The sequence below is a fragment of the Chelatococcus albus genome (assembly GCF_030067675.1).
GTDB classification, from domain to species: domain Bacteria; phylum Pseudomonadota; class Alphaproteobacteria; order Rhizobiales; family Beijerinckiaceae; genus Chelatococcus_A; species Chelatococcus_A albus.
Map to the genome: position 1 here is coordinate 79089 of NZ_JASJEV010000005.1, position 55602 is coordinate 134690.

Genomic DNA, 55602 nt, shown 5'->3' on the forward strand with positions numbered 1-55602 from the left:
GTCGCGGAGCTGCGCACGCAGATCGACCAGCTGTCGAAGGATGCCAGCTACAACGGCATCAACCTGCTCGCCGGCGACTCGATGACCACCTATTTCAACGAGACGGGCTCGAGCAAGCAGAAGATCCAGGGTGTCTACTTCGACTCCACCGGCCTCAAGGTTTCGCTCGCCAAGAACGACTTCCAGGCCGACTCGGACATCAACGCGGCCCTCGCCGAGCTGAAGAGCGCGGCCGAGACGCTGCGCGCCCAGGCATCGACCTTCGGCGCCAACCTCTCGGTGCTGCAGAACCGCCAGGACTTCACCAAGGGCCTCGTCCACACGCTCACCACTGGCGCGGATGCCCTGGTGCTCGCCGATCCGAATGAGGAAGGCGCCAAGCTCCTCGCCCTGCAGACGCGCCAGCAGCTCTCGCAGACGGCCATGTCCATGGCCAACCAGTCCGAGAGCGCCGTCCTCCGCCTCTTCGGCTGAGGACGGTCCGGCGGACGAGCGGACCGACGAAGGAAAGACGCGGCGGCGGGGCCCTCCCCGCCGCCGCTTCGTTTTCGGCCACGATTGCGGCGAACCGGCGGATAATCGGCCCGTTAACCCTCCATTAGGGTTAACAAAGCATTCTCCCGGGCGATCGAGGGGGCAAGCAAGCCCCCCATTTCACCACGGGGTTGCGCATGTCCGATATTGTCCTGTCTCAAGGCGTTCGCCAGAACCTTCTGTCGCTGCAGAAGACCGCGGATCTGCTCGGTGTCACGCAGAACCGCCTCGCCACCGGCAAGAAGGTCAATTCCGCCTTGGACAACCCGGGCAACTTCTTCACCGCCTCCGGCCTCAACGCCCGCGCCAGCGACCTCGGCCGCCTGCTCGATGGCATCGGCCAGGCGGTGAAGACGCTGGAGGCGGCCGACGGCGGCATCAAGGCACTGACCAAGCTCGTCGAGACTGCGCAGGCCACCATGCGTCAGGCCCTGCAGTCCGCCTCGACCTCGCCGAAGGTCGTGGCCGAGAAGGCGACGAGCGCGACGACAGCCCTCGTCGGCGCCGCCCCTGCCCTCGGCATGACGGCCGGCGACCAGCTCATGATCAAGGTCGGCGCTGCTCCGGCTGTGTCGATTGCGGTCGCGGCCGGCGACACGGTCCAGAACCTGATCGACAAGATCAACACGAACACGACGCTCAACCCGGCCGCCGGCCCGAAGACCGTCCGCGCCTCGCTCGACGACTTCGGCAAGCTGCGGATCGAGACCCTCGACGGCAACGACCTCGGCCTTGAGGTGCAGGACTCGACCAGCGTCCCGGTAAACCGACTGAAAAACCTCTTTGGCACCAACGTGCCGGACGCGACGGGTGTCCACACCGTCAAGGGTTCGATCAACACCGTCCGCCAGGCCATGGCGAAGCAGTTCGACGAGCTGCTCGTGCAGATGAACCAGGTGGCGAAGGACGCGAGCTACAACGGCATCAACCTGCTCAATGCCGAGTCGCTGCGCGTCGTCTTCAACGAGGCGAACACGAGCTCCCTCGTCATCGAGGGCGTGCGCTTCTCGGCGGACGGCCTCGGCATCGGCGGCTCGATCTCGCAGTTCCAGTCGGACGCCGACATCGCCGTCGTGGTCGACCAGCTCACCAAGGCGCTGACGAAGCTGCGCTCGCAGGCCTCCACCTTCGGCGCCAACCTCACGGTGGTGCAGACCCGGCAGGACTTCACCAAGCAGGCGATCCTGACGCTCAACACCGGTGCCGACCAGCTCGTCCTCGCCGACAACAACGAGGAGGGCGCGAACCTCCTTGCCCTGCAGACGCGCCAGCAGCTCTCGCAGACCGCCCTCTCGATGGCCGCCCAGGCGGACCAGGCGGTGCTACGCCTCTTCGGCGGCTGAGGCGTCGCAAGACCGCGGCGGGGGCGACTGTCCCCGCCTCCCCTTCCTTGCGCAAGGAGGCGAGGCAATGGCGCTCAAGGTGGAACTCAAGCCGCACGAGCGGATCATCATCGGCAAGGTCGTCATCCGCAACGACGACCAACGCACGCGCCTCTTCATCGAGGGCGAGGCGCCGATCCTGCGCGAAAAGGACATCCTCAACCCGGCGAGCGCCGACACGCCCGCCAAGAGCATCTATCTCGCCGTGCAGCTCATGTACCTGTCGCAGGACCTGAGCCCGCACTACGAGGCCTATTTCGAGCTGGTCCGCCAGTTTCTCGAGGCCGCACCGAGCGCTCTCGCGACTGTGGCCGAGATCAATAACCGCATCTTAAGCGGCGATCTCTACAAGGCACTGAAGGCCGCCAAGAGCCTGATAGAGTACGAGCAGGAGTTGATCGCGCATGCAACACGCGGCGACCGCCTACGCCAGGGTGGCCCAAACGACCCAATCCCCCAGGGAGCTTGAAGCCAACATTCTGATGAAGGCCGCGACCAGGCTTCAGGCCGTTCGCGACGACTGGCCCGCCCGGGAAGGCGATCTCGACGGTGCCCTCACCTACAACCGCAAGCTCTGGACGATCCTGGTGACGTCGGTGACGCGCGAGGACAACCCCCTGCCCAAGCCCCTGCGGCAGAACATCGCCAATCTCGGTCTGTTCATCTTCAACCACACCCTTTCGATCCTGAGCGAGCCTGCTCCGGAGAAGCTGGCGATCCTCGTCAACATCAACCGCGAGCTCGCGGCCGGCCTGCGTACCCGCCCTCCGGTGGAGCTGAAGGCCGCGAGCTGACCACGGGCCTTCTGCGAATTCGCGAGCCCAGAGGGCCGGCGTTGCGCCGGCCCTTTCCTTTGACGACCCCTGCCGACCGCCGCTCACGCGACGCTCAGACGCACGTCCACATTGCCGCGGATCGCATTCGAGTAGGGGCAGACCTTGTGTGCCTTCTCGACAAGCGCATCGGCCTCGGCCTTGTCGATGCCGGGCAGCGCGATCCTGAGATCGACGTCGATACCGAAACCTCCGGGGAGCTCACCGATGCCGACCTCCGCCGCGACTGTCGCCTCCGCCGGCAGGCGCTTGCCCTCCTTGCCGGCGACGAACTTCAACGCTCCGAGAAAGCAGGCCGAGTAGCCGGCGGCGAAGAGCTGCTCGGGATTGGTGGCGCCGCCCGGGCCGCCCATCTCCTTCGGCACCGCCAGCGCCACGTCGAGCTGGCCGTCGGAGGTTCTGGCACGGCCGTCGCGCCCGCCCGTCGCCGTCGCACGCGCCTTGTAGAGGATCTTCATCGCTTGCTCCTTCATCCGGGAGGCACGGCAGCGCCTCCTTCACCTCGATGCGTTATCAATTGCACGCATTTTAATTGTGCGCAATTGAATTCGACGCACTGCACCCATGCACAAACTGATCGTGCACAAGCGAAAACCGGCTACCATAGGAACGAAGCGGGAGCGGCTGCCGTCGGGCGGCCCGAGCAAGCGAACCGGTCTCGCGCCGGCCTCATGCCCGCGTGCCATCGAGCGCGAGCGACGGAAGGAGCCGACACGCGTGCGACGCAAGGCGGATGAATCCCTGCGGCTCGACAACCAGGTCTGCTTCGCCGTCTACGCGGCAGGCCATGCCTTCACGCGCGCCTACAAGCCGCTGCTCGGCAAGCTCGGGCTCACCTATCCGCAGTATCTCGTCATGCTGCTTCTCTGGGAGCACGACGGCCCGACGATGCGCGAGATCGGCGAGCGTCTGCATCTCGATTCCGGGACATTGACGCCGCTCCTGAAGCGGCTGGAAACGATGGGCCTCGTCCATCGCGCGCGCCTGCCCGAGGATGAACGGCAATTGCGCGTCACCCTCACCGACAAGGGCCGCGCCCTCAGGGAGGCCGCGGCTGACGTGCCTCGGGCAATCGGCTGCGCCAGCGGCCTCGCGCCGGACGAGGCGAAGCGCCTCCGCCACGAACTCGTGGCGCTGCAGGCTGCGCTCGCCCGCGCCCAATGAGACAGCGCGCGAGAGGGTTCCCGCGCGCTTTCTTGACCCATGGAGGCCGACGACGGCCTCACAGATAATTGGTGAGCGTCAGCTTCGACAGGATGGCCGTCGTCTGATAGGTCGCCTGCAGGCGCGTCTGCAGGGCGAGGATCGAGGCGGCGACCTGCTCCTGGCTGATGTTCTCGACGCCGTCCACGACCGAGTTGAGGAAACCTTCCGTCGTCTTGTGCCGCTCCGTCGCCGCCTTCATGGCGGTGCCGGCATTGGCGAGCTCGACGATGATGTCCTCCACGCGTTGGGTGCCACCGGGATAGTCGAGGTTGGTGCGGATGCGCTCCGCCACCGCATCGTAGCGGGCGGCGGCCGTCGTCTCGCTCGCGGGGAAGGTCTCGGCGGCGAGCACGGCGAAATGCGCGAGCGCATGGGCGATGCCGTCCTCGTTCGCTTGCGCGCCGATGGCCGCGACCTGCGAGCTGTCGATGCGAAGGACCGACGAGGCACGCGCGGCGAGCGAATCGACGCCGCCGCCGGAGGGCTGCGACGTGCCCTTGTACCAGACGACCGTGTCGGCCGTCGTGCCCGGCACGGTCGTCACCGCGCTCTCCGGCGCGCCGGCGATGCGCTTGGGCGGATTGTCGAGCGTGCCGGCGAAGAAGTTCTTCGACGCCACGATGGACGAGGAGGCGGCGAGCGCCGTGCGTGCCTTCTGATCGACGGCGCTGCCGAGTGCCGCCTCGAGATTGGTCGCCGTGTCGGCCGGCGTCGCGCCGATGATGAAGGCCTTCTCGGTCGAGCTCGGGTTGGGCGTCATGCGCGCCACGAGCTCGATCGTCTCCTGCGTCCCGTCGGGCAGGGTGAGGAGAACGCTGACCTTGTCGCCGTCCTTGGGCTGGGCCGCGACGTCGAACGAGACCGTCGTGGGCGATCCGCCCGGACCGGTGACCGGCATCGCCGTCGTGTTGCTGGACGTCGCCCCGCTGATCTTGAAGCCGAAGGGCAGGCCCGCGACCGTCTCGCCGAGATTGACGGTGGTGCCCGCCCGCGACAGCGCGAGGCGCCCGAGGTAACGCCCGCTGCCGTCGAGCGCGCCGCGGTCGGCGCGCTTGCGCTCGTCCATCAGGGCCTTGAGGCCGGCCCGCGCGCCGTCCCCATTCATCATCAGGTCGAAGGACTCCACCGGCTTCACGTCCGCCGCCTTCCCCGAGAAGAGGTAGCGGCCGTTGGCGCCGGTATTGAGAAGGTCGATTGCCTCGCGCAAGCGCTCCTCGGCCTGCTTCTGACCGAGCGTGCGCCCGTCCGGAGCAGGGGTGAAGTTGCCGGGCGGGACGTCGGTCTTGGCTTCGCGCGTGATCTTGGCGATGCGCTCCAGGCTCTGGTTCATGAGCTTGAGGCGCAGGTCGCCGTCCTGGATGCTCGTCTTGTAGCCGGCGATCGTCGAGAGCTGGGCCCGGAAATCGAGGCTCGTGCGCCGGTCGAAGCCGAGGCCGCCGTAGGTATCGGAGAGCTTGCCCGTCGAGATCTGCTGCATGAGCGTGTTGAGCTCGGCACGCATGTTCACGAAGAGGCTGCTCGACCGCTGCGCCGAGACGGAACCGGGTTTGAAACTGTTGATGGCCATCGTCGGCCCTCTCCTCACATCCGCAACAGCAGGTCCATCATGTCCTTGACCGCGGTCATCACGCGCGCATTGGCGGAGTAGGCGGTCTGCAGCACGATGAGCTGCGACATCTCCTGGTCGACATTGACCCCGGCCGTCTCGGCAAAGCGTGCCTCCACCGCGTTGAGGACGATCTTCTGCCCTTCGTCGAGCCTCTTGGCGACCTCGGCGTTGCTGCCCTGCCGCTCGACGATGCGCCGGGCGAAGTCACCGATATTGCCGACGTAGGGGGCCGAGCCGCCGCCGATGCCGGTCTCCGGCGCGAACATGAAGTTCGTCTTCGTCAGGCGGTCGAGAACATATTGCGGCCGCTGCGAGTCACCTGCCGGCGTCGTCGCGCTGAAGACGACGAGCTTCGAGCGGTCGGCGATGAGCGCCGGATTGACGGCGATGCGCTGCGCGAAGCCGGTCTTCTGCGCGCCTGCCTCGAGCGAGCCGGTGTAGGGCGCGCTGGCATTGCCCGCGTCGACGAAGAGCGGCAGCTCGACCCCGCCGGTCAGGCTCGTCGCCGTGATCGAGGCCGAAAGGCCCGTAATGTCGACGGGCGGGCCCCCGTCGTCGACCACGCTGAGCGTGCCGGCGGCGAAGGTGACAGTGACATTCGGCCCGAGCGCGGCCTTGATCGCCGCCTCGACGCTGGCCGCAGGGCCGGAGAAGTCGATGCTGACGACGCTGTCCGTCGGATCAGCGGTCGTGTTGCCGGGCAGTGTAGCCGAGGGGCCGCTCGCATTGACGAAGGTCACGCGCTTGGTGACGCCGCCGTCGACATAATCGACGGTCACGGCATTGCCCCGCTGCAGCCCCGTCAGGTCCACCTGGAAGCCGTTGGCGATCGCCGTGCCCGCCACCTGCCTGTCAGACACGGCGCTGGCGAGGCGGGCGGCGAGCTCGTCGAGCTGGCGCTGCGCTTCCACCAGGATCTTGTCGCGCTGCTCGACATAGGCCGCGATCTCGCCGGAGCGGATCATGCCGGTGGCGAGGAGGTCGATGCTGCGGCCGGACTGGTCGACCGCCGTGATCGTGCCCACGCCGCGCTTCGTCGCATCGGTGTCGTAGAGCGCTCCGGCCCCGATATTGGCCCGCTGGTCGAAGCTCAGCTTCAGCGCCGAATTGCCGTCGAAGAGCGTCAGGCCGCCCGTCGTCGCGATGCTCACCGAACCGTTGGCGTTCTCGGTCACCTTGACGTCGATGAGCCGCGACAGCTCGTTGATCATGCGGTCGCGCTCGTCGAGCAGGGCCGCGCTGGGCCGCTCGGTGCCCGTGCCGACAATCTTGGCGTTGACGTCGGTGATGCTCGTCAGGAGGTCGTTCGCACGTGAGACCGAGGCCGCGAGCGCCGCCTCGGCATCATTGCGCAGCCCCTGGATGCTGTTGGAGATGCTGTTGATGCGGGTCGCCAGCGTCTGCGCCTTCTCGAGGACGGCCGAACGTGTCGAATAGGACGAAGGGTCGGTGATCAGCGCCTGGAGCTGCTTGGTCAGGTCGTTGAAATTCGTGTCCAGCGCCCCCGTGCCGCCGGGCCCGCCGTAGAGCTGGTCGAGCGTCGTGTGGTAGCGCGCCTTGACGTCCGTATAGGCGCCCCCCGCCGTTTCCAGGCGGAGCTGGCGCTGCAGGATACGGTCGAGGATGCGCTCGATGCCGGCATTCGTGACGCCGGTCGTCTGCCCGCCGACGACCTGCTGCACGGCGTTGAGCCGCCGGCGCGTGTAGCCGACGGAATCGGCGTTGGAAACGTTCTGCGCGACGACGTCGATGCCGGCTTGCGTCACACGCAGGCCCGACAGCGCCGCTCCGAGTGTGGACATCATGCCCATGACAGCACTCCGGCTCTGGTGGGGGATGCGGCGAAGCGTCAGCCGCCTCGCCGCCCGCCCTCACTCACGAGAAACGATCGCCGCCCGCCTCAGCGGACGATGTTGATGACGTCGGACAGCATCTGCTGCGCCGTGGTCACGACGCGCGTGTTGGCCGAATAGGCCTGTTGCGTGACGATCATCTTCGAGAATTCCTCGGCGATATCGACGTTGGAGGCCTCAAGCGCGCCCGACGCGACCGACGAGGAGCCGAGGCCGTAGATGGGCGCGCCGGATTCGAAGGTCTCGGCGAAGATGCCGCCGTTGAGGCGCTGCAGCGAGTTGTCGGCGTTGAACTGGGCGATCTGGATCTGCGACAGCGGCAGGACCTGGCCGTTCGAGTAGCTGCCGTTCACGCGGCCGTCGCTTGAGATGGTGATGCCGTTGAGCTTGCCCGCCGTGTAGCCGTCCGCCTTGAGGTCGACCTCCGCAAGGCCGCTCGCATTGGCGTATTGCGTGAACTTGCCGGTCGGGAAGTTGATGGTCACGTTGCCGATGGTCTGCCCGTTCGCCACGAGGGGCGAGAGGTTGAAGGGGCCCACGGCGCCGGCGGGGCTGCCGTCGGCATTGAAGGAGACGTTGCTGCCGGCCTTCGTCCATACGTCGGGCGGATTGTTCGAGCGGTAGAACATGCCCCATGTACCATCGCTGAACTTGCCCCAGCGCACCTCGAGGCTGACGGCATCGCCGGCCGCCGTGTAGACCGTGGTCGTACCGCCGGCGATCGACTGGCTGAGGAAGGCGCTCTCGTTGGCGGCGGAGATGCTCGTCGTCGCCGGCGGGAAGATGGCGCCGTTCATGGCCGTCGCCCCGCGCGGCAGGTTGCCGGAATAGGTGATGGTCGCAGTGCGTTTCGCCGGGATCGCCGTGGTGGGAAGCTGGATCGGCCCCGTCGTGGCGCTCGGCGCGCCGGTCAGCGGGTCGAAGGCGCGGCCGACGAGATAGTAGCCGGACCCGTTCACGAGGTAGCCGTCGCGGTCGACCTCGAAATCGCCGCGCCGGGTGTAGAACTGCTGGCCGTTGAAGCTCGGCAGGCCGTTCGTGTAGCCGCTGCGCTGCGCCACCGTGAAAAAGCCCTCGCCATTGAGGGCGAGATGCGTGCCGACGGAGCTGTTCTGGCGGTCGCCGGGCGTCGAATTCGTCGCCCGCGCATAGGCGGCGACCGAACCCGCCACCTCGCGTCCGCGCGGCATGTCGGGAATGAGATCGGAGAAGGCCGTATCCACCCGCTTGAAGCCGGTCGTCTGCGAATTCGCGATGTTGCCCGAGATGTTCTCGAGCGCGTAGGACTGTGACCTGAGGCCCGACACGGCCGTCAGCATGGCACCGAAAACGCCCATGACTCTCTAACCTCCACGACCGCCGCCGGCATGAGGCCGGCCCGCGCACTCTGGCGGGCCCGGCTGGCGCGGCGGACACACGCAACCGCGGCAGGCTGCGCAAGGCTCATGCCAAGCCCGAAAGCGTTCATTCGCCTGGGATTTCCCGTCGAGCGAGGGGGGAGACCCGGCCAAAAGGGCTCGGTGGCCGACGTCCGACGGGCAGGATTTGCCGGGTCGGACACCCCTTCCCTGCTCGCCGCGACGCGGCCCGGGAGCATGCCCGGCCGCGCGGGATCACGCCCTCAGCGCGCCTCGCCGGGCGCCTCCGCCCCGGCCGGCTCGCCAGCCTTGCGGTCGAACAGGCTCGCTGCGACGTCAACAAGTGCCGGCGCCTCCAGGGCCGCGAAGGGCATCGGCCGGCACACGGCGATGGCCGACAGGCCGACGCGCGCGGTGAGGAGGCCGTTGAGCACCCCCTCCCCGAGCCTTGCCGAGACGCGTGCCGCGAGTCCGAGGCCCATGACCTGCTGCAGGAGGCCGTCGCCCACCGCGATGCTGCCCGTGAGCGTCAGGTGCGTGAGCACATGGCCAGAGAGCCGCAGGAAGCCAAGGAATCCGGGCCTGCCGCCATAGAGCGCCGCGATGCGTCGCACGAGCCGCGCCGAGGCATAGAGCACGAAGGCGACGTCGACGATCGCCCGCGGGCTGACCGCCGTCACGAGCGACACCTGCCGGGCAGCCTCGGCGACGATGCGCCTCGCCTCGCGGTCCATGGCTGTCATGAGCTCCCGCTCGGCGATGGCGAGCCGGTCGGGTGCGTCGATAATGGCGTCCCCGAGCGCGGCGATGGCGGCCCTCGCGCTGGCCGTCTCCGGCCTGCGCGCATAGAGCGCCGCGAGGTCGCGCACGACCGCCTCGGCCGCGGCGTCATCCTTCCTCTCCCGCGCCTCGGCTGCCCGGCGCCGCAACGCCTCGATGCGCCGCTCGCGCAGGACGCCCGCCGCCTCGCGCCCGAGCAGGCCGAGGAAGGCCAGGCCGGCGAGGGCAGCGAGCCCGAGCGCCAGCCAGCCGAAGGCCGGATGGCTCGCGAACAGCTCTGCGATCATGCGCTCGAGCGCGAGCCCGAGGCCCATGAGCAGCAGGCCGCCGAGCGCCGAGAGGAGCAGGCCGAGCCATGGCATGCGCCGTCGGCGCGGGGCGACCCCGGCGACCTCGGCCGCCGGCTCCTCGTCCGGAACGACGACCACGCCGCCCGACGTCACCGCGGGTGTTTCGCCCTGGGGCAGGCTGACAACGTCGGGATCGTCGAGGCGGAAGGCGCGCGGCGCCTTGCTCATGCGGACCTCCTCAGGCGAGCCTGTCGCCGATCAGGAATTCGAGCGCCCGGTCAAGGCGGATGTGCGGCAACGCCGCCAGGCGGCCGCCCGCATCCGCGATGCGCCGGGGCGGGCGGAAGCGGGGAAAGCGCAGCGACCCGGCCTCGACGGCACCGGAGAAGATCGCCTGCGGATCGTCCGGCAGCTCGCCGGGGAAGATCGCGGCCTCGCTGTCGCCGTCGAAACACTGGTTGCCGATGCGCTCGCCCGCCTCCGGGGTGCCCGCGATGGCCGCGAAGGTCTGCGCGCCGTCGCGCACGCCAACCTCGCGCGTCGCCCGCACGGAGGCGAGCGCCATCGTCTCGGCTGCGGCACCGGCGCCCTTCGTGCGGCGCAACGCCCGCTCGACGAGGAGGCGCAGGATCGCCTCGAGCCGGGCATGGTCGCGGCGATGCAGATGGTCGGCCTTGGTCGCGGCGAACAGCACCTTGTCGATGCGCGGTGCGAACAGGCTCGAGGCGAGCGTGTTGCGACCGGCGCGGAAAGCCGCGAGCACGCGGTCGAGCGCGGTCTCGAGTTCCGCCAGCGCCGCCGGCCCGGCATCGAGCGCCGAGAGCACGTCGACGAGCACGATCTGCCGGTCGAGCCTGGCGAAGTGCTCGCGGAAGAAGGGGCGCACGACCTGCGCCTTGTAGGCCTCGAAGCGCCGCTCCATCTGCGCCGCAACACTCCCCGGCACGATCGGCGCGTCGGGCGCGAGCACGAGCGGCGAGAAGGTCAGCGCCGGCGAACCGTCGAGGTCACCCGGCATGAGGAAGCGGCCGGGCGGCGTCGTCGCCACCGCCTCGGGCCCCGCGCGCAGGGCCGCGAGATATTGCTTGAACAGCTCGCTCGCCCGGGCGATGGCCGGCTCCTCCGCCGGCTCGTTCGCCCCGAGCGCGGCAAGATGCGCGTGCCACGCGGCGGCAAGCGGCGCCCGATCCGGCTTGTGGCTTCCGGCGAGCGTGTCGCGCGACCATTCGGAATAGCTCGTTTCGATGAGCGCGAGATCGAGGAGCCACTCACCCGGGTAGTCGACGATGTCGAGAGCGAGCGTCGCCGGCCCCCGGCGCCAGCCGGCGGCACGCTCGTAGTCGATCTCGACCCGCAGCTCCGCGATGCGCCGCGTCGATTCCGGCCAGCGGCGGCCGGGCTCCGCGAGGGACGCCATGTGCTCCTCGTAAGGGAAGCGCGGCACCGTGTCGTCCGGCTGGTCGGCGAGCCGCGCCCGCCGCAGGCGCCCTTCGACCGAGACGCGGAAGACCGGCATCGGCGTCGTGTTGACGAGATGATGCACGAGCGCGGTGGTGAAGACCGTCTTGCCCGAGCGGGCAAGCCCCGTGACGCCGAGCCGCACCGTCGGGCGCACGGCGTTCGCGGCGTAGTCGGCCAGACTCTTCAGGGCGTCGACGGTATCGTCGAGAAAGGACGGCGGTCTCACGCGCGGCAAGGTGGCCCTTCCGGTCGCGCGCTTCAAGGTATCCGGTGCCCGCCTCCCGCCTTTCGGCACGCGCCGACCGTCGAGCGGCGGCGCGTCACTCGCCTTCGCCCCCGAGGCTCTTCGGCGTGACGAAGCGGTCGAGGCGCCCCGCCCGTTCGGCGACCTCGCGCCAGTCCTCGACGGGAAAGTCGATCACCGCGATGCCGCAGGTCGGGAACTTGTGCGTCATGCGGGCGTAGGCGTAGCGGTCGCCATGACCAATGAGGACGCGCGCCAGGTCCTCGAAGCCCGGGTTGTGGCCGATGACGAGGAGGGTGCGCACGCCGGCCTCCGTCTCGCGCACGACGTCGAGCACGGCCTGCGCCCTGGCCTCGTAAAGGCGCTCGTCCTCGCGGGCCGGCACCGTCTCGGCGAAGGCGGGCGCGACGATCTCCCACGTCTCGCGGGCCCGCCGCGCGGGCGAGATCAGCACCAGATCCGGCGTGAGATGCTGTTCGGCGAGATAGGCGGCGATCCGCGGCGCCGCATGCCGCCCCCGCGGCGCGAGCGGGCGCTCGCGGTCGGGAACGCCCTGCGGCCAGTCGGACTTGGCGTGGCGGAACAGGATGAGACGGCGCATGGCGTCAGGCTACAATGGCCCCGTCCGCCGGCAAACATCCCCGCGTGCATCGCGCGGGCGCGCCGTTCACAGGGCTGTCTGCGGCTGCGGCGGCACATAGGCGCGACGGGCCGCCCAGACGGCCGCGTGGTTCTCGTCGGCCCATTCGACGAGGCTGACGAGCGGGCCAAGCAGCGAGCGGCCGAGCGGGGTCAGCGCATAGTCCACGCGCGGCGGGATGGTGGGCTCGACCGTGCGCGACACGAAGCCGTCCTGCTCCAGGCGCCGCAGCGTCTGGGCGAGCATGCGTTGCGAAATGTCGCCGATCGCGCGCTTGAGCGCCGTGAAACGCATCGCCCCGTCCCTCAGCTCCATGAGGACGAGGAGGCTCCAGCGGTCGCCGATGCGGTCAAGCACATCGCGCACCGGGCAGGGATGGAAGGCGTCCGCCTTCAGCCGTCGCGCCGGCATGGTGGTCTCTCCCTTGGGCCGCGAGGGCAGCCGGTTACTCTGCCGTCACCGAGTGACGCAAGCCGCCCTCCTTGTGACAGGCGACGCCCTCCTCTAGATCGCCACATGGTATCCAATCAATACCGACACTCGAACCGTAACCGATCCAGGGACGCGAAGGAGACCATCGATGATCGTGATCACGGGTGCCGGCGGCCAGCTCGGCCGCCTCGTGGCAGAGGCTCTGGCGGAGCGTGTGCCCCCCGCTGCGGCGACGCTCGCGACGCGCGATCCTGCCAAGATCGCCGATCTCGCCGCCCGGGGCTTCAGGACGGTGCGCGCCGATTTCGACGATCCCGCGAGTCTCGACGCCGCCTTCGCAGGCGCCAGGACCGTGCTCGTCCTCTCCGGCGACGCACCGAAGGACGTGCGCATCAGGCAGCACCGCGCCGCCATCGACGCGGCGAAGAAGGCCGGCGTCGGCCGCATCGCCTATACGAGCTTCACCAACGCCACCCCGGCGAGCCTGTTCCCCTTCGCCTGGATCCATGCCGACACGGAAGCCTATCTGAAGGCCTCCGGCGTGCCCTACACCATCCTGCGCGACAACCAGTATGCCGAGAACCTGACGAACGCGCTGGCCCGCGCGCGAGACAGCGGTGTGCTCGCCCTGCCCGGCGCCGCCGGCAAGGTGGCCTACATCACGCGGGCCGACATCGCTGCGGCCATCGCAGGCGCGCTCACCGGCAGCGGCCACGAGAACAGGACCTATGAGCTCACCGGATCCGAGGCACTCGATCTCGACGAGATCGCCGAAGTCCTCGCGCGCAAGCGCGGCATGGCGGTCAAGGCGGTCGATGCCGGTCCGCAGGAATTCGGCAGGATCCTCGCCTCCGCAGGCCTGCCGCCGTTCCTCGTCGAGGCCCTGATCGGCCTCTACGCCGCCGTTGCGGCCGGCGAGTACGCCGCCATCTCGCAGGATGCCGAGCGCCTCGCCGGCAGGCCCATCGAGCCCGTCTCGGCCTACGTTGCCCGCGTCGGCTGACAAGATCGCGCATCCGTGCGGGGCGCTCTTCCCGGGCGGGCGCCCTGCACCCGGTCGCGGCCGATGCAGCGGCGCATCGGCAGGGTGCGGCTTCTCGTCAGGCCGCGCCTTCGCCGGCGGCAGGCAGATCCGGCCGGTACTCCAGGATGTCGCCCGGCTGGCAGTCGAGCACGGCGCAGATCTTCTCCAGGGTCTCGAAGCGCATGCCCTTCACCTTGCCGGACTTCAGCAGCGAGACGTTCTGCTCGCTCAGGCCGATGGCCGCGGCGAGCTCCTTCGAGCGCATCTTGCGCTTCGCCAGCATCACGTCGAGGTTGACGACGATCGCCATGCGCCCCTCACACGAACTGCCGGTTCTCGTGCGCGAGCCTGACCGCCTCGCGGAAGATGGCGGCGAAGGCGAGGATCGCCCAGCCGGCGAGGAAGGCGACCAGGTCGCTGCCCTCGATGAGGAGCGCCATGACGCGCTCTTCCGGCGCATTGTCCATGGTCAGGAGCACGCTCGTGGCAAGCCGCGCGAAGGGCGCCGCAACGCTCGTGACGATGAGCACGAGCGCAAAGCGTGACAGGCGCAGGGCGTTCTCCTCCTCGAACACGACCCCACGCGCAAAGGCCGTGAAGAGCCGTGCGATCAGCACGAGCCCGTACATGCTCGGCCCGACGATCAGCATGGACAGGGCGAAAGCGAGCGCCCGCGTCTGCGCGCTCGTGTCGATGGGCCGGCCGGCGACGCCGAATTCGGTCGCCAAGCGTCCCTGCACGAAATCGAGGTCGGCCCAGCTCGCAGCGAGCGCCAGCGGCCAGAGGAGGGCGAGCAGGACCGCCAAGACCGCCACGAAACGCCCGATGCGGCGGATGCGCCTGAACCCCGCATCCGCGATCCCCGATGCGGATGGCGGGCCGGCCGCACGACGAAGCTTGAACATGGTCGACACTCGCGGAAACAGCACGGAAAACGCCCGCCGGTCAGCAGCGGATGAGAGCGAAGGCGCTGCGGCAGCGCACCGTCACGCCGCTCGCCGCAAGCGTTATCCCGACGAGGCCGAGGAGCACAACCACGAGCAGCACGCCGACCGTCGCGCAGACGCGGGAACGCCGCCTGTCGCGCGGCTGGCCGGCCCCCGCCTCATCCCCTGACACCCTTGTCTCCGATCAATGAATCAAATGTATGAATTCAAGTAATATATTAATTTATGCACGTCAAACGCGATCAAGGCGGCTATCCGCGCGGCGGAGCTCCACGAGGCAGCCGGCGCCGGGCATGACCAGCCCCGACATGAAGCCGGGTTTTTTCCTGAGCGAGCGCAATGTCCTGTGCATGGGCCCGTTGCGCGAGGAAATGAAGGCGCATGTATGCCGGGGACGGGCCGCAATGCAACCACGATCGGCATTTCCGCCGAGGAGATCTGTCGCCTGCCCCCACGGCCGATGCGCAGCAGCGCCTTCCCGAAGACGTCGGAGATCGGCGGTTACGTGCCGCCATTCCGCGACCTGGACCTGAATGCACTCGGCGGTGGAACCCGACCGGTGCCATTCCGCCATGCGAGGCGCGTGGGGCCGGCGGTCAGCGCCCCTCGCGGCGCGTCATGAAGGCGAGTTTCTCGAAGAGACTGACGTCCTGCTCGTTCTTCAGCAGCGCGCCGTGCAGCGGCGGGATGAGCTTGCGCGCGTCGCGCTCGCGCAGCGTCTCGGGGCCGATGTCCTCGGCCATGAGGAGCTTCAGCCAGTCGAGGAGTTCCGAGGTCGAGGGCTTTTTCTTCAGCCCCGGCACCTCCCGGATCTCGAAGAAGAGGCGCAGCGCCTCCTCGACGAGACGCTTCTTGATGGCGGGAAAATGCACCTCGACGATGGCGCGCATCGTCTCCTCGTCCGGGAAACGGATGTAGTGGAAGAAGCAGCGGCGCAGGAAGGCGTCGGGCAGCTCCTTCTCGTTGTTGGAGGTGATGACCACGATCGGACGCTGCTCCGCCCGCACGGTCTCGCCCGTCTCGTAGACATGGAACTCCATGCGGTCGAGTTCGAGCAGGAGGTCGTTGGGGAACTCGATGTCCGCCTTGTCGATCTCGTCGATGAGCAGCACGGGGCGACGGCCGGAGGCGAAGGCCTCCCACAGCTTGCCGCGCTTGATGTAGTTGCGGATGTCGGAGACGCGCGGGTCGCCGAGCTGGCTGTCGCGCAGGCGCGACACCGCATCATACTCGTAAAGGCCTTGCTGCGCCTTGGTCGTCGATTTCACGTGCCAGGTGAGGAGTGGTGCAGCAAGCGCCTTGGCGATCTCCTCCGCAAGCACGGTCTTGCCGGTGCCGGGCTCGCCCTTCACGAGAAGCGGACGTTCGAGAACGATCGCCGCATTGACCGCAACCTTGAGATCCTCCGTCGCGACGTAGGAATCCGTGCCGTGAAAGCGCATGAAGCCCGTACCACCCAGTCGATGCATCGTCTCGTCCCGCGGCCGCCGATCGCAGGCCGGGTGCCGCCGGAACGCCGCGCACCTTAGGCAACGGGAGGCACGTCGGCAATCCGGCGCCGCGAATGGCTTCGCGGCGAAAGGGCCGAGCGCCTGCAGCGTCAGTCGCGATAATGGCCGTAGGCCGGCGCCCCCCAGCCGCGCTTGCACTTGATCTTTTCCTTGTACTCGTCGCCGTCCCACTTGCGCTCGATCTCGCAACCGCCGCGACGGTACTTCTCCTTGTAGGCGTGATGCTTCCGATAGCGGCGGTAGCCGCCCGCGGACCATCCGTCGTCGTCACGCTCGTAACCGCCGCGCCAATGCCCCTTGCCGCTTTCATCCTTCCAGGAGTCGGCCGCGGCGGTCCCGACCAGCCCCGCCGTCAGGCCGACGGCGAGCATCACCACGGTGCCGCGGATCGCCATGGGAAAACTCCTTGTCCTGTCCCACATCTTCACAACGCCACAAACGGCTGAGGGTTGCAGTGTCGGCAACCAAACCTGAACGTCACCGCAACGGGGCTACCCGTGACGGAATGGGACGCACAGGAACCGCGACGGCCGCACCGCTTCCCGGGAGCCTCATGGGATGACTGAGGGGAACACGGCGCCGTCCTTGACGATGCCCATGGCAAAGTTCGACTCGATCGCGCTCACGCATTTGAGGCGCGTGAGCTTGGCCTTGACGAAGCGCTCGTAGCTCTCGAGCCCGTCGGTGACGACGCGCAGGAGATAGTCCTGGCTGCCGGTCATCAGATAGCAGGCGACGACCTCCTCCCAACCGGCGATGGCCTTCTCGAACTCGGCGATGTCCGCCTCGTTCTGGTGCTTGAGCTTGATCGACACGAAGACATTGATGGGCAGACCGTAGGCCTTCTGGTCGACGAGCGCCGTGTAGCCGCGGATGACGCCCGCGGCCTCCAGCCGGCGCAGGCGCCGCAGGCAGGGCGAGGGCGACAGGCCGACGCGCTCGGCGAGCTCCTGGTTGGTGATGCGGCCGTTCTCCTGCAGGACGCGCAGGATACGCCGGTCGGTCTGATCGATCGTCATCTGTCCCGACGAGCCCTTTCGCTGGCAGATTCTGCCCTTGGCAAGGGCTCCTGCTATCCTCTTTTGCCGAGCAATGCCACGCCGGGCACCCTATCGTCGCGACAACACCCGCGCCCGCGCGGATCGGCGGATCGGAGGCTCACATGACGGCGGCTGACTACCACAAGGATCGCATCGGCAACCACAAGCTCCGCCCCGAGACGCTGATGCTCGGCTACGGCTACAACCCGGCCCTGTCGGAGGGAGCCGTCAAGCAGCCGGTTTTCCTGACCTCCACTTTCGTCTTCCGCTCGGCGGAAGAGGGGCGCGACTTCTTCGACTACACTGCCGGCCGGCGCGAGCCTGCGCCAGGCGTCGAACCGGGCCTCGTCTACACGCGCTTCAACCATCCCAATTCCGAGATCGTCGAGGACCGCCTCGCCGTCTACGAGGGCGCCGAGATGGGAGCGATCTTCTCGAGCGGCATGTCGGCCATCGCCACGACGCTCCTCACCTACGCCCGTCCCGGCGACGTGATCCTGCATTCGCAGCCCCTCTACGGCGGCACCGAGACGCTGGTGGCGAAGACCCTCGCCCCGTTCGGCATCGGAGCGGTCGGCTTCGTCGACGGCGTGAGCGAGGCGGCCGTGCGCACGGCCGCCGAGGAGGCCATGGCCAAGGGCCGGGTCTCCGTCATTCTGGTCGAGACACCGTCGAACCCGCTCAACAGCCTCGTCGACCTCGCCCTCGTTCGGCGCGTGGCGGACGACATCGCCACGCGGCAGAAGCACAAGCCGCTCGTTGTCTGCGACAACACCCTGCTCGGCCCGATCTTCCAGAAGCCGCTCGACTTCGGCTCCGACATCGTCGTCTATTCGCTGACGAAATATGTCGGCGGCCACTCCGATCTCGTGGCCGGCGCCGCCCTCGGCCGGCGCGAGCTGATCAGACCGGTGAAGCTCCTGCGGGGCGCCATCGGCACGCAGCTCGACCCGCATTCGGCCTGGATGCTCGCCCGTTCGCTCGAAACCCTGTCGCTGCGCATGACGGCGGCCTGCCGCAGCGCCGAGGCGGTGACGCGCTTCCTCGCTGCCCATCCCAAGGTGCACAAGGTCTACTATCCGGCCGAGCTCCCGCAGGGCAGCCCCGCGCGCGCCGTCTTCGAGCGCCAGTGCACGGCGGCCGGCACCACCTTCTCCTTCGACATCGCCGGCGGCGAGGCGGAGGCTTTCAGGTTCCTCAATGCCTTGCGCATCTTCAAGCTGGCGGTGAGCCTCGGCGGCACGGAATCGCTCGTCTGCCATCCGGCGACGACGGTCCATTCCGGCGTGCCGAAGGAGACGCGCGAGCGCATCGGCATCTCGGACGCGACCATCCGCATGTCGATCGGCATCGAGCATCCCGACGACCTGATCGCCGACCTCACCCAGGCTCTCGCCGCGAGCGGGCCGTGACGGGCGCGCTCCGCGACCGCCGGAAGCGTCGCGACAACGTGTAGGAGCACCACCCCCAGGAGCCTTGACGCGCCGCGCCGGCCGGCGCCATCGTCCGCCGTGCGGGACGGCGCTTCGCCGTCCGTGCCGCGACCCTTGTGGAGGGTGGCGTCATGGCGTTCTTCAGGCCGCATGCGGCCGTCGTCGTGGGGCTTATGCTCGCAGGCTGCGTCTCCACGATCGAGAGCCGCGAAAATCTCCTCGCGGCGGCGGGGTTCCGGGTGAAGCTCGCCGACACGCCCGACAAGTTCGCCGGGCTCTCGCAGCTTCCGCCGCACAAGTTCACCCGGCGCACGCTCGCCGGCCGGCTCACCTACCTCTATGCTGACCCCGACGTCTGCAAGTGCCTCTACTACGGCGACGAGGCCGCCTATCAGCGTTACCAGCGCATAGCCTTCGAGCAGCGTCTCGCCGACCAGCAACGCACGACGGCCATCATGCTGCAGGACGCCGCGTGGCGGTGGCGCTGGCGCGGCTGGGGGCCCTATTGGTGGTGACGCTCGGCAACGGCGCTTGACCAACTGCCGCCCCTCCGGCAACGTCGAACCACAGCGGGACGATGGAGAATTGTTCCGCCTTTTTTCGGGCTCTTCAGCCGCGTTTCCATCACCTGCAAAGAGACTAGCCGGAGCCGACCGCCATGCCGAAGCTCGTACCCCTGCTCGCCGCCGTGACCGCCGCATCCGTCCTCGCCGGTTGCGTGTCGACGGTCGAGAACAGGGAGAACATGCTCGCTGCGGCGGGCTTCAAGGTGAAGGTCGCCGACACGCCGGACAAGGTTGCTGCGCTGACGGCGCTGCCGCCGCACAAGTTCGCACAGCGCAGCCAGGACGGGCGCATCACCTATCTCTATGCCGATCCGACGATCTGCAAGTGCCTCTACTACGGTGACGAGACGGCCTATCAGACCTACCAGCAGATGGCCTTCCAGCAGCGCCTGGCCGACCAGCGGCAGATGACGGCGATGATGCTGCGCGACGCCTCGTGGAACTACGGCGTGTGGGGGCCTTTCTGGTGGTAGCCGCCAGCTGAGCCTGCGTCGACGGCTGTTCCGCCACGACGGAGGCGCGGTGCAGCAGGGGCGCGGGCGGCGGCGAGACCGCCGTGCCCGCGATGTCCGCTCCAGCTGATTTTCTTGGCGACCTGCCCCGCCATCGCCCACTATGAAAGGTGTACGCCCAATCGCGGAAGGCCGATGGCCGCAGCTCTTCCTATCGAAGCCTACAAGGACGCCCTTATCGTGCTCGCCACGGCGGGCATCGTCGTGCCGGTGGTGCACCGGCTGAAGATCAGCCCGGTGCTCGGCTTCCTCGGCATCGGCATCCTCATCGGCCCCGACGGCCTGTCGCGCCTCGCCAGCGCCTTCCCGCCCCTGCGCTACATCACGGTGAGCGATGCCACGCAGATCGAGCGCGTGGCCGAGTTCGGCGTCGTCTTCCTCATGTTCGTCATCGGCCTCGAACTCTCCTGGACGCGCCTGTGGACGATGCGGCGCCTCGTCTTCGGCCTGGGCGCGGCGCAGGTGGTGCTGTCGAGCGTCGTGCTCGCACTCGCCGCAGCCGCTCTCGGCGCCCCTCCCGATGCAGCGGTGGTGCTCGGGAGCGCCCTGGCCCTGTCGTCGACGGCCGTCGTCCTCGGCGCGCTGACCGAGCGCAGGCGCCTTGCCACCGGCGCCGGGCGCGCGAGCTTCGCCGTGCTGCTCTTCCAGGATCTCGCGGTCGTACCCATCCTCTTCATGGTGGGCGTGCTCGGCGCCCGCACCGACGGCTCGGTCGCCGGGGGGCTCGCGCTTGCGCTCACGCAGGCGGTGCTCGCCATCGGCGTCATCGCCGGGCTCGGGCGCCTCGCGCTGCGCCCCCTCTTCCGCCTCGTCGCCGCCACCGACAGCCCCGAGCTCTTCATGGCCGCGACGCTGCTCGTCGTCGTCGGCACGGCGTTCGTCACCGGCGCGGCGGGGCTCTCCATGCCGCTCGGCGCCTTCATCGCCGGCCTGCTGCTCGCGGAGACCGAGTTCCGCCGCGAGGTCGAGGTCACCATCGAGCCTTTCAAGGGCCTCTTGCTCGGTGTCTTCTTCCTGAGTGTCGGCATGCAGGTCGACATCGGGCTCGTGGCGCGTGAACCGCTCCTGCTCCTTGCAGCCGTGCTCGGGCTCGTCGTCGCCAAGAGCGCCATCCTCTTCCTGCTCGCCCGGGCCTTCGGCCTGTCGACCCCTGTCGCTGCCGAGCTCGGCCTGCTGCTCGGTCCGGGCGGCGAGTTCGCCTTCGTCGTCCTGGGCATCGCCGTGTCGCTGAAGCTCATCGGTGCCGAGACCGGTGACCTCGCCCTCGTCCTCACCGCCCTGACCATGGCGCTCATCCCGGTGCTCGGCCGCTTCGCCGTATGGGGCACCGTGCGCCTCGCGCCGGACGACGAACTGCCGGCGGAGGCGCGCGTTGCCCCGCCGGAGGATGGCACGGCACGCGCCATCGTCATCGGCTGCGGGCGTGTCGGCCAGCTCGTCGCCGACATGCTGGAGGGCCAGCGCATCCCCTATCTCGCGGCCGACGCCAATGCGGCCCTCGTGGCGCTGCTGCGACGCACGGGAAAGCCGGTGTTCTACGGCGACGCCACGCGGCGCGAATTCCTGCGCCGCTGCGGCATCGAGGAGGCACGCGCCCTCATCGTCACCATCGACGCCTCGCGCGCCGTGGACGATATCGTCTCGATCGCGCGCGGGCTCCGGCCCGACCTCGTCATCGTGGCACGCGCCCGCGACGCTCGCCACGCGAGCCATCTCTACACCCTTGGCGTCACCCACGCCGTGCCCGAGACCATCGAGGCAAGCCTGCAGCTGTCGGAGGCAGCGCTCGTCGGCCTCGGCGTGCCCATGGGGCTCGCCATCGCCGCCGTCCACGACAGGCGCGACTTGGTGCGCCAGGAGCTCAAGGCCATGAAGGGCGAGCGCCGCTGACACCTTCCGCTCAGCTTGGCGCAACGAGCGAGAGCATCGCAACCCCCAGGGCCAGCATGGCAAGAAGGCCTGCGATGCGCTTCAGCATCGCGTGCATGACCCGCCGCTCCGGCGCCGCGGCTGGCCGCCGCTCAATGAGCACGATGCGCATGAATCGATCTCCCAGCACACCGGCGCAGATCCGGCCGGCGTGACAGGAATGAGGAACCGCCCGTCAAATTTCGAGCGCGAATCGTGACATTCGCCATAATGCTCGCATTACGCTCAACCAAATCACACCCATACTGAGCAGATCAGACTGGATTCTATACACATACATACTACTGACGCGACGAATATCACATGTGATATACGATACACATACAAATTATCGCCGAAAGTTAATATATGTTTACACAAATTACAAATTAATGTCCAGTTCATTACTGAAGTTTAATTTGAATGATCGGCGGGTGAGGCACATGTTGAGGTCACTCTGACAGGAGGACCTCATGAAGAGAGCTCTCGCCACCGCGACCGTCGCAGCCCTGGTCGCCGGCTCTGCCTTCGCCATCACGGCGCAGGCCCAGCCGAGCGGCGGCCCACGTGCCGACGGGCCCGCCCAACACCGCATGACACCCGAGGATTTCTCGGCTCTGACGGACGCGCGTATCGCAGCCTTGAAGGCGGGCCTGAAACTGACGACGGAGCAGGAGAAGAACTGGCCGGCGCTGGAGGTCGCTCTGCGCGACACGGCCAAGGCCCGCGCCGAGCGCTTTGCCAAGATGCGCGAGGAGCGCCGCGAGGCGAGGGAGGAGCCCAACCCGATCGAGCGCCTGCGCATGCACGCCGAGATGATGAGCAGCGGCGCCGCCAACATGAAGAAGATCGCCGATGCGGCCGAGCCGCTCTACAAGAGCCTCGATGACGCGCAGAAGCGCCGCTTCGGCATGTTGATGCGCAACGCCCAGGGCGGCCATCCCATGGGCATGGGTGGGCGCGCCCATCGCATGCGACATGCCGAAGCGGAGCAGTAGCCCCCGACATCACAGCGTTTGAGCTTCACCCTCCTTCCAGCCGCCGGTTCGCCGGCGGCTCTTCTTTCGTCCGGTCGGCCAATTGCGGCGGGCGGCGCCAACGGCCGGCGACACCGGTCGCACAGCCTGATAGAAAGGCGGCATGTTCCTCACCTTCTTCGCAGAACTGCGCGCTGCCAGGATCCCGGTCACGCTCCGGGAATATCTGACGTTGCTCGAGGCGCTGGACGCCGATCTCGCCGGGAAGAAGGTCGAGGATTTCTACTATCTCTCGCGCGCCTGCCTTGTGAAGGACGAGCGCAACCTCGACAGGTTCGACCGGGTCTTCGGCAAGGTCTTCAATGGGTTGGAGACGCTCGGTGAGGCGGTCGAACGGGCCGAGATTCCCGAGGAGTGGCTGCGCAAGCTCGTCGAGCGCTATCTGACAGAGGAGGAGAAGCGCGAGATCGCGGCGCTCGGCTGGGACAAGCTGTGGGAGACGCTGAAGCAGCGCCTCGCCGAGCAGAAGGGCCGCCATCAGGGTGGCAGCAAGTGGATCGGCACCGGCGGCACCTCGCCCTACGGCGCCTATGGCTACAACCCGGAAGGCATCCGCATCGGCCAGGACGGCAATCGCAACTTTCGTGCCGTCAAGGTCTGGGACAAGCGCGAGTTCAGGGACCTCGATGACACGGTCGAGCTCGGCACGCGCAACATCAAGGTGGCGCTGCGCCGGCTGCGCCGCTTTGCCCGCACGGGCGCACCGGAGGTGCTCGACCTCGACGGCACCATCCGCGAGACGGCGCACAAGGGCTATCTCGACGTCAAGCTCGTGCCCGAGCGCCACAACGCCGTGAAGGTGCTGCTCTTCCTCGACGTCGGCGGCTCCATGGACTGGCACGTGGAGAAGGCCGAGGAGCTGTTCTCGGCCGCGCGCTCGGAGTTCAAGCACTTCGACCACTTCTATTTTCACAACTGCCTCTACGAGCGGGTGTGGAAGGAGAACCGCCGGCGCTTCGACGAGGCGATCCCGACCTGGGACGTGATCCGGACCTTCCCCTCGGACTATCGCGTCGTCTTCGTCGGCGACGCCTCGATGAGCCCCTACGAGATCGCCATGCCCGGCGGCTCCGTGGAACACCGGAACGAGGAAACAGGCCAGGTGTGGCTCGAGCGCATGCTCGCTCATTTCCCCAAGAGCGTCTGGCTGAACCCCGTGCCGGAGCGGAACTGGGCCTACACACGCTCGATCGCGCTCGTGCGCCAGATCTTCGGCGATCGCATGTATCCGCTGACGCTCGACGGGCTCGACCGGGCCATGCGCGAGCTGACGCGCTGACGCGCAGCCGACCCAGCCGCCCCATGACGGACATGCTTCCGCACGATGCACCATCCGCCGAGGACCGCGACACGGGCGCCCTCGCCTATCGCCATCGGCCGAAGCCGGTCGGCTTCGAGAACGCCTTCCGTCTCGAGGGAGACAGGCTCGTCGTCGATTCCGGCCGCAAGGTGAGCACCGTGGCGCTCGCCGCCGTCGAGAGCCTGCGGCTGACCTACGAGCCCAAGAACGTGACGAGCAAGGGTTTCCGCACGACGCTCCTGCTTGCCGACGGGCGCAAGCTCTCCCTGACCAATCTCGACTGGAGGACGATGGTCGAGGCGCGGCGCGAGGACGAGAACTACCGGCGCTTCGTGCTCGCCCTCGTCGCAGCGGTGGCGAAGGCCAATCCGAGGGCGCGCCTGCTCGCCGGCCGCAGCCGCCTGTCCTGGCTCCTGCTCGTCGCCGTCACGAGCCTGACGGTCATGGGCCTTGCCGCCTTCTCCCTGCGCGCCTCCATGCAGGCAGCGCCGGCGGCCGCGCTCCTCGGCCTCGCGGTCCTCGCCGTCACGCTCTGGCAGCTTATGCCGATGATCCGACGCAACCGCCCGCGTGAGTTCGCGCCCGACGCCGTGCCGCCCGACCTGCTGCCCTGACGACCGCCGGCCCGCACCGGGAGCGCCGGCGGATCACGTGTCTCCGTTCTCGCGCACAACAAGCACGGAGCAGGTAGCGTGGCGCACGATGGTCGAGGCGTTCGAGCCGAGAAGGTAGGTGGACATCGCCGGGCGATGCGAGCCGACGACGATGAGGTCGGCCTTCATGCGGTCGGCCTCCTCCAGCACTTCGTTGTAGACCGAGCCCATATGCACGACGGAGGACACGCGGTCCTTCGGCAGGGGGACGGTGGCGGCCACCTCGGCAAGCTTCTTCTCGCAGTCCGCCTGCTGCTCGCTGTCGAAATCCGGGGGGACGAACTCCATGAAGGTCACTGGCAAGATGGAACGCACGTAGATGAGACGGACGGAGCCGCCCGAGTTGTTGGCGAAAGCCACGGCCCTCTCGATGGCGTGCTTGGAAATCTCGACCTCGGCGATGTCGACCGGCACGAGAATGTTCTTGAACATCGAAACCCCCATTTGGCTCTCGCCGGAGCGCAGCACCCCAGCCTCGCCGGGGCATTGAGCGAGGTCAACATCCCGCGTCGCGCAGACCTCCCATGTCGCGACCGCAGGGGCGCGCCCCGCTCCCCAATGATCAGGCAATGAAATGCGCAACCGCGATCAACGGTCTCGCCCTATGGTCCGCCCCGCATGGAGGGCGATCATGCACGGCAAGCCCTCGACCCGGCGGGACTATGTGCGGCGGATGGCGAGCGTGGCGCGCTACATCGCCGAACATCTCGACGAGGAACTCGCCCTTGAGCGCCTCGCCGGCGTCGCCTGCTTCTCCCCCTACCACTTCCACCGCATCTACAGGGCGATGCTGGGTGAGACGGCAGCCGAGACGGTGCGACGCCTGAGGCTGCACCGGGCCGCAATGGCCCTCTTGGGCGGCGCCGAGCCGATCAAGCTCGTCGCCAAGCGCGCCGGCTACGGCTCGACGGCGGCCTTCAGCCGCAGTTTCACTGCGAACTACGGCCTGCCGCCCCTGGCCTTCCGCCAGCGCGGCCTTGCACTCGGTCCTTCCTCGCGCAGATCCGAAAGGGAGACGACCATCATGTTCGACGTCACGATTGAGAACCTGCCGTCGCTGCGCCTCGCCGCGATCCGCCACACCGGCCCCTACATGGAGATCGGCAAGACGTTCGATCGCATCTGCGACTGGGCGCAGACGCGCGGCCTCATGGGTGCCGATACCCTCTCGGTGGGGGTCTTCTACGACGACCCGGCCTCGGTACAGGCCGGCGCGCTGCGCTCGGATGCCGGCGTGACCGTACCCGAGTCGGTGCGGGGAGACGGCGATGTCGGCATCGTCACCCTCGCGGCGGGGCGCCACGCGGTGCTGCGCTACAAGGGCCCCTACCATGAACTGCATAGCGCCTACGACTGGCTCTATTGTGAGTGGCTGCCCGCAAGCGGCGAGGAACCGGCCGACCGGCCGTCTTATGAGATCTATCGCAATTCCCCGCAGGAAGTGCCACCGCCCGACCTGATCACCGACATCTGCCTGCCGCTCGCGCGGTAAGTGGGACGCTTGCTTCGCATATAGGTATTTCGATACGCTGCACAGGCGGCCCATCGCGGCCGCCTTCCTTGCCCCGGAGAGCGACCATGACCCCGCTCGTGATCTTGAACATGCCCCCGCTGCGCCTCGCGGTGATCCGACACGTCGGGTCCTATGCGGAGGTGGGTCCGGCCTTCGACCGCATCCTCGCCTGGGCGACGGGCCGCGGCATGGCGCACCCGACCGCAGTGGGCGTCTATTATGACAATCCGGCGGAGGTCCCCGTCGCGGCGCTACGCGCCGATGCCGGCGTCGTCGTCCCGGCCGAGATGACGGGCGTTGACGAGGTGGGCATCGTGACGCTCGCCGCCGGGCGCTATGCGCGGATGAGCCACCGCGGCCCCTACACGCAACTCGGCCAGGCCTATGAATGGTTCTATCGCGACTGGCTGCCGGCAAGCGGCGAGTCGCTCGCCTGCGGCCCGGCCTACGAGATCTATCGCAACTCGCCGCGCGAAGTGCCGCAGCAGGAACTGCTCACCGATATCCACATGCCGCTCGCCGGCTGAGGCCACGCAGCGGCTGGCACGCCACCCGTGCCCTTCATCCCTGCCGGGCCGGCGTATGCACGACGAGGCCGTCGAGATCCGACCTGACGCGGATCTGGCAGGACAGCCGCGAGTTCGGACGCACGTCGAAGGCGAAGTCGAGCATATCCTCCTCCATCGCCTCCGGCTCGCCGACAGCCTCGCGCCACTCCTCCTCCACATAGACGTGGCAGGTGGCGCAGGCGCAGGCCCCGCCGCACTCGGCGTCGATGCCGGGAACGGCGTTGCGCACGGCCGTCTCCATCACGGTCGCGCCGACCTCGGCCTCGACCGTGCGGGCCGTGCCTTCCGCGTCGACGAAGGTGATCTTGGGCATGAGGGACTCCGCAGCACCTTTCCGGCGGCCTGTTTAGGCCCTTTTCAAGCCGACGTCAGCGGCTCTTGCGGCACGCCTGTCCCACCCCTCCACAGGGTTCAGGGCGCCGCCGGGCCGGCGGGCTCGGCGAGAATCACGGCGATCACCACCTCCACTTCCTCGAGCGCCTCGACGAGCGCATCGAGAATCCGAGGGAGCATCGAGCCGGCCTGGACCTCGTCGAGCGCCGATTCGGCCGCCTCTGCCGCCGCCGCCACACGCCCGGCGCCGATCGCCCGCGCCGCTCCCTTCAATGTATGCATCGCATCCCGACGCTGCTTGGTGTTGTCCGTCGTTCGGACCGCAGCGAGATGAAGGCGCGCCTGGTCGCGGAAGAGAACCAGCAGCTCGCGCGCCAGATCCTCGTCGCCGAGGGTCTGGGCGGCAAGGAAGGCGCGATCGAGGACCGCCGGATCGAGGCCGGGCTCCCGCCCGGTATGTGCGCTCGTCGCCATTGTACGCCTGTCGCCTTGCCGCCCTATCCCGCCCTCGCCGACAAGGCAGCCCGCAGAAAGGCGTTGATAAGTACGCGCCCCGTGCGGGGCCGGAAGGCCACAGCCTAATGGTGAACAAGGCGTTAACGAAATTCTCAATCCATGCGACCGTCGGGTTTCCAACCCTAGGGGCCACGACTAAACTCCGCTTGGTAAACGGTGGGCAGGTCCGTCCCGGCCGGCGGCCCCGATAGGGGCAGGGCCGGAGGGCGGTGGCGTTTCGGGGGCTGAGGCCGCCCGCGAAACGGCGGCGTGCCGTGCGTGGCGTGAGTGAGGCGGCAATCATGTCCAAGGACAATAAGCTCAAGGATCCGACGGAAGCGGCGCTGTCGGCCATCGAGCAGGCGTTGAATCTGGGAATTGCGGACCACAAGGCGGCAACGGCGCGCAAACTGCCCGAGCCGAAGCCCTCCCCTCTCCCGTCCGAACACCTTCGCCTCCCCGATATCGACGACGGCGACCTCTTCGCCGATGTGGCGCACGGCGGCAGTGCCGCCCCCGCGCCCGGCACACCCCGTCCCACCTTGCACGACGAAGCCCTGCGCCCGGCGGTCATTGCCCCGGATCCCTCGCGCGTCGCAAACGACGACCGCCAGTCCGTCGGCGCCCTGCTGCAGGCCTTGCAGGCGCGCCCCTCCTCCCGCGCCTATTGGCTCGCGGCCCTCGCCTCGATCGCATGGCTCGGCGCGGCGGGCGCCTTCTTCTATGCCCGCTACGGCGTCGGTCATGCCGGCGTCGAGGGCACCATGGGCATGCTCGCCGCTTCCGACTGGGGCATGATCGGCCTCACGCTCGCCGGCCCCGTGCTTTTCTTCTTCGTCCTCGCCGCGCTCTACACCCGTGCGCAGGAGATGCGCCTCGTCGCCCGCGCCATGACGGGCGTCGCCGTCCGCCTCGCGCAACCCGAGACGATCTCCTCCGAGTCGGTCGTTTCCCTGTCCCAGGCGGTGCGCCGCGAGGTCGCCGCCATGGGCGACGGCGTGGAACGGGCGCTCGCCCGCGCCGGCGAGCTCGAGACGCTCGTGCGCAGCGAGATCGCGACCCTCGAACGCGCCTATGGCGACAACGAGATCCGCATCCGCGGCCTCATCGACGAACTCGTCGCCCAGCGCGAGGCGATCGTCGCCAATGCGGAGCGGGTGCGCAGCTCCATCTCCGGCGCGCACGAAAACCTGGCTCAGGAGCTCGAATCGGCGAGCCGCACCATCGCCGAGGCCGTCTCCGCCGCGGGCACGCGCGTCACCGAGGCACTCGGCTCGAAGGGCGAGCAGATCACCATCGCGCTCGGCAAGGCGGGCGATCGGATGATCGACGAGATCTCCGCGCGCAGCGGTGACCTCGTGGAGCGCCTGCAGGCGACGAGCGAGGGCGTCAACGCCCGGCTGGCCGATGCCAGCGGCGCCGTGACCTCCGCCCTCGACGGCAAGGCCCGGGAGATCAGCGAGGCCATCGAGCGCACCGGCCATGTGCTGCGCAGCGGCCTCAGCGAAGGTGCCGCCGAGGTTACCCGCACGCTCGCCGAGACGGGTGCCGGCGTTGCCGAATCGATCGCGCAGCGCGCCATGGAGGTCAACGACACGCTCAAGGCGACGGGCGAGCAGCTCGCCCTGTCGGTCGGCCAGCGCGGCGCCGAGGTCAGCCAGCGCATCGCGGAGACCGGCCGGGAGATCGCCGAGACCATCGCCTCGCGCGGCGACGGTCTCGCGGCACGCCTCGCCGAGACGGGCGACCGCATCCACGAGACCATCACGGTCCATGGCCGTTCGCTCGAGGAAGCGCTCGCCGACACCGGCACGCGCGTCGCCTCGCTCCTCGAAGAGCGCACGGCCGAGGCGCGCTCCACGCTCTCCGAGGGCACGCGGGCGCTCGAGGAGACTTTGTCGGGCACGGGCACGCGCATTGCCTCGCTCCTCGAGGAGCGCATGGCGGAAGCCCGGTCGACGCTGGCCCATGGCACCCAGGCGCTGGAGGAAGCCCTCTCCGGCACGGGCACGCGCATCATCTCGCTGCTTGAAGAACGCACCGCCACGGCACGCAATGCGCTCGACGAGGGTGTCCGCTCGATGGAGGAGGCCATCTCCTCAACGGGCTCGCGCGTCACCGCCGTGCTCGAGGACCAGACGGCGAGCGCCCGCATTGCACTCGCCGAGGGCGCCCGCGCGCTGGAGGATACGCTGAGCACGACGGGTGAGCGCATCACCTCGCTCATCGACTCTCGCGCCGCCAACGCCCGCGCCCTGTTCGACGAGAACGTGAGGACGCTGGAGGAGGCGCTGACCGCCGCCGGGGAACGCATGGCGGGCCTCGTCGAGGAGCGCACCCAGTCGGCCCGTTCGGCGCTGGAGGACGGTGCTCGCCTTCTGGAGACGGGCCTCTCCATCACCGGCACGCGCATTGCGACCCTCCTCGACGAGCGCACCGCGAGCGCGCGCGTCGCCTTCGAGGAGAGCGCCCAGACCCTCGCCCGGGAGCTGGCCGGCCGCGCGGCGGACATGCGCGAGGTCATGGCCTCGCACGCCGGCGAGGTGCAGACCCTGCTCGCCGGCACTGGCAAGGAGGTGGTGCTCGCCATCGCCACACAGGGCTCGCGGATCAACGAGGCCCTGTCGCGCAACGCCCATTCCCTGGCCGAGACCATCGAAAACCGGGGGCGCGAGCTCGATTCCGTGCTCGCCGCCCGCCATTCGGCCTTCGAAGCCGCCATCGAGACGCGCGGCCGCGCCCTCGACGAGGCACTCGGCGCCAAGCTCACGGCCCTCGAGGAGATCGTCGACACGCGTGGCCGCCTGCTGAACGAGAGCCTCGGCAACCGCCTCGCCGCCTTCGAGAAGACGGTCGAAACGCGCGGCCGCCTGCTCGACGAGACGCTCGGCGCCAAGCTCGCCGCCTTCGAGAAGACCGTGGAGACGGGCGGCGACAAGCTGGAGACGACGCTCTACGCTCGTCTCGCCGCCTTCGAGGACACGGTCGAGAGCCGCACCCGCTCGCTCGACCACACGCTCTCGGCACGGCTCGGCGAATTCCAGGACGCCATCGAGCTGCGCGGGCGCGACCTCGACGCCACGCTCGGCAACCGCCTCGCCATGCTTGAGGAGAGCATCGAGACCCGCGGGCAACGGCTCGACGCGACCCTTGCCGAACGCCTCGCCGCCTTCGAGGAGACCGTGGGCTCGAAGGGCCGCGCTCTGGCGGAGAAGATCGCCGCCGACGCCACGGCCTTCACGGCCCTGGTCGGCGCCCGCCTCGGCGACGTTGAGGGCCTCCTGACCACCCAGGGCCAGGTGCTCGCCGACAAGGTGGCGGAACGTGCGCGCGAGGCCGCCTCCACCATGGAGGCGCAGATCGCCGCCTTCGAGGAACGCTCGACGGCCAAGAGTGCCGAGATCGCCGGCTCGCTCGAGGGCCTCCTCGGCCGCATCGACAGCAACCTCGGCACGCGCGCCGCCGCCCTCAACGACGCGCTCGTTGCCCGCACCGGCGAGATCGCGCGCGTGCTGGCGGAGGGCGGACGCGAGGTCACTCAGGTGCTGGCGGCCAAGGCCGACGAGATCGGCAGCGTCGTCGCCGCCAAGAGCGAAGAACTGACCGAGACCCTCTCCGCCAAGGCCGAGGAGATCAACCGCACGCTCGGCGGGCGCGCCCTCGACATCGCCAATACGCTCGATCTGCGGGTCGCTCGATTCGAGGAGCGTGTCGTCGATCGTCTCGACGGCCTCAGCGTCACGCTCGACGAGCGCGGCCGTGCCCTGGCCGACACCTTCGCCACGCGCGCCGAGACGCTCGACGCCTCCCTCGGTGCCCGCGCGAGCGAACTCGCCGCGCTGTTCGACGAGAAGGGGGCGGACGTCGTCGCCTCGATCGCCGAGCGCGGCGAGGCGGTGGCGCGCGAGGTGTCGTCGGTGGGCGACGCCGTGGTGCGCACGCTCGAGGCGCGCGGCACCTCCGTCGTCGAGGCCCTGCGTGACCGCAGCGAGGAACTGACCGCCCTGTTCACACGGTCGAGCGAAGCCCTGCGCGAGGCTATCGACGCCGGCACCAGCCAGTCCATCACGTCGCTGGTCGCCACGAACGAGCGCCTGAAGGGTGAGCTCTCGGGCGTGCTCGACCGCTTGGGCGAGGCCAACAGGCTCCTGCAGCAGATCACCGCGAGCGCGAGCTCCAATCTCGCCTACGTCGAGGACGGCCTGTCGACGCGCGTGCGTGAGCTCGAGAACGTCCTGACGGCCGTCTCGGAGGAGACCGGAAAGGCGTCGGCCGAAGTCGCGACCCAGGTCGAGGCCCTCAAGGCAATCTCCGAAGGCACGCTGAGGGAAGCGGCCGACGTCGCCGAGAAGCTCGACCTGCAGGGCCGCACCGTCGCCGAGGTGACACGCCACCACGTGCAGGCCATCACGGACGCGGCCAAGACCCTCGAAGCGGTCGAGACCCGCGTCGGCTACTCGCTCGCCCAGCGCAAGGAGGCGCTCGAGAACCTGCTCGCACTCATCGGCGAGCGCACGGGCGACATGCAGTCGATCACGACCTCGTTCAACTCGCTCGTCGAGGAATCGCTCAAGAGCGCCGAGCTCAAGGCGCGCCAGATCGGCACGCTTCTCGCCGACAGCGCTCAGTCCAGCACGGCGGCCATCGGCGAGCAGTTCGACCTGATCCGCTCGGCGACGGGCAAGGAACGCGAGCGCACCGCCGCAGCCCTGCGGCAGGCCTACGAGCAGGTCGTCAGCGAAATGGGGCAGGCCCTCACGGAGGCCACCGAACGCTTCCGGGCGACCACCGGCGAGCTGCGCGGCATGACGGCGGAGATCCAGCGCGAGCTGGAGGCGACGCGCGCCGAACTGCGCAAGGGCGTCGTGGAACTGCCGCGCGAGACGCAGGAGAGCGCGTCCGCCATGCGGCGCGTGGTGGCCGACCAGATCAAGGCGCTCAACGAGCTCACCGAGATCGTCACGCGCTCGGGCCGCAATTACGACGTGGCGGCTGAAGCGCCCGCGCCGCGCCGCGCGGAAACGGCCGGCACCCGTGCTGTCGCGGCGACCACCGCGAGCTTCCGCGCTCCCGAGGCGGTGAGCGCGCCGACACCCGCACCGGCAGCGCCGGCGGCCACCGCGGCTCCGGCCGCCCCGGCCGAGGCCCGCCAGCGCCCGCCTGCTCCGCCGCGCGCCGAGACGGCGCAGCCGGCCAAGCCTGCCGCCCCGGTCCAGCCGACGGCGACCCCCGTGGCCCCGGCCGCCGGCGGTGGGCAGCGCGGCTGGCTGTCGGATCTCCTGGTGCGCGCCTCGCGGGACGAGCAGCCGGCTCAGCCGGTGCCTGTCGAGCCCAAGGGGGGCGCGGCGGCAGCGCCCGCGCGCGGCGGCGAGCGCCCGGCGCTCCACACGCTCGAACTCCTCGATTCGATCTCGGTCGACATCGCCCGCATGATCGACCACGACGCCGCCGTTGAACTGTGGGACCGCTACAAGCGCGGCGAGCGCAATGTCTTCACCCGCCGGCTCTACACGCTGCAGGGCCAGCAGACATTCGAGGAAATCCGCCGCAAGTACCGCCGCGACGACGAGTTCCGCGATACGGTCGACCGCTATATCGACGAGTTCGAGCGGCTCTTGGCCGAGGTCTCGCGCCAGGATCGCGACTCGATGATGGCGAAGACCTACCTGACCTCGGAGACAGGCAAGGTCTACACCATGCTCGCTCATGCCACCGGCCGCTTCGACTGAGCGCCCGGCCCGGCCTCGGGGCTCGGGCGTCGGAAATCCAAAGGAAGAAGGGCGCGGCCTTGGCCGCGCCCTTCTTCCTTTGGAGGCTGTGATCCTTGGAGGTGGGCGCGAACTTCCGTCGTTGCGTCCCGCTCCCGCAGGGTCCTTACGAGTTGCCAGCCCCGGGGACCCGGCTCGGCATCCAGCGCACGATCTGCACGAGCACCGAGGAGAGCGCCTCGTCGAGGGCGCGGGCCGCCTCCGGCCCGTCGATATGTGCGACCGGAGCACGCGCGACAAAGATCCGGGCGGATGCGACACGCCCGGTCGTGGCACCGATCAGCCTGGCGGTGATCTCCACCACCGCCTCACCTGTGCCGCTCTCGACCTCGAAGCGGCGGATTTCGGTGCCGAGGGTGTAGTCGGCGATGACACCGTCGCCGGGCCGCCCCACCCGGCCGAGACGACTGCCGTTCTCGAAGGCCTGGATGAGGCGCGTCTGCACGAGCTTCGGCAGGCGGTCGGCCCACTGCGCCCCGCTGAGATACGACACCTCGCCGGACGAGCTCTTGACGATGATTCTCTCGCTGTCGAACACCTGCACGGTCAGGGGCTCGGACACGGCGAGCTGGCCGCCGCCGAGCGCGGCCGCGCGTCCGAAATCGCGCGGAGCACTGAGGTCGAAGGTCGGCGGAGCAGGCGCCGAACAGGCACCGATTGCGAGCATGGCCGACAGGAGCGCAACAGCGCTGGCTCGACCGGTGAAATGCCGAACGGTCAAGACGTCACCCCGATGGAAGAGAAGGAATGCGGGGACGGGACGCGACATCAGCGCCGACCACCGTATTCCGGCAAGGATGGCTTGCTGCCGAAGATGAGCTGCTGCGGGTTGCGCTCGAGGCTGCGCAGCGCGCGGTTGATCTCCCCGAGCGTCTTGCGGCCGTCGCTCGCCAGCGCCTCGTAGTCGCGCAGGCCCGGCCCCGTGAAGCGGGTGATGCCCGCGGTGATCTCGCCCGTGCGCTTGTCGAGATTGTCGGCGAGCGTGCGGATGGAGCGCGCGGCCTCCGCGATCTCCTGGAAGGCGCCCTTGCCATCCGGCGACGACAGGAAGCCCTCGGCGGCGGTGAGCACGCCCTCAACCTTGTCCGCCGCCTTGTTCAGCTTCTGCGAGATCGAGGCGATCTCCTTCATTGTCGTCTCGACCTCGCCGCTCGATGCACCGAGCGCATTCATGAACCTGTCGGCGTTCTCGACGATACGCGACACCCTCTGCGGCTCCACCGCCTTCACCACGCTGTCGAGGCTCGTCGAAAGCCCTTCGAGCTTTTCGGCGAGATCTCCCGCATTGCCGAGGAGCCGGTCGACCTTGGGCGCGTTGTCGGCGAGCGCCTTGGTGAAGGTCTCGGCATTGCGGGCCGTGCGGCCGATCGGTCCCTCGATGTCGCCGGCAACGCGGTCGACCTTCGTGAGGATGTCGTCCGCGCGGCCGGCGAGGCGCCGCACGGTCTCGAGCAGATCCTGGAAATCCGAGCGGTCCGCGAAGATCGTCGGCAGCGGCTGACCTGGTGCGGCAACGAGCGGGGCGGCACCGGGGTCACCACCCGTCATGGCGATGGAAGCGACGCCGGTCAGGCCCTGATATTCGAGCCGCGCCTTGGTATCGACATTGATGGGCGTGGCGCTGTCCACGTCGACGCGGGCGACCACCCGGCGCGGGTCCTCGGGCAGAAGCTCGATGGCGGTGACCTCACCCACCCGGATGCCGTTGAAGAGGACGAGCGAGCCACGCGAAAGGCCCGAGACCGAGCCGGAGAAGACGATGCGGTAGGCGGCGCGATAGGCCCCGGCCTCGCGGCCGGCGAACCAGTAGACGAAGAGGAATGCCCCCGTCAGGACAGCGAGGGTGAAGAGACCGATGAGAGCGTAATTGGCGCGGGTTTCCATCTCGTCCGCTCGTTCTCGTCGCTCGTCCTGTCCGGCCTCTTTCAAACCCCACCGGCGACCGCGCGGGCGCGCTTGCCGTGGAAGTAGGCGCGCAGCCACGGGTGCTGCGACGCCAACAGGGTCTCGATAGGGCCGGCGGCGATGATCTTGCCGTCCCCGAGCGCCGCGACTCGGTCGCAGACCGAATAGAGGCTGTCGAGGTCGTGCGTTACCATGAAAACGGTAAGCCCCAAAGTCTTCTGCAGCGTTGCGATGAGATCGTCGAATTCGCCGGCGCCGATAGGGTCGAGCCCCGACGTCGGCTCGTCGAGAAAGACGATCTCGGGATCGAGCGCGAGCGCCCGGGCGAGCGCGGCGCGCTTGATCATGCCGCCCGAAAGGTCGGCGGGGCGCTTCTCCGCCGCATCCGGCTGCAGCCCGACCATCTCGATCTTGAGCATGGCGAGCTCGTCGAGCAGGCGCTCGGAGAGGTCGAGATACTCCCGCATCGGCACCTGCACGTTCTGCTTGACCGTGAGGGAGGAGAAGAGAGCCCCGTGCTGGAACAGCACGCCCCAGCGGCGCTCGATCGCCTTGCGCGAGGACGGCGTGAGCTCGTCGAGGTTTTCGCCGAAGACCTCGATGGTGCCGCGCCGCTTCGGCACGAGCCCGAGGATGGCGCGGGTGAGCACCGACTTGCCCGTGCCCGACGCGCCGACGAAACCCAGGATCTCGCCGCGGTAAACGTCGAGGTCGAGCCCCTTCATGATGGTCTTCTCGCCGAAGCCCACTTCGAGGTCGCGGATGCGGATGGCGACCTCGCGGTCGCTCTCGGGCATCGCTTCGGCTGGCATGGCGTGGTCCATGGACGGGCGGGCTCAGTAGTTGATCGCGGCGAAGAACATGGCGAACAGGCCGTCGACAAGGATGACCATGAAGATCGACTTCACCACGGACGAGGTGACCTGGCGTCCCAGTGATTCGGCCGAGCCCTGCACGGCGAGCCCCTCGAGCGAGGCGATGAGACCGATGACGAGCGCCATGAAGGGAGCCTTGATGAGCCCGACGAGGAAGGTGCTCATGGCGATGGCCCCCTGCAGCCGTGCCAGGAAGATCTCGGGGCTGATGCCGCCATAGATCCAGGCCACGAGCCCGCCGCCGAAGAGCGCCGCCATCGACGACAGGAAGGTGAGGATGGGCAGGCCGACGATGAGCGCCAGCACGCGCGGGATGATGAGAACTTCCACCGGATCGAGGCCCATGACGCGCAGGGCGTCGATCTCCTCGCGCATCTTCATCGAGCCGATCTCGGCGGTGAAGGCGCTGCCGGAGCGGCCGGCGACCATGATCGAGGTCAGGAGCACGGCGAGCTCGCGCAGCACGAGGATGCCGACGAGGTCGACCACGAAGGGCTGCGCCCCGAATCGCTGGAGCTGGAAGATGCCCTGCTGCGCCACGATGCAGCCGACGAGGAACGAGATCAGCGTGATGATCGGCACACCGCGGAAGGCCACCTGCTCGAGCTGGTGCACGAGCGCGGGCAGGCGGAAGCGGGATGGCCGCAAGGCGACGCGGACCAGGCCGGCAACGACCTCGCCCAGGAAGCTCGTCCCCTGTGCGATGTCCCTGCCCGTGCCGACCACCGCCTTGCCAATGTCGACCAGGAAGTCGACGAGCCGCGAGTGGCGCACCACCGGCGCCTCGGCGAAGCCGCGGTAGGCCACCTCGTCGAGCAGGATGCGGTGCTCGGCGCGGGCGCCGACGAAATCGGCCTTCAGTCCCTTGGCGCCGAGCTCGTGGCGCGTGCGGTCGAGGACCCAGGCGCCGAGCGTATCGAGCCGTTCGATGTGCGACAGGTCGATGATCACGCGCCGTGCGCCCTCGGCAGCGGCAAGGAGCGCCCCGGCCTGTGCCTCCACCTCCGGCGCCGCGGCCGCGACCCAGCGGCCAGCGAGGGCGGCCCTGATCTCGTCGCCCGCCTGCTCGGTGGAGGCATTGGGTTCGGTCGTCATCGACGGCTCTTCGGGAACTGGCTTTGCGAATCCGTGAGGAGCAACGCAATCAAACTAAGGCGGTTCCCCTGTTAGCGCCACGACGCCGCCGGGTCGAGGGCGCTCTGGCCCGTCTTGTTCGCGGCGCGGCGCCTTCCTATGGTGCGCGCCCTCCTTCTCCGCCGTCTCGCCTCGCCCGGAAGCCGTCAATGCCTCGTCGCCTCGCCGTCGCCGCCGAAACCTTCCCCATCGCCGGCCGGTTCACCATCGCCCGCGGCTCGCGCACGGAGGCGGTCGTGGTGACCGTCGCCATCGAATCAGAGGGCCGACTCGGCCGCGGCGAATGCGTGCCCTATCCCCGCTACGGCGAGACGGTGGAAAGCGTCGTCCGCCAGATCGAGAGCGCGCGCTCCGCCGTGAGCGAGGGGGCTGATCGTACAGCGCTCGCCGCCCTTCTGCCGCCGGGCGCAGGGCGCAACGCCCTCGACTGCGCGCTGTGGGACCTTGAGGCGAAGACGGCCGGCGTCGCCGCTCACGTGCTCGCCGGCATCGACCGGCTGGGGCCGGTGACGACCTGCTACACCATCAGCCTCGACACGCCGGAGGCCATGGCCGAGGCGGCGCGCAAGGCCGCCGACCGGCCCATCCTCAAGGTCAAGCTCGGCGGCCTGATGCATGATCCCGAACGCATCGCCGCCGTGCGCGCGGCAGCCCCCGAGGCCACCCTCGTCGTCGATGCGAACGAAGGCTGGAGCGAGGATACGATCGCCGCGAACCTCGCGGCCTGCGCCGCCGCAGGCGTCGCCCTCGTCGAGCAGCCCCTGCCGGCGGACCGCGACGCGGCCCTTGCGGGACTGTCGCGCAGCATCCCGATCTGCGCCGACGAGAGCGTGCACGACCGCGCCAGTCTGCCGCGCGTCGCCGATCTCTACGACGCGATCAACATCAAGCTCGACAAGACGGGCGGCCTCACCGAGGCGCTGGCCCTCGTGGAGGAAGCCACGGTGCGGGGGCTCTCCATCATGGTCGGCTGCATGGTGGGCACCTCGCTCGCCATGGCGCCGGCGATGCTGCTGACGCCAAGGGCGCGCTTCGTTGATCTCGACGGCCCCCTGCTCCTCGCCGAGGATCGCCCCGGCGGCCTCACCTACGAGGGCAGCATCGTCTACCCGCCGACGCCCTCGCTCTGGGGCTGACGCACTACCCGCGCGGCGACAACGGCCAGCGCGGCGCCGGCCAGGCCGAGCGGCACCATGGCCGCGAAGGCCTGGGCGCCGAAGGTCCGGTAGAGCGGCCCGCTCGCGAGTGTCGCCCCGGCGAGCGCCAGCCCGTTGGCGGCCGTCAGCGTGCCCTGCCAGCGCCCGCGGCAGCGCGCCGGCACGAGCGCCCCGAGCGCCGCCATGGCACCGAGATGCGAGGCGCCGAAGGTCGCCGCGTGCAGCGGCTGCAGCACCATCGTTCCCGCGAGGCCCGGGTCGGCCGCCATGCCGGCGAAGCGAAGGCTGGCGAAGAGGCCGCCCGCGACGACGAAGCGCAGGCCCCCGATTCCCCGCGCCACGACGCCGCCAGCGAGCATGAAGAGACCAACTTCGGCCAGGACGCCGATGGCCCACAGCAGGCCGATGGTCCTGTCGCCGAAGCCGGCGTGCTGCCAGTGCAGCGAGCCGAACGTGTAGACCATGGCGTGGCTCGACTGGACGAGGGACGAGGCCCCGATCATCAGCCATAGGGCGATGGACCGGCCGTCGGCGTCGGCCGGAACGACGCCCTCGCCCGTCGCCCGGGCCGCCTGCCGATGCGCATCCGGCGCCAGCAGGGCAAGGCCCGCCGCGGCAGGGGCCGCCGCCGCGACCACCCGGACGATCGCCGGCGCACCGAGCGCCGCAATGAGGGCGCCGCCCGCGAGGTTCGCCGCGAGATAGGCGGCCGATCCCCACATCCTGATGCGGCCGTAGTCGAGCTTCGGCCGTTGCAGCACCAGGGCCGTGGTGAGGAGATCGGAGAGCGGCACGACGGGCCCCTGACAGAGCGCTGCCGCGGCGGCGATGAGAACGATCGGGAAGAAACCGTCGACGAGCCCCAGCGCCACATAGCCGGCAGCGACACCGCAATCGAGCAGGACGATCAGCCGTGCCGCCCCGAGGGGACCGTCGGCGAGGCCCGTGACGAAGGGCATCGTCAGCACGCGCACCACGAGCGGCACGGCGAGCACGATGCCGATCTGCGGCGCGCTGAGCCCCCGTGCTTCGAGCCACACCGGCAGGTACGGCATGACGATGCCGATGACGAAGAAATTGGCGACATGCAGGACCGAGAGGCGCAGGGCCGCGTGGTCGCGCGCCGTCTCGGTGCCCATGGTCCTCGCCCTCCCCGCTTCGCCCCTTCCGTAAGGGATAATTCACCGCCTCGCACTAGCGTCGGAACCCACACCGGGGAATCCGGTCCATGCGCATCCCGCATGGAGCGGGCCGCGCATCGCGCGCGATCCCCGCACGGGACCAAAGCATTGTCCGCGGCATGGACGCCGGTTCAGCAGAGAACCGAGGTCCGCGCCCGCGAACAGGCTCCTTTATCGAGAGGCTGGACGCGCCGTCCGAATCGATTGAGTCGGAAGGCGCTGCAGGAAGCGCATGACCCGATCGCCCTCGCCGACGGCATCCGCCGACGCCGAATATGACGCCATCGAGGCTGCGGTGCTGGAGACGGCCCGCGGCCGCTGGTTCCTGGCCGAATATGCCCGGCGCAATCGCAACGCCGACACCCGCATGCTGCTCGACGCCATCGCGCGCCTGCAGGATGTTGCGCTCGGCGCGCAGGCTGTGCCGGCGGGCGAGCGCCTGCGGGCGGATCTACGCGACATGGCGCGCGAGATCGCTCGTGCCAGGGACGAGATCGTGGCCCTTCTGCCGAGGGCCACCGTGGCAGAGCCCTCCCGCCGAGCCCGCGTCCTCGACGACGTCGTCGGCGCGGCCCAGCGGGCGACGGCTGAGATTCTGGAAGCGACGGAGGCTATCCAGGAGGCTGCTTGGACTTTGCGCGAAGGCGGCGCCGACGAGACACTCTGCGACGTCCTCGACCGCCGCGCGACGGCGATTTACGCGGCGGCCGACGTGCAGGACGCCGCCGGCCGCCACATCCGCAGCATGGTGCAGCTTCTGCAGCAGATCGAAACACGGCTGGCGGTGATGACGGGCCTCATCGGCGCGGGTCCGGCGACGGCTGGCACCGCAACGCCGGCCGCAGGCGCCGGCGCATTTCGCTCACGCGGGCACGATGGGTTTCTCGCCGACGAAGACGACCTGTTCGAGGCCGAGAGCGCGCCGCGGCGCGCCCCCGCGCCGGCGCCCCGCCGGCCCGTCCTGCGGCTCGTCAGCTCGACCCCGCATCCCGATGGTCCGCCCTCCGTCACGGCCACCGGGCGAGGCGAGGACGCGGGGAACGCGCAGAAGATGGCGCAGCCCAGCCCGATGGACGCGAGCCCCGTCGGCAGCAAGGGCGACGCGCCGGCCCTTCGGCCGGAGGTCTTTGCCGCAATCGACGCCATGAGCCTCGAGGACAAGCTCACGCGCTTCACCTAGAGGCTGTCCCGGTCTTCATCCCCAGGTCAGCGGGTCCAGACGAAGATAGAAGCCGAGGCGTCGCTCGTCCGGCTGCGCGATGGCGTGAATGTCGAAGAGACGATCATATGCCGCCCGGGCGTCCTCTGGCCCGGCCCAGCTCTCGTGCGCGTTGCCGAGAAGGAGGGACAGGTCGTTTCGCCATGCCATGTCCCGATGCGAAAGTCCGCTCATTCCGTCGCCGCAGGGCCGGAGCGGTGGCCGTCCTCGCGGGCATGCGCCAGGCGGACGTTGTCCAGGAACTGGCGCGCGCTCTCCCGCCAGGTGAAGGAGAGCGCATACGCGCGACAGCCCTCGCGCGGGATGGCGAGCGCCGCGCGCACTGCGCGCCCGAGATCGGCATCGAGCACGCCGCAACCACTGTCGCCGATGACATCGAGCGGCCCGGCGACCGGAAAGGCCGCCACCGGCAGTCCGGACGCCAGAGCCTCCAGGAGCACGATGCCGAAGGTGTCGGTGAGGCTCGGAAAGACGAAGACGTCGGCGGACGCATAGATGGCTGCGAGCTCCGCGCCGGAGCGCACGCCGAGAAAGCGCGCGTCCGGATGCGCGGCCTCCAGCGAGGCGCGGGCCGGCCCGTCGCCGACCACCACCTTCGTGCCGGGCAGGTCGAGCGCGAGAAAGGCGGCCACATTCTTCTCGACCGCCACCCGCCCGACATAGAGGAGGATCGGGCGCGGCGCGTCGATCACCGACCCTGCGCGCGGGCGGAAGAGCTCGGCGTCGACGCCGCGCGTCCAACGCATCAGATGGCGGAAGCCGCGGCTCGCGAGCTCGCGCTCCAGCGTCGATGTGCTGACCATGGTGCCGGCGCCTGCATTGTGGAATCGCCGCAGCCAGGCGTAGCTCCAGCGTTCGGGCACCGGCAGGCGGGCCGAGAGATATTCGGGAAAGCGCGTGTGGTAGCTCGTGGTGAAGGGCCGCCCGTCCGCGAGGCAGACGCGGCGGGTCGCAAGCCCGATCGGCCCTTCGGTCGCGATGTGCACGTAGTCCGGTCCGAAACGCTCGATCGCCCGCCGCGCGGCGCAGGGTGTCGCCATGGCAAGGCGGATCTCGCGGTAGGTCGGCAGCGCCACGGTGCGGAAGCAGTCCGGCGTCAGGAACGACAGGTCCGCGCCGAGTGCCGGCGCCTCCTCGGCGAGGTTCTCGAGCGAGCGCACCACGCCGTTGACCTGCGGACGCCAGGCGTCCGTCGCCACGAGCACACGCATCAGGCCGCAGCCCTGGCCGCCGCGGCAGGGGCCGGCATGGGCTCTTCGCCGGTAGCCGGCGCGGCCTGACGCCCGGCCCAGCGCACGATCTCGAACCGGCCATCATAGTGCTCGACGACGGCTGTGCAGGATTCCACCCAGTCGCCCGTGTTGATGTAGCGCACGCCGAAGCCGTCGTGCATCGCGGCATGGTGGATGTGGCCGCAGATGACGCCCTTGACCTCGTGGCGCTTCGCCTCGGCCGACAGGAGCTCCTCGAAGCGACCGATATAGTTGACCGCGTTCTTGACCCTGAGCTTCGCCCAGGCCGACAGCGACCAGTAGGTGAGCCCCAGCCGGCGGCGCACGATGTTGAGGTGGGTGTTGAGATAGAGCGCCGCGCCATAGGCCCAGTCGCCCAGGAGGGCGAGCCAGCGCGCGTGCCGCACCACGAGATCGAAATGATCGCCGTGGATCACGAGATAGCGCGCCCCGTCGGCACTCTCGTGGATCGCATGGTCGACGAGCTCGATGCCGCCGAAGGTCGAGCCGACATAGTCACGCAGGAACTCGTCGTGGTTGCCGGGGATGTAGACGAGGCGGCTTCCCTTGCGCACCTTGCGCAGGAGCTTCTGCACCACGTCGTTGTGGGCCTGCGGCCAATACCAGCCGGACTTCAGACGCCAGCCGTCGATGATGTCGCCCACGAGATAGAGCGTATCGGCATCGTAATGACGCAGAAAATCGATGAGCAGATCCGCCTGACATCCCTTCGTCCCCAGATGGACGTCGGAGATGAACAAGGTCCGAACCCGGGTGACGTCGACGTCTTGCCGCACGGTGCCCATCCGACTGCCTGACTTCGCGGCTTCAGAAACCGGATTCCCGTTTCAGTTTGATGACGCCCGTCGCCATTCATGACGGCGGCGCATGGCCACCGCCCGCGGACCGGCTTGCGCGCCGGCGCGACTTCCGGCCACAAGTCTGGGCGACGGAGGAAAACGCATGGATCTCGGAATCGCCGGCCGCAAGGCCATCGTCTGCGCCTCGAGCCGCGGCCTAGGCCGGGGTTGCGCCGAAGCGCTCGCGGAAGCGGGCTGCAGCGTCGTCATCAATGGCCGCGACGCGGCCGCCCTCGACATGACCGCCGCCGCCATCCGGCAGAGGACGGGAGCGGACGTGACAGCGGTCGTCGCCGACGTGTCGACGCCCGAAGGCCAGAAGCTGCTGCTCGCCGCCTGCCCGGAGCCCGACATCCTCGTCAACAACAACGGCGGCCCGCCCTACCGCAATTTTCGCGAACTCGACCGCGAGGCCATGATCGCCGGCGTGGTGCAGAACATGGTCACCCCGATCGAGCTCATTCAGGCGGTTGTCGGCGGCATGATGGAGCGGGGCTTCGGCCGCATCGTGGACATCACCTCCGCCTCGGTCCGCACGCCGATCAGCGGGCTCGACCTCTCATCGGGCGCGCGCGCCGGCCTCACCGCCTTCCTCGCGGGCGTGGCGCGCGAGGTGGCGCCTCACGGCGTGACCATCAACCACATCCTGCCGGGCATCTTCGACACCGATCGGTTGAAGGCGGGCTTCGCCCGTGCCGCCGCCGTGCGCGGCGCGAGCGTCGACGCCGTGAAGGCCGAGCGCATGGCGGAGGTGCCGGTCGGCCGGCTCGGTACGCCGGAGGAGTTCGGCAAGCTCTGCGCCTTCCTGTGCAGCGTGCATGCGGGTTACATCACCGGCCAGAGCATTCTCATCGACGGCGGCGCCTTCCGCACCACCGTCTGAAGCCGGCGCAGCAAGTGAAGACGTGCGGCGCGGGGAGAGGCCTGCCCGGCAACCGGGCATGACCGCCTGCCCAGCCGCCCCGCACAGCGGGGGGCGGACCTGAGGAACGCGATGCGCCCCCGAGCAGCGCGAAGGCTGCATGTCAGCCCTGCCGCCGCCCGTCTTGGTCGCGGCGGGGCTTCGTGCTCTCTGGGGGATGCTCTTCGCCGGAAAGCGCCGTCCGTGTCCCCCCTCCTCGGCATCAGCCTCAAAGTCCTGTCCGCGCTGTCCTTCACGCTGATGTCGGCCGGCATCAAGTATGTCAGCACGCGCTTTCCCACGGGCGAGCTCGTCTTCTTCCGCTCGGCCTTCGCGCTCCTGCCCCTCATCGCCTGGCTCGCCACGCAGGACGCGCTCGTCGATTCGCTGCGTACGCGCAACGTGCTCGGGCATCTGAAGCGCGGTGTCATCGGCTCGACGGGCATGTTCTGCGGTTTCACCGCGCTCGGCTACCTGCCCCTGCCCGACACCATCGCCATTGGCTACACCGCGCCGCTGCTCGTCGTCGTGCTCGCCGCGGTGATCCTCAAGGAGGTGGTGCGCTTCTACCGGTGGACGGCGGTCGGCATCGGCTTCGCCGGCGTACTCATCATGCTCGTGCCGCATTTCTCCGAGAGCGCGCTCGTCAACGGCTTCGGCACGGGGCCCGCCATCGGCGCCCTCTTCTCGCTCGCCGGCGCCTTCTGCGCCGCCGGCGCGACCATCGAGGTGCGCAAGCTCATCGGCACGGAGAAGACGGGCGCCATCGTCTTCTATTTCTCCATGCTGACGACGCTGCTCGGCCTCTCGACGATCCTCATCGGCAACTGGTCGGCCCCGACGCTCGCCGAGTTCGGCCTCCTCGTCGTCATCGGCATCCTCGGCGGCATCGGCCAGATCCTGCTCACGCAGAGCTACCGCTTCGCGGACGCCTCCCTCGTCGCGCCGTTCGAATACACCACCATGATCTGGGCCCTCGTCATCGGCTGGTTCGCCTTCGGCGAACTGCCGGCGGCGACGGTCCTCATCGGCGCGGCCATCGTGATTACCTCGGGCCTCTTCGTCATCTGGCGGGAGCATCAGCTCGGCCTCGAGCGCAAGCGCGCCCGCGAGGCCGCGCCGCCGCGCGCGACCTGAGACCCGGCCTCGCCGCTTGCCAAGGCGGCGGCGGCGTCATAATGCCTGCTCCCTCCCGAGAACGAGGCCGCCAGTGACGCCGGTCGATCTCCGCCTCTACGCCATCCTCGATCCGACGCGCACGTGCGGGCGCGATCTGCCCGCGCTCGCCGCCGCGGCCGTCGCCGGGGGTACGACGCTCCTGCAGTATCGCGACAAGGAGGCCGACACGCGCACCCTCGTCGCGCGCGCCCGCGCCATCCGCGCGGCGACCGCCGGCAGCGGCGTGCCGCTCCTCGTCAACGATCGGGTCGATGTCGCGCTCGCCGCTGGAGCCGACGGCGTGCACATCGGCCAGGAGGATATGGCGGCGGAGGATGCACGCCGGCTCCTCGGTCCCGCGGCCATCGTCGGCCTGACCCTCAAGACCGAGGCGCACGCCCGCGCGCTCGCCGGCGCGCCCGTGGACTACGCCTGCATCGGCGGGGTCTTCGCGACGGTCAGCAAGCACAATCCCGAGCCGCCCGTCGGCCTCGCCGGCCTCGCACACATTGCCGAGGTCGCCCGCGCCACGGCGCCCGGGCTGCCGGTCGGCGCCATCGCCGGCATCGACGCAACGAATGCGGCAGGCGTGATCGGCGCCGGCGCCGACGGCATCGCCGTGATCTCCGCCGTCTTCATGGCTGAGGATGTCGCCGCTGCAAGCCGCCGCCTGCGCGCCGTCGTCGACGAAGCGCTCGCCGCACGCGGCAGCACGGGGAGCCCGGCATGACCGCCATCGCCGTCACCATCGCCGGTTCGGACTCGGGCGGAGGCGCCGGCATCCAGGCCGACCTCAAGACATTCTCGGCGCTTGGCGTATACGGCGCGAGCGTCATCACCGCCCTCACCGCCCAGAACACGCTCGGCGTCCAGGGCATCCACGACGTGCCGCCGGATTTCGTGGCGCGGCAGATCGATTCCGTCTTCTCCGACCTCGCAGTCGGCGCCGTGAAGATCGGCATGCTGTCGCGCCCCATGGTGATCGACATCGTGGCCGCCGGCCTCGATCGCCACCATGCCACGCAGGTGGTGCTCGATCCCGTCATGATCGCCGCGAGCGGCGACCGGCTCCTCGCTGCCGAGGCCATCGAAACCCTGCGTCGCGTGCTCCTGCCGCGCGCTCTCCTCGTCACGCCCAACCTGCCGGAAGCGGCGGCACTCCTCGACGCACCGGTCGCCGCGAGCGAGGAGGAGATGCGCGCGCAGGGGGCAAGCATCCTCGCCTTCGGCCCGCGCGCCGTGCTGATGAAGGGCGGGCACGGCACCGGCCCCGAGAGTGTCGACCTCCTCGTCACACCGGAGGGCGTGGAGCGTTTCCCTGCGCTGCGGCGGGAGACCGCCAACACGCACGGCACCGGCTGCACCCTCTCCTCGGCCATCGCCGCGGGCCTCGCCAAGGGAGAGCCGCTCGCCGAGGCGGTCGGCCATGCGAAGGCCTATGTCAGCGCCGCCATCGCCGCCGCGGACAGGTTGCAGATCGGGGCGGGGCACGGCCCGGTGCATCACTTCCACCACTGGTGGCCGGCGGGCGACCGCCGCTGAGCGCCGCCCGGGGGTGTCGGCGCGGCCCGCGGTCGCGCTTGATCGCGTCGCGGCCTTCCGGCACATTGCGTCCGACTTTCCAAACAACCGTTCGCTTTACCGAAAGCGCCCCGGAGGCAACCACCATGGCCGTCGAAGGCAAGGATCGGAGCCGCGAGCTCGAAGCCGGCGCGCAGATCTTGTCCGGCCACCTGGGCAAGACCGTCCAGCGCCTGCGCAAGGCCTACAACCTGTCGCTGTCGGAGCTTGCCGAACAGTCGGGCGTGGCGAAGTCGATCATCAGCCAGATCGAGCGCAACGAGACGAACCCGACGCTCGCCACCATCTGGCGCCTGAGCCAGGCGCTCGACGTATCGATCGAGCGGGTGCTCGCCACGGGCGGCGATGAGCCCTTCATCGAGCGTTCGTCACGTGCCGACACGCCCATCCTCGTCTCCGAGGATGGCAAGATGCGCCTCGCCATCATCGGCTGGATCAAGACCGTCGAGTGGCTGCAATGGTACGACGTGCAGGCCGAGCCCGGCGCCGTCCTCGAATCCGACGCGCATCAGCGCGGCTCGGTCGAGAGCCTCTCCGTGCTCGAGGGCGAATTCGAGGTCGAGGTCGGCGGCGTCGTGCAGACGGCCAAGGCCGGCGAGAGCCTGCGCTACCGCTGCGACCGTCCGCATATCGTGCGCTGCGTGGGCGAGACGCCCGGACGCGCCACCATGGTGTGCATCCTCAAGGCCGCCGTGATGGATTGAGGATGAGCCGCATACCTCTCTCCCCGTCGAACGGAGGAGAGGGAACCCATGTTCTCCCTATTTCGGTGCCTTCTTGACGGCGCTCGGCCGCGCAGGCAGCGACTTCAGGTAGTCCGCCATCGCCTCACGGTCGGATTGCGGCAGGTTCGCCGTGTTTTTCACCACCGGCGCCATGTTGGAGCCGACGGAGTCGAACTCCGGCGTGAAGCCTGTGGTCAGAAGCTCGACGATGTCGCTCTTCGACCAGGAGCCGATGCCGCTCGCATCGGGCGTGATATTGGGCACGACACCCTTGCCGTCAGGATTGGGGCCGCCGGCGAAGCGCTGCTCGGACACGATGCCGCCCAGCCGGTCGCGCGGGCTGTGGCACTCGGCGCAATGCCCGGGCCCCTCGACGAGATAGGCGCCGCGGTTGGCGGCGGCGCTCTTGCCGGCGGCCGGCTCGAAGACCTTGCCGTCGAGATAGATGAGCTTCCAGAAGCCGAGAGCCCGGCGAATGTTGAAGGGGAACGGCAGGTCGTGATCGCGCACCCGGCCCTCGACCGCCGGCAGCGTCATCATGAAGGCGAAGAGATCGCGCAGGTCGCCCGCGTTCATGCGCTGGTAGGACGTATACGGGAAGGCCGGGTAATAGTGCCGGCCGTCGGGCGACACGCCCGCCCGCATGGCGCGGACGAACTGCTCCGGGGTCCAGGCACCGATGCCGTCGCGCGGATGCGGCGAGATGTTCGGCGCGTAGAAGGTGCCAAAGGGCGAATGCAGCGCGAGCCCGCCGCCGAGCCGCGTCTTGTCCTCGGCCCCCGGGACGGCGTGGCAGGAGGTGCAACCGCCGGCGTAGAAGAGCGTGCGACCGTTTTCGAGGTTCGACGCGCCGCCCGGCAGCGCCTCCGTGCCCGTGGCCTGCAGCGAGGGGCTCGTGAGAACCCACGCACCACCGGCGCCGAAGAGGGCGACGAGGGCGATCGCCCCCATGAAACGCTTCATCGCATCAATCCACCATCATGACATCATGGGCTCGCCCGGAAGGGCGCCCGCCCGCGCGGGGCGGAAGGCTTCCCGCCTCCCGCCCCGGCATCGGGCCCGAGAGTCAGCTCTTCTTCATGCGGAAGGACTCGTGGCAGGTGCTGCAGTTCTTCGTGACGGCACCGAACGCCGCCTTGAAGCCGTCGAGATCGGCAGCCTTGCTGGCGGCATCCGCCGCATCCTTCTCGAACTTGGCGGCGGCCGCCGTGAAGCCGCTCTTGTCTTCCCAGATCTTCGCCGCGGCCTCGGTGTTGCCGCCGGTCTTCGTGTTGTCCGGGAAGAGCGCCGGGAACTTCTGCGCCGCCTGCTGGTAGGCCTTGAAGATCTCCTGCGCCTTGACTGAATCGAAGGGCATCTCGCCCTTGGCCATGGCGGCGCCCGTCTTCGTCGCGGCCCCGACGCTCTTCATGGTGTCCTTGCGCTCGGCGATCGGATCGTTCGCGGCCACGACGGCCGATACGCCCAGGGCGAGCGCTGCAACGACAATGACGGGACGGATCATGGCACGGATTCTCCTGTTCGATTCGACGGCCGAGCGACCGTTGCGGGCGATTCGGCGCGCGGCATTCAACACGGACAGTTTGTCATCATTCCAATGACGAGATGGTGAGGACCCGGCTGCGCACGGCGCGATGTCTGCAAGGACTTCCTTGCACGAGCGCAAGACCGGTGGCTGGCCGCTCAGCTCTTCTTGATGCGGTATTTCTCGTGGCAGGCGCCGCAGTTCTTCGTCACGATCGCGAAGCCCGCGCGGAAGCTCGCGAGGTCCTTCGTCGCCGCGGCCGCCTCCGCGGCCTCCTTCTCGAACTTGGCGAAGCCGGCCCGGAAGCCTGCCATGTCCTCCCAGATGCGCGGGGCGGCACTCGTGTCCCCGCCGGTCTTCGAATTCTCGGGGAAGAGCCCCGGCATCGTGCGCGCGGCTTCCTGATAGGTCCTGAAGATGCCCTGTGCCTTGGCGAGATCGAAGGGCGCCTGGCCCTTCGCCATGGCGGCGCCGGCCTCCGTCGCCGCGCCGTTCGCCTTCATCGTCTTCTTGCGCTCGGCGATGACGTCGCCCTGCGCCAGCACGGCCATTGCGCCGGACGCCAGCATAAGTGCTGCAGCGGCGATGCGGATCATGATGCCCTCCCTCAGGCGTGACGATCCGTCGACAGCCGGCGTGGCGCCGGCCGCCGCCCATTTGAACACCGCCGCCCCGGGGTTGTTCCAGACAAATCCGCACGACGCGGCGGCGCTCAGGCCGCCTTGGCTGCCCGCGCCGCGTTGATTGCGGCGAAGATGCGCGCTGGCGTCGCCGGCATGTCGATGTGCGCCGTTCCATAGGCACGGTGCAGCGCGTCGACCACCGCGTTCATGACCGCCGGCGTCGCGCCGATGGCACCGGCCTCGCCTGCACCCTTCATGCCGAGCACGTTCGTCGTCGACGGCACGTTGCGCGTCTCGAAGGTGAAGGAGGGGATGTCGCCGGCCCGCGGCAGGCCGTAGTCCATGAGCGAGGCCGTGACGAGCTGACCGTCGCCATCATAGACCGTGTGCTCATGCAGGGCCTGGCCGATCCCCTGCACGGCGCCCCCGTGCACCTGGCCGGCGAGCAACAGCGGGTTGAGAGTCACGCCGAAGTCGTCGACCACCGTATAGCGTTCGATGGACACGGCGCCCGTGTCCGGGTCGAGCTCGATCTCGCAGATATGCGAGCCGTTGGGATAGGTGGCCTCCGGCGGCGTCCACTCGTCCTCCACCGAGAGGAGTTCGGGCGTGGCAGCCGGCAGCGCCGCGATCTCGGCGAAGGAGAGAGCCCGGTCCGTGCCGGCGATCCGAACCGCACCTGCGGCAATCTCGAGGTCGGCCGGGCCCGCCTCCAGGGCGTCGGCTGCGAGCTGCTTCAGATTATCGCCCAGCGTGCGGGAGGCCGCGGCGACCGAAGCCCCGCCGACGGGGATCGAGCGCGACCCGCCAGTACCCCCGCCAGTGGCGATCATGTCCGTGTCACCTTGGTGCACCTTGACCTTGTCGAGCGGCAAGTCGAGGTGATGGGCGACGAGCTGCGCGTAGGCGGTGAGATGGCCCTGGCCTGTCGACTGAGTGCCGATGAGCACCGTGACCGAGCCATCCTTCTCGAGTCGCACCATCGCCTTCTCCGCCGCGCCGCCGGCGCAGGCCTCGATGTAGGTGGCGAGCCCGATGCCCCTGAGGCGCCCCGCCCTGCGCGAGGCCTTCAGCCGGTCCTTGAACCCGGCCCAGTCGCCGAGCTCCTGGGCACGGCGCATGTGCGCCTCGAACTCGCCCGTGTCGTAGACGCGCCCTGTCTGCGTCGTGTGGGGCATGCGCGACGGCTTGATGAAGTTGAGCGCCCGGAGTGCATCCGGTGCCTTGCCGATGGTGCGCGCGATATGGTCGACGAAGCGCTCGATGACGAAGGCTGCCTCCGGCCGGCCCGCACCGCGGTAGGCGTCGACCGGCACGGTGTTCGTATAGATGCCGCGCACGCGCACGTGGACGGCCGGGATGTCGTAGCAGCCCGGCGACATGCCGGCCCCGAGCGCCGGCACATAGGGGCCGAACTGCGAGGCATAGGCGCCGAGGTTGGCCTTGAGATCGACGCGCAGGCCGAGGAAGCGGCCGCGCTTGTCGAGCGCCATCTCGGCGACCGTCAGGTTGTCGCGCCCCTGCGTGTCGCCGAGGAAATGCTCGCCGCGCTCCGCCACCCAGCGCACCGGCCGCCCGAGCCGCTCGGCGGCGACCGCACAGAGCGGATATTCGCGGTACATGAAGATCTTGGTGCCGAAGCCGCCGCCCACGTCCGGCGTGACGACGCGCACGCGCGCCGGATCGACCTTCAGGATGCGCGTCGCCAGAATGTCGCGGATGTCATGGCTGCCCTGGCTGCCGAGGGTCACCGTCCAGCGGCGGCTCGCCGCGTCGTATTCGGCGAGGCAGGCGCGCGTTTCGAGGTAGTTGGCGACGAGGCGATTGTTAACGAGCTTGAGCGAAACGACCCGATCGGCCTTGGCGAAGGCCGCGTCGGTCCGGGCCTTGTCGCCGATCTCGGTGTCGAAGGCGACATTCGTGCCGAACTGCGGCCAGACGAGCGGTGCGTCCGCCGCGAGCGCCGCCTCGATCCCGACCGTGACGGGCAGTGAATCCCATTCGATCGAGAGCGCCTCGGCCGCGTCGCGCGCCTGTGCCTCGCTCTCGGCGACGACGAAGGCGACCGCCTCGCCCACGTGCCGCACCGTGTCCTTGGGCAGGACGGGACAGGGGGGCACGGCCATCTTGCGACCGTCGCTGTTCTTCGCCGGCGCGAGGCACGGGATGTCGCCGAGGGCGGCGACATCCGCATGGGTGAGCACCATGAGGACGCCCGGCATCGCCCGTACCGTCTCGACATCCTCGATGCGAAAGCGGGCATGGGCGTGCGGGCTGCGCACGACCACCGCATGCGCCGTGCCCTCCGGCACAACGTCCGAGGTATAGCGCCCCGCGCCGGTCACGAACTTCACATCCTCGACCCGCCGCGCCGGCTGGCCGATGCCGAACTTCATGGGACGCATGGGCTCTCCTGTGACGATGATGCGATCAGCCGCTCAGCTTACCGGCGCCTGTTCGGCCGTCGAGTGACGCCGGCGCTTGGCAGGCTTGAGCCAGATGACGAGGTGGCGCAGGGCGACATAGAACACCGGCGTCAGGAAGAGGCCGAAGAAGGTCACCCCGACCATGCCGAACACGACCGCCGTGCCGAGCGCCTGGCGCATCTCGGCACCCGGGCCGGTCGCGACGGCGAGCGGCACCACGCCGAGGATGAAGGCAAACGAGGTCATCAGGATCGGGCGCAGGCGCAGGCGGCAGGCCTCGATCACGGCCTCCACCGGCGCCCTCCCCTGCTCCTCTGCCTGCTTGGCGAACTCGACGATGAGGATCGCGTTCTTGGCCGCGAGACCGACGAGCACGACAAGGCCGATCTGGGTCAGGATGTTGTTGTCCATGCCCCGGATCAACACGCCGATCAGCGCCGACAGCACGCTCATCGGCACGATGAGCACGATGGCGAGCGGCAAGGCCCAGCTCTCGTACTGCGCCGCCAGGACGAGGAAGACGAACAGCACGGCAAGCGCGAAGATGAACACCGCCGTATTGCCCGTCGCCTTCTCCTGGAAGGCGAGGTCAGTCCAAGCGTAGCCCAGGCCCGGCGGCAAGGTATCGCCCGCCAGCCTCTCCATGGCATCGAGCGAGGCACCGGACGACTTGCCGGGCGCAGTGTCGCCCTGGATCGGCACGCTCGTGAACATGTTGTAACGCTGCACGAGCGTCGGCCCCGCCACGTCACGCACGTTGACGAGGGAACCGAGCGGCACGAGCGCCCCGGTGGCGCTGCGCACCTTGAGCTGCGTGATCGTTTCGCGGTCGAGGCGGAAGGCGGCATCGGCCTGCGCCCGCACCTGGTAGACGCGGCCGAAGACGTTGAAGTCGTTCACATAGGCCGAGCCCAGGTTGACCTGCAGGGCCTCGAATACGCTGGACAGCGGCACGTCGAGCATGCGCGCCTTCGTCCGGTCGATGTCGAGATAGATCTGCGGCGTATTGGCACCGAAGGTCGTGAAGACGCGCACCAGGTTAGGGTCCTGGTTCGCCTTGCCGATCAGGTCGCGCGAGGCCGCAAGGAGCTGGGACAGGCCGACGCCCGTCTTGTCCTGCACTTGCATCTTGAAGCCGCCCGCGTTGCCCAGACCCTGCACCGGTGGCGGCGGCACCGCGATGGTGAAGGACTCCTGGATCGACTGCAGCTTGCCGATGAGCTGCCCGGCGATGGCGTTGGCGGTGAGCCCCTGTGCGAGCCGCTCCTTGAAGGGCTTCAGGGTGGCGAAGACGACGGCGGCGCTCGACGAGGTCGTGAAGGTCGCGCCGTCGAGACCGACGATCGCCACCGCATTGGCGACCCCCGGCGTGCCGAGCGCGATGTCGCTCACGCGCTTGCCCACCTCGTCGGTGCGCGTCAGCGACGCGCCATCGGGGAGCTGGGCGACCACGATGAGGTAGCCCTGGTCCTGCGCCGGGATGAAGCCGGTCGGCACCGTCCTGGCGACGAAGGCCGTCGCCCCGACGAGCCCGCCGTAGATGCCAAGCACCACGAGGAGCACGAGCTTGCGGCCGACAAGACCGCGCACGGTGCGCGCATAGCCTCGCGCCGCCTTGTCGAAGCCTGTGTTGAAGCCGGAGGCGAAGCGTCCGCCGATGCGGGCGATGAGCGACCTCGGCCGATGCTCCGGATCGTGGTGCTTGAGGAGAAGCGCGCACAGGGCCGGCGACAGCGTCAGCGAGTTGAAGGCCGAAATGATCGTCGAGGCCGCGATGGTGAGCGCGAACTGCTGGTAGAAGCGGCCGGAAATACCCGGAATGAACGCGGTCGGGATGAACACCGCCGACAACACGAGCGCGATCGCCATCACCGCCGTGCCCACCTCGTCCATGGTCTCGTGCGCCGCGTCGCGCGGCGACATGCCGAGCGCGATGTTGCGCTCGACGTTCTCGACCACGACGATCGCGTCGTCGACCACGATGCCGATGGCGAGCACCAGGCCGAACAGCGTCAGCGTGTTGAGGGAGAAGCCGAAGGCCGCCATGACGGCAAAGGTGCCGACGAGCGAGACCGGGATGGCGATGATCGGGATGATCGCCGTGCGCCAGGACTGCAGGAAGACGATGACGACGAGGACGACGAGGATCACCGCCTCGAAGAGGGTCTTGTAGACCTCCTCCACCGACGCGGCGATATATTCCGTCGGATTGTAGACGATGGTGTAGTCGACGCCCTTGGGGAAATCCTTCTTCAGCTCATCCATCTTGCGGATGATGTCTTCCGAGGCCCGCAGCGCATTCGTGCCGGGGCGCTGGAAGACGCCGATCGCCACCGCTTCCTTGTTGTTGAGGTAGGAGTTGGTGACATAGTCCTTGGCGCCGAGCTCGACGCGCGCCACGTCCTGCAGGCGAACCAGCCTGCCTTCCGCCCCGGCCTTGACGATGACCTCGCGGAACTGCCTGACGTCGGTGAAGCGGCCCTGCGTCTGCACGGTGAGCTGGAAACGCGCGTCCGCCGGCGCGGGCTGCTGGCCGAGCGCGCCGCCGGAGACCTGGATGTTCTGCTCCTGCAGGGCGCGCACGACATCGCCGGCGCTCAGCCCGTAGGAGGAGAGCTTGTTCGGATCGAGCCACACGCGCAGCGAGTATTCACGCGCGCCGAACACCGTGATGTCGCCCACGCCCTCGAGGCGCAGGAGCTCGTCGCGGATGCGGATCAGCGCGTAGTTCGACAGGTAGAGCTGGTCGAAGCTGTCGTCGGGCGACAGGATGTGCACGACCATGAGGAAGTTCGGCGAGCTCTTGCGCGTCACCACGCCGAGCTGGCGCACCTCGGCCGGCAGGCGTGGCAGCGCCACTGCGACGCGGTTCTGCACGAGCACGTTCGCCTGGTCGAGATCGGTGCCGATCTTGAACGTGATCGTGAGCTGCATCGTGCCGTCGGCGGTGGAGTAGGAGGACATGTAGAGCATGTCCTCGACGCCGTTGATCTCCTGCTCGATGGGGGTTGCCACCGTCTCGGCCACGGTCTGGGCGTTGGCGCCCGGATAGGTCGCGCGCACGACGATCGTCGGCGGCGCAATCTCCGGATATTGCGCCACCGGCAGGTTCACATAGGCGATGTAGCCGACGAGCAGCAGGACGATCGAAAGGACCGAGGCGAAGATCGGCCGGTCGACGAAGAAATGGGTGAATTTCATCGGGGTCAGCCCCTCGCGGCTGGGACGACGGCAAGAGCGGCACCGGCCGAAGAAGAGGGCGCTTCGGCGCGGAGATCGGCTCCGACTTGTTGAACTCGCGCCGATCCGGCGACCGAGGCCGCCCGGGTCGCCGCGAAGGCGCGCTCAGGACGTGCGCTTCGGCGGCAGGGACGTCATCTGCGGCGTGACCTTGGCCCCCGGCCGCACGCGCTGCAGGCCGTTGATCACGATGGTCTCGTCGCCCTTGAGGCCCTGGCGCACGACGCGGTAGCCATCGATGCGCGGGCCCGGCCGGACGGGACGGGCGCTCACCCCGCCGTCGTCGCCGACGACCCAGACAAGGCGACGCTCCTGGTCGGTGGCGATCGCCTCGTCGGGAACGAGCACGCCCTGATAGGGCTTGGAGCCCGGCACCCGGACCTGCCCGAACAGACCCGGCGTGATGAACAGGTCCTTGTTGGGCAGGATGGCGCGCACACGGACGGTGCCGGTGGCCTGGTCGACGCGGTTGTCAACGAAGTCGAGCGTCCCGACTCGCGTCGGCTCCTTCTCGTCGGTGAGCGCGAGCTTCACGCTCGACGACTTGCAGCGGTGCACGCCGTCGGCCGGGACCTCGAACGCGCGGCAATAGGCAAGGAAGGAGCGCTCGTCGACGTCGAAGTAGAAGT

Annotated in this window: 55 protein-coding genes (1 of these 55 cut by a window edge); 23 read left to right on the forward strand and 32 right to left on the reverse strand. The window is 69.1% G+C overall.

What is annotated here, in order from left to right:
• The 4 genes from QNA08_RS09465 to flaF form a co-directional block, all read left to right on the forward strand.
• The coding region (locus QNA08_RS09465) for a flagellin (RefSeq protein ID WP_283740457.1) at nt 1–474 on the forward strand (474 nt) is incomplete at its 5' end.
• A 197-nt stretch (nt 475–671) separates the two neighbouring features.
• Entirely contained in the window at nt 672–1877 is a 1206-nt protein-coding gene (locus tag QNA08_RS09470; protein ID WP_283740458.1) for a flagellin N-terminal helical domain-containing protein, read from the forward strand.
• Between the two features lie 67 nt (nt 1878–1944).
• Nucleotides 1945–2385 carry a flagellar biosynthesis repressor FlbT gene (gene flbT, locus QNA08_RS09475; RefSeq protein WP_283740459.1) on the forward strand — a complete coding sequence of 147 codons (441 nt, stop codon included), beginning with the start codon at nt 1945–1947 and terminating at the stop codon, nt 2383–2385.
• Nucleotides 2321–2710, forward strand: coding sequence for a flagellar biosynthesis regulator FlaF (flaF, locus tag QNA08_RS09480; protein ID WP_283740460.1), 390 nt, complete (start codon nt 2321–2323; stop codon nt 2708–2710). Before flbT ends, flaF begins: the two co-directional genes overlap by 65 nt.
• An 83-nt stretch (nt 2711–2793) precedes the next feature.
• Here flaF and QNA08_RS09485 read toward each other — a convergent pair whose 3' ends face one another.
• Complete coding sequence (locus QNA08_RS09485; RefSeq protein ID WP_283740461.1) at nt 2794–3207, reverse strand: organic hydroperoxide resistance protein; 414 nt, start codon at nt 3205–3207, stop codon at nt 2794–2796.
• Between the two features lie 259 nt (nt 3208–3466).
• Between QNA08_RS09485 and QNA08_RS09490 the strand changes: the two genes are divergently transcribed.
• Nucleotides 3467–3913, forward strand: coding sequence for a MarR family winged helix-turn-helix transcriptional regulator (locus QNA08_RS09490; RefSeq protein WP_283740462.1), 447 nt, complete (start codon nt 3467–3469; stop codon nt 3911–3913).
• A 58-nt stretch (nt 3914–3971) separates the two neighbouring features.
• Here the strand turns inward: QNA08_RS09490 and QNA08_RS09495 are convergent, their stop codons facing one another.
• The 7 genes from QNA08_RS09495 to QNA08_RS09525 all read right to left on the reverse strand — a co-directional run bounded on the left by QNA08_RS09495 (nt 3972) and on the right by QNA08_RS09525 (nt 12601).
• On the reverse strand, nt 3972–5522 hold the full coding sequence (locus QNA08_RS09495) for a flagellar biosynthesis protein FlgL (RefSeq protein ID WP_283740463.1): 1551 nt from the start codon (nt 5520–5522) through the stop codon (nt 3972–3974).
• 14 nt (nt 5523–5536) lie between these two features.
• Entirely contained in the window at nt 5537–7375 is a 1839-nt protein-coding gene (gene flgK / locus QNA08_RS09500; RefSeq protein WP_283740464.1) for a flagellar hook-associated protein FlgK, read from the reverse strand.
• A gap of 89 nt (nt 7376–7464) precedes the next feature.
• Nucleotides 7465–8754: a flagellar hook protein FlgE gene (locus QNA08_RS09505; RefSeq protein ID WP_283740465.1), complete on the reverse strand. Its 1290-nt coding sequence runs from the start codon at nt 8752–8754 to the stop codon at nt 7465–7467.
• A 284-nt stretch (nt 8755–9038) separates the two neighbouring features.
• The gene (locus QNA08_RS09510; protein WP_283740466.1) at nt 9039–10073 is read right to left on the reverse strand and encodes a YcjF family protein; all 1035 of its coding nucleotides are present in this window, start codon (nt 10071–10073) and stop codon (nt 9039–9041) included.
• A 10-nt stretch (nt 10074–10083) separates the two neighbouring features.
• Nucleotides 10084–11532, reverse strand: a complete 1449-nt coding sequence (locus tag QNA08_RS09515; RefSeq protein WP_283740652.1) for a YcjX family GTP-binding protein — start codon at nt 11530–11532, stop codon at nt 10084–10086.
• 94 nt (nt 11533–11626) lie between these two features.
• Nucleotides 11627–12151 carry a SixA phosphatase family protein gene (locus QNA08_RS09520; RefSeq protein WP_283740467.1) on the reverse strand — a complete coding sequence of 175 codons (525 nt, stop codon included), beginning with the start codon at nt 12149–12151 and terminating at the stop codon, nt 11627–11629.
• A gap of 66 nt (nt 12152–12217) precedes the next feature.
• Nucleotides 12218–12601 (reverse strand): winged helix-turn-helix transcriptional regulator, encoded by a 384-nt coding sequence (locus QNA08_RS09525; protein WP_283740468.1) that lies wholly within the window; start codon nt 12599–12601, stop codon nt 12218–12220.
• Between the two features lie 169 nt (nt 12602–12770).
• On the opposite strand from QNA08_RS09525, the gene QNA08_RS09530 reads away from it, so the two are divergent.
• A complete protein-coding gene (locus QNA08_RS09530; protein ID WP_283740469.1) occupies nt 12771–13625 on the forward strand; it encodes an SDR family oxidoreductase in 855 nt (284 codons plus the stop codon).
• 97 nt (nt 13626–13722) lie between these two features.
• Here QNA08_RS09530 and QNA08_RS09535 read toward each other — a convergent pair whose 3' ends face one another.
• From QNA08_RS09535 to QNA08_RS09560, 6 genes are all read right to left on the reverse strand, one after another.
• Entirely contained in the window at nt 13723–13956 is a 234-nt protein-coding gene (locus tag QNA08_RS09535) for a helix-turn-helix domain-containing protein (RefSeq protein WP_283740470.1), read from the reverse strand.
• A 7-nt stretch (nt 13957–13963) separates the two neighbouring features.
• The gene (locus QNA08_RS09540; RefSeq protein WP_283740471.1) at nt 13964–14551 is read right to left on the reverse strand and encodes a DUF2975 domain-containing protein; all 588 of its coding nucleotides are present in this window, start codon (nt 14549–14551) and stop codon (nt 13964–13966) included.
• A gap of 40 nt (nt 14552–14591) precedes the next feature.
• On the reverse strand, nt 14592–14765 hold the full coding sequence (locus QNA08_RS09545) for a hypothetical protein (protein WP_283740472.1): 174 nt from the start codon (nt 14763–14765) through the stop codon (nt 14592–14594).
• 424 nt (nt 14766–15189) lie between these two features.
• Nucleotides 15190–16035, reverse strand: a complete 846-nt coding sequence (locus tag QNA08_RS09550; protein ID WP_283740653.1) for an AAA family ATPase — start codon at nt 16033–16035, stop codon at nt 15190–15192.
• Nucleotides 16036–16193: 158 nt separating this feature from the next.
• Nucleotides 16194–16499 (reverse strand): hypothetical protein, encoded by a 306-nt coding sequence (locus QNA08_RS09555; protein ID WP_283740473.1) that lies wholly within the window; start codon nt 16497–16499, stop codon nt 16194–16196.
• 156 nt (nt 16500–16655) lie between these two features.
• Nucleotides 16656–17123 (reverse strand): Lrp/AsnC family transcriptional regulator, encoded by a 468-nt coding sequence (locus QNA08_RS09560; protein ID WP_283740474.1) that lies wholly within the window; start codon nt 17121–17123, stop codon nt 16656–16658.
• A 143-nt stretch (nt 17124–17266) separates the two neighbouring features.
• Here QNA08_RS09560 and QNA08_RS09565 point away from each other — a divergent pair, with 143 nt between their 5' ends.
• From QNA08_RS09565 to QNA08_RS09580, 4 genes are all read left to right on the forward strand, one after another.
• The gene (locus QNA08_RS09565) at nt 17267–18556 is read left to right on the forward strand and encodes a cystathionine gamma-synthase family protein (protein ID WP_283740475.1); all 1290 of its coding nucleotides are present in this window, start codon (nt 17267–17269) and stop codon (nt 18554–18556) included.
• Nucleotides 18557–18708: 152 nt separating this feature from the next.
• Nucleotides 18709–19092 carry a hypothetical protein gene (locus QNA08_RS09570; RefSeq protein WP_283740476.1) on the forward strand — a complete coding sequence of 128 codons (384 nt, stop codon included), beginning with the start codon at nt 18709–18711 and terminating at the stop codon, nt 19090–19092.
• Between the two features lie 143 nt (nt 19093–19235).
• Nucleotides 19236–19616: a hypothetical protein gene (locus QNA08_RS09575; RefSeq protein ID WP_283740477.1), complete on the forward strand. Its 381-nt coding sequence runs from the start codon at nt 19236–19238 to the stop codon at nt 19614–19616.
• 174 nt (nt 19617–19790) lie between these two features.
• Entirely contained in the window at nt 19791–21545 is a 1755-nt protein-coding gene (locus QNA08_RS09580) for a cation:proton antiporter domain-containing protein (protein ID WP_283740478.1), read from the forward strand.
• A gap of 10 nt (nt 21546–21555) precedes the next feature.
• On the opposite strand, the gene QNA08_RS09585 is transcribed toward QNA08_RS09580, so the two are convergent.
• Nucleotides 21556–21696, reverse strand: a complete 141-nt coding sequence (locus QNA08_RS09585) for a hypothetical protein (protein WP_283740479.1) — start codon at nt 21694–21696, stop codon at nt 21556–21558.
• A 340-nt stretch (nt 21697–22036) separates the two neighbouring features.
• Here QNA08_RS09585 and QNA08_RS09590 point away from each other — a divergent pair, with 340 nt between their 5' ends.
• The 3 genes from QNA08_RS09590 (at nt 22037) to QNA08_RS09600 (ending at nt 24514) form a co-directional block, all read left to right on the forward strand.
• Complete coding sequence (locus QNA08_RS09590; protein ID WP_283740480.1) at nt 22037–22561, forward strand: Spy/CpxP family protein refolding chaperone; 525 nt, start codon at nt 22037–22039, stop codon at nt 22559–22561.
• Nucleotides 22562–22703: 142 nt separating this feature from the next.
• Nucleotides 22704–23879, forward strand: coding sequence for a vWA domain-containing protein (locus tag QNA08_RS09595; protein ID WP_283740481.1), 1176 nt, complete (start codon nt 22704–22706; stop codon nt 23877–23879).
• Nucleotides 23880–23902: 23 nt separating this feature from the next.
• Nucleotides 23903–24514: a hypothetical protein gene (locus QNA08_RS09600; RefSeq protein WP_283740482.1), complete on the forward strand. Its 612-nt coding sequence runs from the start codon at nt 23903–23905 to the stop codon at nt 24512–24514.
• A gap of 33 nt (nt 24515–24547) precedes the next feature.
• Here the strand turns inward: QNA08_RS09600 and QNA08_RS09605 are convergent, their stop codons facing one another.
• Nucleotides 24548–24985, reverse strand: a complete 438-nt coding sequence (locus tag QNA08_RS09605; RefSeq protein WP_283740483.1) for a universal stress protein — start codon at nt 24983–24985, stop codon at nt 24548–24550.
• Between the two features lie 199 nt (nt 24986–25184).
• On the opposite strand from QNA08_RS09605, the gene QNA08_RS09610 reads away from it, so the two are divergent.
• Nucleotides 25185–26045, forward strand: coding sequence for an AraC family transcriptional regulator (locus QNA08_RS09610; RefSeq protein ID WP_283740484.1), 861 nt, complete (start codon nt 25185–25187; stop codon nt 26043–26045).
• Between the two features lie 86 nt (nt 26046–26131).
• Nucleotides 26132–26593: an AraC family transcriptional regulator gene (locus QNA08_RS09615; protein ID WP_283740485.1), complete on the forward strand. Its 462-nt coding sequence runs from the start codon at nt 26132–26134 to the stop codon at nt 26591–26593.
• A gap of 34 nt (nt 26594–26627) precedes the next feature.
• On the opposite strand, the gene QNA08_RS09620 is transcribed toward QNA08_RS09615, so the two are convergent.
• Together QNA08_RS09620 and QNA08_RS09625 are read right to left on the reverse strand one after the other, a co-directional pair.
• Nucleotides 26628–26948, reverse strand: coding sequence for a 2Fe-2S iron-sulfur cluster-binding protein (locus tag QNA08_RS09620; RefSeq protein WP_283740486.1), 321 nt, complete (start codon nt 26946–26948; stop codon nt 26628–26630).
• A 98-nt stretch (nt 26949–27046) separates the two neighbouring features.
• Entirely contained in the window at nt 27047–27442 is a 396-nt protein-coding gene (locus tag QNA08_RS09625; RefSeq protein WP_283740487.1) for an Hpt domain-containing protein, read from the reverse strand.
• A gap of 323 nt (nt 27443–27765) precedes the next feature.
• Here QNA08_RS09625 and QNA08_RS09630 point away from each other — a divergent pair, with 323 nt between their 5' ends.
• On the forward strand, nt 27766–33192 hold the full coding sequence (locus QNA08_RS09630) for an apolipoprotein A-IV repeat region-like domain-containing protein (RefSeq protein WP_283740488.1): 5427 nt from the start codon (nt 27766–27768) through the stop codon (nt 33190–33192).
• A gap of 145 nt (nt 33193–33337) precedes the next feature.
• Here QNA08_RS09630 and QNA08_RS09635 read toward each other — a convergent pair whose 3' ends face one another.
• Genes QNA08_RS09635 through QNA08_RS09650 form a run of 4 tightly spaced genes read right to left on the reverse strand, consistent with a single transcriptional unit; the run spans nt 33338 to nt 37106 of the window.
• Nucleotides 33338–33952, reverse strand: a complete 615-nt coding sequence (locus tag QNA08_RS09635; protein ID WP_340321925.1) for an ABC-type transport auxiliary lipoprotein family protein — start codon at nt 33950–33952, stop codon at nt 33338–33340.
• Between the two features lie 47 nt (nt 33953–33999).
• The gene (locus QNA08_RS09640; RefSeq protein WP_283740489.1) at nt 34000–35115 is read right to left on the reverse strand and encodes an MlaD family protein; all 1116 of its coding nucleotides are present in this window, start codon (nt 35113–35115) and stop codon (nt 34000–34002) included.
• A 41-nt stretch (nt 35116–35156) separates the two neighbouring features.
• On the reverse strand, nt 35157–35948 hold the full coding sequence (locus tag QNA08_RS09645; protein WP_283740490.1) for an ABC transporter ATP-binding protein: 792 nt from the start codon (nt 35946–35948) through the stop codon (nt 35157–35159).
• Nucleotides 35949–35972: 24 nt separating this feature from the next.
• A complete protein-coding gene (locus QNA08_RS09650) occupies nt 35973–37106 on the reverse strand; it encodes an MlaE family ABC transporter permease (protein WP_283740491.1) in 1134 nt (377 codons plus the stop codon).
• A 188-nt stretch (nt 37107–37294) separates the two neighbouring features.
• On the opposite strand from QNA08_RS09650, the gene dgcA reads away from it, so the two are divergent.
• The gene (dgcA, locus tag QNA08_RS09655; RefSeq protein ID WP_283740492.1) at nt 37295–38281 is read left to right on the forward strand and encodes an N-acetyl-D-Glu racemase DgcA; all 987 of its coding nucleotides are present in this window, start codon (nt 37295–37297) and stop codon (nt 38279–38281) included.
• Here dgcA and QNA08_RS09660 read toward each other — a convergent pair.
• Nucleotides 38251–39441 carry an MFS transporter gene (locus tag QNA08_RS09660; protein WP_283740493.1) on the reverse strand — a complete coding sequence of 397 codons (1191 nt, stop codon included), beginning with the start codon at nt 39439–39441 and terminating at the stop codon, nt 38251–38253. The two genes, dgcA and QNA08_RS09660, sit on opposite strands and share 31 nt — an antisense overlap.
• Nucleotides 39442–39715: 274 nt before the next feature.
• On the opposite strand from QNA08_RS09660, the gene QNA08_RS09665 reads away from it, so the two are divergent.
• Nucleotides 39716–40663: a hypothetical protein gene (locus QNA08_RS09665; RefSeq protein WP_283740494.1), complete on the forward strand. Its 948-nt coding sequence runs from the start codon at nt 39716–39718 to the stop codon at nt 40661–40663.
• 15 nt (nt 40664–40678) lie between these two features.
• Here the strand turns inward: QNA08_RS09665 and QNA08_RS09670 are convergent, their stop codons facing one another.
• The 3 genes from QNA08_RS09670 to QNA08_RS09680 are packed head-to-tail and all read right to left on the reverse strand — an operon-like array spanning nt 40679 to nt 42740.
• On the reverse strand, nt 40679–40852 hold the full coding sequence (locus QNA08_RS09670; RefSeq protein WP_283740495.1) for a hypothetical protein: 174 nt from the start codon (nt 40850–40852) through the stop codon (nt 40679–40681).
• Between the two features lie 20 nt (nt 40853–40872).
• The gene (locus QNA08_RS09675) at nt 40873–41913 is read right to left on the reverse strand and encodes a glycosyltransferase family 4 protein (RefSeq protein ID WP_283740496.1); all 1041 of its coding nucleotides are present in this window, start codon (nt 41911–41913) and stop codon (nt 40873–40875) included.
• Nucleotides 41913–42740: a UDP-2,3-diacylglucosamine diphosphatase gene (locus QNA08_RS09680; RefSeq protein ID WP_283740497.1), complete on the reverse strand. Its 828-nt coding sequence runs from the start codon at nt 42738–42740 to the stop codon at nt 41913–41915. The genes QNA08_RS09675 and QNA08_RS09680 overlap by 1 nt, the downstream gene beginning before the upstream one ends.
• A gap of 157 nt (nt 42741–42897) precedes the next feature.
• On the opposite strand from QNA08_RS09680, the gene QNA08_RS09685 reads away from it, so the two are divergent.
• From QNA08_RS09685 to QNA08_RS09705, 5 genes are all read left to right on the forward strand, one after another.
• Nucleotides 42898–43677 (forward strand): SDR family oxidoreductase, encoded by a 780-nt coding sequence (locus QNA08_RS09685; protein ID WP_283740498.1) that lies wholly within the window; start codon nt 42898–42900, stop codon nt 43675–43677.
• Between the two features lie 222 nt (nt 43678–43899).
• Nucleotides 43900–44832: a DMT family transporter gene (locus tag QNA08_RS09690; RefSeq protein ID WP_283740499.1), complete on the forward strand. Its 933-nt coding sequence runs from the start codon at nt 43900–43902 to the stop codon at nt 44830–44832.
• A gap of 73 nt (nt 44833–44905) precedes the next feature.
• The gene (gene thiE, locus QNA08_RS09695) at nt 44906–45583 is read left to right on the forward strand and encodes a thiamine phosphate synthase (protein WP_283740500.1); all 678 of its coding nucleotides are present in this window, start codon (nt 44906–44908) and stop codon (nt 45581–45583) included.
• A complete protein-coding gene (gene thiD / locus QNA08_RS09700; RefSeq protein ID WP_283740501.1) occupies nt 45580–46395 on the forward strand; it encodes a bifunctional hydroxymethylpyrimidine kinase/phosphomethylpyrimidine kinase in 816 nt (271 codons plus the stop codon). Before thiE ends, thiD begins: the two co-directional genes overlap by 4 nt.
• A 125-nt stretch (nt 46396–46520) precedes the next feature.
• Nucleotides 46521–47138 carry a helix-turn-helix domain-containing protein gene (locus tag QNA08_RS09705; protein WP_283740502.1) on the forward strand — a complete coding sequence of 206 codons (618 nt, stop codon included), beginning with the start codon at nt 46521–46523 and terminating at the stop codon, nt 47136–47138.
• A gap of 57 nt (nt 47139–47195) precedes the next feature.
• Here the strand turns inward: QNA08_RS09705 and QNA08_RS09710 are convergent, their stop codons facing one another.
• The 6 genes from QNA08_RS09710 to QNA08_RS09735 all read right to left on the reverse strand — a co-directional run.
• The gene (locus tag QNA08_RS09710) at nt 47196–48122 is read right to left on the reverse strand and encodes a cytochrome c (RefSeq protein WP_283740503.1); all 927 of its coding nucleotides are present in this window, start codon (nt 48120–48122) and stop codon (nt 47196–47198) included.
• 103 nt (nt 48123–48225) lie between these two features.
• A complete protein-coding gene (locus QNA08_RS09715; protein WP_283740504.1) occupies nt 48226–48663 on the reverse strand; it encodes a c-type cytochrome in 438 nt (145 codons plus the stop codon).
• Between the two features lie 179 nt (nt 48664–48842).
• On the reverse strand, nt 48843–49280 hold the full coding sequence (locus QNA08_RS09720; RefSeq protein ID WP_283740505.1) for a c-type cytochrome: 438 nt from the start codon (nt 49278–49280) through the stop codon (nt 48843–48845).
• A 116-nt stretch (nt 49281–49396) separates the two neighbouring features.
• A complete protein-coding gene (locus QNA08_RS09725) occupies nt 49397–51712 on the reverse strand; it encodes a xanthine dehydrogenase family protein molybdopterin-binding subunit (protein ID WP_283740506.1) in 2316 nt (771 codons plus the stop codon).
• 33 nt (nt 51713–51745) lie between these two features.
• Nucleotides 51746–54934, reverse strand: coding sequence for an efflux RND transporter permease subunit (locus tag QNA08_RS09730; RefSeq protein ID WP_283740507.1), 3189 nt, complete (start codon nt 54932–54934; stop codon nt 51746–51748).
• Nucleotides 54935–55078: 144 nt separating this feature from the next.
• Nucleotides 55079–55602, reverse strand: the end of a protein-coding gene (locus tag QNA08_RS09735; protein WP_283740508.1) for an efflux RND transporter periplasmic adaptor subunit. It continues 625 nt past the right edge of the window; only the last 524 of its 1149 coding nucleotides appear in the window; its start codon lies beyond the right edge, outside the window; the stop codon is at nt 55079–55081.

Excerpts from the sequence above, each read along its gene's own strand:
- QNA08_RS09620 (WP_283740486.1), bottom strand. The coding sequence starts at position 26,948 with ATGCCCAAGATCACCTTCGTCGACGCGGAAGGCACGGCCCGCACGGTC.
- QNA08_RS09720 (WP_283740505.1), bottom strand. The coding sequence starts at position 49,280 with ATGATCCGCATCGCCGCTGCAGCACTTATGCTGGCGTCCGGCGCAATG.
- flgK (WP_283740464.1), bottom strand. The coding sequence starts at position 7,375 with ATGGGCATGATGTCCACACTCGGAGCGGCGCTGTCGGGCCTGCGTGTG.
- QNA08_RS09730 (WP_283740507.1), bottom strand. The coding sequence starts at position 54,934 with ATGAAATTCACCCATTTCTTCGTCGACCGGCCGATCTTCGCCTCGGTC.
- QNA08_RS09600 (WP_283740482.1), top strand. The coding sequence starts at position 23,903 with ATGACGGACATGCTTCCGCACGATGCACCATCCGCCGAGGACCGCGAC.
- QNA08_RS09680 (WP_283740497.1), bottom strand. The coding sequence starts at position 42,740 with ATGGGCACCGTGCGGCAAGACGTCGACGTCACCCGGGTTCGGACCTTG.
- QNA08_RS09580 (WP_283740478.1), top strand. The coding sequence starts at position 19,791 with ATGGCCGCAGCTCTTCCTATCGAAGCCTACAAGGACGCCCTTATCGTG.
- QNA08_RS09610 (WP_283740484.1), top strand. The coding sequence starts at position 25,185 with ATGCACGGCAAGCCCTCGACCCGGCGGGACTATGTGCGGCGGATGGCG.
- QNA08_RS09660 (WP_283740493.1), bottom strand. The coding sequence starts at position 39,441 with ATGGGCACCGAGACGGCGCGCGACCACGCGGCCCTGCGCCTCTCGGTC.
- QNA08_RS09670 (WP_283740495.1), bottom strand. The coding sequence starts at position 40,852 with ATGGCATGGCGAAACGACCTGTCCCTCCTTCTCGGCAACGCGCACGAG.
- QNA08_RS09650 (WP_283740491.1), bottom strand. The coding sequence starts at position 37,106 with ATGACGACCGAACCCAATGCCTCCACCGAGCAGGCGGGCGACGAGATC.
- QNA08_RS09605 (WP_283740483.1), bottom strand. The coding sequence starts at position 24,985 with ATGTTCAAGAACATTCTCGTGCCGGTCGACATCGCCGAGGTCGAGATT.
- thiD (WP_283740501.1), top strand. The coding sequence starts at position 45,580 with ATGACCGCCATCGCCGTCACCATCGCCGGTTCGGACTCGGGCGGAGGC.
- QNA08_RS09725 (WP_283740506.1), bottom strand. The coding sequence starts at position 51,712 with ATGCGTCCCATGAAGTTCGGCATCGGCCAGCCGGCGCGGCGGGTCGAG.
- QNA08_RS09470 (WP_283740458.1), top strand. The coding sequence starts at position 672 with ATGTCCGATATTGTCCTGTCTCAAGGCGTTCGCCAGAACCTTCTGTCG.
- QNA08_RS09615 (WP_283740485.1), top strand. The coding sequence starts at position 26,132 with ATGACCCCGCTCGTGATCTTGAACATGCCCCCGCTGCGCCTCGCGGTG.
- QNA08_RS09595 (WP_283740481.1), top strand. The coding sequence starts at position 22,704 with ATGTTCCTCACCTTCTTCGCAGAACTGCGCGCTGCCAGGATCCCGGTC.
- QNA08_RS09575 (WP_283740477.1), top strand. The coding sequence starts at position 19,236 with ATGCCGAAGCTCGTACCCCTGCTCGCCGCCGTGACCGCCGCATCCGTC.
- QNA08_RS09525 (WP_283740468.1), bottom strand. The coding sequence starts at position 12,601 with ATGCCGGCGCGACGGCTGAAGGCGGACGCCTTCCATCCCTGCCCGGTG.
- QNA08_RS09555 (WP_283740473.1), bottom strand. The coding sequence starts at position 16,499 with ATGGCGATCCGCGGCACCGTGGTGATGCTCGCCGTCGGCCTGACGGCG.
- QNA08_RS09485 (WP_283740461.1), bottom strand. The coding sequence starts at position 3,207 with ATGAAGATCCTCTACAAGGCGCGTGCGACGGCGACGGGCGGGCGCGAC.
- flbT (WP_283740459.1), top strand. The coding sequence starts at position 1,945 with ATGGCGCTCAAGGTGGAACTCAAGCCGCACGAGCGGATCATCATCGGC.
- QNA08_RS09495 (WP_283740463.1), bottom strand. The coding sequence starts at position 5,522 with ATGGCCATCAACAGTTTCAAACCCGGTTCCGTCTCGGCGCAGCGGTCG.
- QNA08_RS09645 (WP_283740490.1), bottom strand. The coding sequence starts at position 35,948 with ATGCCAGCCGAAGCGATGCCCGAGAGCGACCGCGAGGTCGCCATCCGC.
- flaF (WP_283740460.1), top strand. The coding sequence starts at position 2,321 with ATGCAACACGCGGCGACCGCCTACGCCAGGGTGGCCCAAACGACCCAA.
- QNA08_RS09570 (WP_283740476.1), top strand. The coding sequence starts at position 18,709 with ATGGCGTTCTTCAGGCCGCATGCGGCCGTCGTCGTGGGGCTTATGCTC.
- QNA08_RS09710 (WP_283740503.1), bottom strand. The coding sequence starts at position 48,122 with ATGAAGCGTTTCATGGGGGCGATCGCCCTCGTCGCCCTCTTCGGCGCC.
- QNA08_RS09535 (WP_283740470.1), bottom strand. The coding sequence starts at position 13,956 with ATGGCGATCGTCGTCAACCTCGACGTGATGCTGGCGAAGCGCAAGATG.
- QNA08_RS09565 (WP_283740475.1), top strand. The coding sequence starts at position 17,267 with ATGACGGCGGCTGACTACCACAAGGATCGCATCGGCAACCACAAGCTC.
- QNA08_RS09585 (WP_283740479.1), bottom strand. The coding sequence starts at position 21,696 with ATGCGCATCGTGCTCATTGAGCGGCGGCCAGCCGCGGCGCCGGAGCGG.
- QNA08_RS09630 (WP_283740488.1), top strand. The coding sequence starts at position 27,766 with ATGTCCAAGGACAATAAGCTCAAGGATCCGACGGAAGCGGCGCTGTCG.
- QNA08_RS09715 (WP_283740504.1), bottom strand. The coding sequence starts at position 48,663 with ATGATCCGTCCCGTCATTGTCGTTGCAGCGCTCGCCCTGGGCGTATCG.
- QNA08_RS09590 (WP_283740480.1), top strand. The coding sequence starts at position 22,037 with ATGAAGAGAGCTCTCGCCACCGCGACCGTCGCAGCCCTGGTCGCCGGC.
- dgcA (WP_283740492.1), top strand. The coding sequence starts at position 37,295 with ATGCCTCGTCGCCTCGCCGTCGCCGCCGAAACCTTCCCCATCGCCGGC.
- QNA08_RS09520 (WP_283740467.1), bottom strand. The coding sequence starts at position 12,151 with ATGCGCCGTCTCATCCTGTTCCGCCACGCCAAGTCCGACTGGCCGCAG.
- QNA08_RS09550 (WP_283740653.1), bottom strand. The coding sequence starts at position 16,035 with ATGCGCTTTCACGGCACGGATTCCTACGTCGCGACGGAGGATCTCAAG.
- QNA08_RS09510 (WP_283740466.1), bottom strand. The coding sequence starts at position 10,073 with ATGAGCAAGGCGCCGCGCGCCTTCCGCCTCGACGATCCCGACGTTGTC.
- QNA08_RS09560 (WP_283740474.1), bottom strand. The coding sequence starts at position 17,123 with ATGACGATCGATCAGACCGACCGGCGTATCCTGCGCGTCCTGCAGGAG.
- QNA08_RS09505 (WP_283740465.1), bottom strand. The coding sequence starts at position 8,754 with ATGGGCGTTTTCGGTGCCATGCTGACGGCCGTGTCGGGCCTCAGGTCA.
- QNA08_RS09705 (WP_283740502.1), top strand. The coding sequence starts at position 46,521 with ATGGCCGTCGAAGGCAAGGATCGGAGCCGCGAGCTCGAAGCCGGCGCG.
- QNA08_RS09540 (WP_283740471.1), bottom strand. The coding sequence starts at position 14,551 with ATGTTCAAGCTTCGTCGTGCGGCCGGCCCGCCATCCGCATCGGGGATC.
- QNA08_RS09685 (WP_283740498.1), top strand. The coding sequence starts at position 42,898 with ATGGATCTCGGAATCGCCGGCCGCAAGGCCATCGTCTGCGCCTCGAGC.
- QNA08_RS09530 (WP_283740469.1), top strand. The coding sequence starts at position 12,771 with ATGATCGTGATCACGGGTGCCGGCGGCCAGCTCGGCCGCCTCGTGGCA.
- QNA08_RS09675 (WP_283740496.1), bottom strand. The coding sequence starts at position 41,913 with ATGCGTGTGCTCGTGGCGACGGACGCCTGGCGTCCGCAGGTCAACGGC.
- QNA08_RS09625 (WP_283740487.1), bottom strand. The coding sequence starts at position 27,442 with ATGGCGACGAGCGCACATACCGGGCGGGAGCCCGGCCTCGATCCGGCG.
- QNA08_RS09640 (WP_283740489.1), bottom strand. The coding sequence starts at position 35,115 with ATGGAAACCCGCGCCAATTACGCTCTCATCGGTCTCTTCACCCTCGCT.
- QNA08_RS09665 (WP_283740494.1), top strand. The coding sequence starts at position 39,716 with ATGACCCGATCGCCCTCGCCGACGGCATCCGCCGACGCCGAATATGAC.